Annotated in this window: 50 protein-coding genes and 2 pseudogenes; 25 read left to right on the top strand and 27 right to left on the bottom strand. The window is 67.0% G+C overall.

Features of this window, described 5'->3' with window-relative positions; genetic code table 11:
- Positions 1-22: 22 nt before the first annotated feature.
- The 9 genes from H162_RS0100255 (at position 23) to H162_RS0100215 (ending at position 11286) form a co-directional block, all read left to right on the top strand.
- Complete coding sequence (locus H162_RS0100255) at positions 23-1411, top strand: aspartate aminotransferase family protein (RefSeq protein ID WP_020651430.1); 1389 nt, start codon at positions 23-25, stop codon at positions 1409-1411.
- Positions 1412-1610: 199 nt separating this feature from the next.
- The gene (locus tag H162_RS0100250) at positions 1611-2108 is read left to right on the top strand and encodes an Lrp/AsnC family transcriptional regulator (protein ID WP_020651429.1); all 498 of its coding nucleotides are present in this window, start codon (positions 1611-1613) and stop codon (positions 2106-2108) included.
- Positions 2109-2262: 154 nt separating this feature from the next.
- A complete protein-coding gene (locus H162_RS0100245; protein ID WP_020651428.1) occupies positions 2263-3762 on the top strand; it encodes an NAD-dependent succinate-semialdehyde dehydrogenase in 1500 nt (499 codons plus the stop codon).
- The gene (locus H162_RS0100240; RefSeq protein ID WP_020651427.1) at positions 3759-4727 is read left to right on the top strand and encodes a M14 family metallopeptidase; all 969 of its coding nucleotides are present in this window, start codon (positions 3759-3761) and stop codon (positions 4725-4727) included. The genes H162_RS0100245 and H162_RS0100240 overlap by 4 nt, the downstream gene beginning before the upstream one ends.
- Before the next feature lie 22 nt (positions 4728-4749).
- On the top strand, positions 4750-5109 hold the full coding sequence (locus H162_RS0100235; RefSeq protein ID WP_020651426.1) for a cupin domain-containing protein: 360 nt from the start codon (positions 4750-4752) through the stop codon (positions 5107-5109).
- A gap of 59 nt (positions 5110-5168) precedes the next feature.
- Positions 5169-5492 (top strand): hypothetical protein, encoded by a 324-nt coding sequence (locus tag H162_RS29785; RefSeq protein ID WP_156885406.1) that lies wholly within the window; start codon positions 5169-5171, stop codon positions 5490-5492.
- 114 nt (positions 5493-5606) lie between these two features.
- Positions 5607-6872: a TolC family protein gene (locus H162_RS0100225; RefSeq protein ID WP_020651424.1), complete on the top strand. Its 1266-nt coding sequence runs from the start codon at positions 5607-5609 to the stop codon at positions 6870-6872.
- The gene (locus tag H162_RS0100220) at positions 6869-8107 is read left to right on the top strand and encodes an efflux RND transporter periplasmic adaptor subunit (RefSeq protein WP_020651423.1); all 1239 of its coding nucleotides are present in this window, start codon (positions 6869-6871) and stop codon (positions 8105-8107) included. Before H162_RS0100225 ends, H162_RS0100220 begins: the two co-directional genes overlap by 4 nt.
- A 14-nt stretch (positions 8108-8121) precedes the next feature.
- On the top strand, positions 8122-11286 hold the full coding sequence (locus H162_RS0100215; RefSeq protein ID WP_020651422.1) for a CusA/CzcA family heavy metal efflux RND transporter: 3165 nt from the start codon (positions 8122-8124) through the stop codon (positions 11284-11286).
- 342 nt (positions 11287-11628) lie between these two features.
- Here H162_RS0100215 and H162_RS29780 read toward each other — a convergent pair whose 3' ends face one another.
- Genes H162_RS29780 through H162_RS0100200 form a run of 3 tightly spaced genes read right to left on the bottom strand, consistent with a single transcriptional unit; the run spans position 11629 to position 15029 of the window.
- A complete protein-coding gene (locus tag H162_RS29780) occupies positions 11629-13056 on the bottom strand; it encodes an aspartate ammonia-lyase (RefSeq protein ID WP_020651421.1) in 1428 nt (475 codons plus the stop codon).
- A gap of 9 nt (positions 13057-13065) precedes the next feature.
- The gene (locus H162_RS0100205) at positions 13066-13797 is read right to left on the bottom strand and encodes a hypothetical protein (RefSeq protein WP_020651420.1); all 732 of its coding nucleotides are present in this window, start codon (positions 13795-13797) and stop codon (positions 13066-13068) included.
- Between the two features lie 14 nt (positions 13798-13811).
- The gene (locus H162_RS0100200) at positions 13812-15029 is read right to left on the bottom strand and encodes an acetyltransferase domain-containing protein (RefSeq protein WP_020651419.1); all 1218 of its coding nucleotides are present in this window, start codon (positions 15027-15029) and stop codon (positions 13812-13814) included.
- Between the two features lie 340 nt (positions 15030-15369).
- On the opposite strand from H162_RS0100200, the gene H162_RS0100195 reads away from it, so the two are divergent.
- The 4 genes and pseudogenes from H162_RS0100195 (at position 15370) to dmeF (ending at position 19960) form a co-directional block, all read left to right on the top strand.
- Positions 15370-16941 carry an ABC transporter substrate-binding protein gene (locus H162_RS0100195; protein ID WP_020651418.1) on the top strand — a complete coding sequence of 524 codons (1572 nt, stop codon included), beginning with the start codon at positions 15370-15372 and terminating at the stop codon, positions 16939-16941.
- 25 nt (positions 16942-16966) lie between these two features.
- Positions 16967-17944: pseudogene (locus tag H162_RS35110) on the top strand (PepSY-associated TM helix domain-containing protein); the annotation flags it as partial.
- Between the two features lie 33 nt (positions 17945-17977).
- Complete coding sequence (locus tag H162_RS35105) at positions 17978-18934, top strand: PDR/VanB family oxidoreductase (protein WP_026354059.1); 957 nt, start codon at positions 17978-17980, stop codon at positions 18932-18934.
- Positions 18935-18961: 27 nt separating this feature from the next.
- Positions 18962-19960: a CDF family Co(II)/Ni(II) efflux transporter DmeF gene (dmeF, locus tag H162_RS0100185; protein WP_020651416.1), complete on the top strand. Its 999-nt coding sequence runs from the start codon at positions 18962-18964 to the stop codon at positions 19958-19960.
- Here dmeF and H162_RS0100180 read toward each other — a convergent pair.
- A complete protein-coding gene (locus H162_RS0100180) occupies positions 19957-21312 on the bottom strand; it encodes a hypothetical protein (protein ID WP_020651415.1) in 1356 nt (451 codons plus the stop codon). The two genes, dmeF and H162_RS0100180, sit on opposite strands and share 4 nt — an antisense overlap.
- 161 nt (positions 21313-21473) lie before the next feature.
- Between H162_RS0100180 and H162_RS0100175 the strand changes: the two genes are divergently transcribed.
- From H162_RS0100175 to H162_RS0100150, 6 genes are all read left to right on the top strand, one after another.
- Positions 21474-22346, top strand: a complete 873-nt coding sequence (locus tag H162_RS0100175; RefSeq protein WP_020651414.1) for a prepilin peptidase — start codon at positions 21474-21476, stop codon at positions 22344-22346.
- Between the two features lies 1 nt (position 22347).
- Positions 22348-22983 (top strand): dephospho-CoA kinase, encoded by a 636-nt coding sequence (gene coaE / locus H162_RS0100170; protein ID WP_020651413.1) that lies wholly within the window; start codon positions 22348-22350, stop codon positions 22981-22983.
- Between the two features lie 78 nt (positions 22984-23061).
- Positions 23062-23817 (top strand): cell division protein ZapD, encoded by a 756-nt coding sequence (gene zapD / locus H162_RS0100165; RefSeq protein ID WP_020651412.1) that lies wholly within the window; start codon positions 23062-23064, stop codon positions 23815-23817.
- A gap of 19 nt (positions 23818-23836) precedes the next feature.
- The gene (gene yacG / locus H162_RS0100160) at positions 23837-24019 is read left to right on the top strand and encodes a DNA gyrase inhibitor YacG (protein WP_020651411.1); all 183 of its coding nucleotides are present in this window, start codon (positions 23837-23839) and stop codon (positions 24017-24019) included.
- Positions 24020-24026: 7 nt separating this feature from the next.
- Entirely contained in the window at positions 24027-24497 is a 471-nt protein-coding gene (yidD, locus tag H162_RS32445) for a membrane protein insertion efficiency factor YidD (RefSeq protein ID WP_020651410.1), read from the top strand.
- A 66-nt stretch (positions 24498-24563) separates the two neighbouring features.
- Complete coding sequence (locus H162_RS0100150; protein ID WP_020651409.1) at positions 24564-24944, top strand: tautomerase family protein; 381 nt, start codon at positions 24564-24566, stop codon at positions 24942-24944.
- Between the two features lie 109 nt (positions 24945-25053).
- Here the strand turns inward: H162_RS0100150 and H162_RS0100145 are convergent, their stop codons facing one another.
- The 4 genes from H162_RS0100145 to H162_RS0100130 form a co-directional block, all read right to left on the bottom strand.
- A complete protein-coding gene (locus H162_RS0100145) occupies positions 25054-25488 on the bottom strand; it encodes an NUDIX domain-containing protein (RefSeq protein ID WP_020651408.1) in 435 nt (144 codons plus the stop codon).
- Positions 25481-26371 (bottom strand): ATP-binding protein, encoded by an 891-nt coding sequence (locus tag H162_RS0100140; RefSeq protein ID WP_020651407.1) that lies wholly within the window; start codon positions 26369-26371, stop codon positions 25481-25483. The genes H162_RS0100145 and H162_RS0100140 overlap by 8 nt, the downstream gene beginning before the upstream one ends.
- 3 nt (positions 26372-26374) lie before the next feature.
- On the bottom strand, positions 26375-27613 hold the full coding sequence (gene argJ, locus H162_RS0100135) for a bifunctional glutamate N-acetyltransferase/amino-acid acetyltransferase ArgJ (protein WP_020651406.1): 1239 nt from the start codon (positions 27611-27613) through the stop codon (positions 26375-26377).
- A gap of 82 nt (positions 27614-27695) precedes the next feature.
- Positions 27696-28328: a PEP-CTERM sorting domain-containing protein gene (locus H162_RS0100130; protein WP_020651405.1), complete on the bottom strand. Its 633-nt coding sequence runs from the start codon at positions 28326-28328 to the stop codon at positions 27696-27698.
- Between the two features lie 225 nt (positions 28329-28553).
- Here H162_RS0100130 and H162_RS32440 point away from each other — a divergent pair, with 225 nt between their 5' ends.
- Complete coding sequence (locus tag H162_RS32440) at positions 28554-29738, top strand: EAL domain-containing protein (RefSeq protein WP_020651404.1); 1185 nt, start codon at positions 28554-28556, stop codon at positions 29736-29738.
- A gap of 65 nt (positions 29739-29803) precedes the next feature.
- On the opposite strand, the gene secA is transcribed toward H162_RS32440, so the two are convergent.
- Entirely contained in the window at positions 29804-32587 is a 2784-nt protein-coding gene (gene secA, locus H162_RS0100120) for a preprotein translocase subunit SecA (RefSeq protein ID WP_020651403.1), read from the bottom strand.
- Between the two features lie 226 nt (positions 32588-32813).
- On the opposite strand from secA, the gene H162_RS0100115 reads away from it, so the two are divergent.
- Positions 32814-33305, top strand: a complete 492-nt coding sequence (locus H162_RS0100115; protein ID WP_040785997.1) for a DciA family protein — start codon at positions 32814-32816, stop codon at positions 33303-33305.
- A gap of 48 nt (positions 33306-33353) precedes the next feature.
- Here the strand turns inward: H162_RS0100115 and lpxC are convergent, their stop codons facing one another.
- From lpxC to H162_RS0100095, 4 genes are all read right to left on the bottom strand, one after another.
- Positions 33354-34289 carry a UDP-3-O-acyl-N-acetylglucosamine deacetylase gene (gene lpxC / locus H162_RS0100110; protein ID WP_020651401.1) on the bottom strand — a complete coding sequence of 312 codons (936 nt, stop codon included), beginning with the start codon at positions 34287-34289 and terminating at the stop codon, positions 33354-33356.
- A 327-nt stretch (positions 34290-34616) separates the two neighbouring features.
- A complete protein-coding gene (locus H162_RS0100105) occupies positions 34617-35477 on the bottom strand; it encodes a DMT family transporter (RefSeq protein WP_026354056.1) in 861 nt (286 codons plus the stop codon).
- A 17-nt stretch (positions 35478-35494) separates the two neighbouring features.
- A complete protein-coding gene (locus H162_RS0100100) occupies positions 35495-35944 on the bottom strand; it encodes a GNAT family N-acetyltransferase (protein WP_020651399.1) in 450 nt (149 codons plus the stop codon).
- 49 nt (positions 35945-35993) lie between these two features.
- The gene (locus H162_RS0100095) at positions 35994-36497 is read right to left on the bottom strand and encodes a peroxiredoxin (protein ID WP_020651398.1); all 504 of its coding nucleotides are present in this window, start codon (positions 36495-36497) and stop codon (positions 35994-35996) included.
- 181 nt (positions 36498-36678) lie between these two features.
- Between H162_RS0100095 and H162_RS0100090 the strand changes: the two genes are divergently transcribed.
- Entirely contained in the window at positions 36679-37695 is a 1017-nt protein-coding gene (locus H162_RS0100090) for an LLM class oxidoreductase (protein WP_020651397.1), read from the top strand.
- Positions 37696-37716: 21 nt separating this feature from the next.
- Here the strand turns inward: H162_RS0100090 and H162_RS0100085 are convergent, their stop codons facing one another.
- The 4 genes from H162_RS0100085 to H162_RS0100070 all read right to left on the bottom strand — a co-directional run bounded on the left by H162_RS0100085 (position 37717) and on the right by H162_RS0100070 (position 42930).
- Positions 37717-39006: an MFS transporter gene (locus H162_RS0100085; RefSeq protein ID WP_020651396.1), complete on the bottom strand. Its 1290-nt coding sequence runs from the start codon at positions 39004-39006 to the stop codon at positions 37717-37719.
- Positions 39006-40535, bottom strand: a complete 1530-nt coding sequence (locus tag H162_RS0100080; RefSeq protein ID WP_026354055.1) for an aldehyde dehydrogenase (NADP(+)) — start codon at positions 40533-40535, stop codon at positions 39006-39008. Before H162_RS0100080 ends, H162_RS0100085 begins: the two co-directional genes overlap by 1 nt.
- Before the next feature lie 207 nt (positions 40536-40742).
- The gene (locus H162_RS0100075) at positions 40743-41903 is read right to left on the bottom strand and encodes a porin (protein ID WP_020651394.1); all 1161 of its coding nucleotides are present in this window, start codon (positions 41901-41903) and stop codon (positions 40743-40745) included.
- Between the two features lie 130 nt (positions 41904-42033).
- A complete protein-coding gene (locus tag H162_RS0100070) occupies positions 42034-42930 on the bottom strand; it encodes a substrate-binding domain-containing protein (protein WP_026354053.1) in 897 nt (298 codons plus the stop codon).
- Between the two features lie 272 nt (positions 42931-43202).
- Between H162_RS0100070 and H162_RS35100 the strand changes: the two genes are divergently transcribed.
- Both H162_RS35100 and H162_RS0100060 read left to right on the top strand, forming a co-directional pair.
- The gene (locus H162_RS35100) at positions 43203-43589 is read left to right on the top strand and encodes a hypothetical protein (protein WP_229451873.1); all 387 of its coding nucleotides are present in this window, start codon (positions 43203-43205) and stop codon (positions 43587-43589) included.
- A gap of 102 nt (positions 43590-43691) precedes the next feature.
- The gene (locus H162_RS0100060; protein ID WP_020651391.1) at positions 43692-45008 is read left to right on the top strand and encodes a LysR family transcriptional regulator; all 1317 of its coding nucleotides are present in this window, start codon (positions 43692-43694) and stop codon (positions 45006-45008) included.
- A gap of 47 nt (positions 45009-45055) precedes the next feature.
- Here the strand turns inward: H162_RS0100060 and H162_RS0100055 are convergent, their stop codons facing one another.
- From H162_RS0100055 to H162_RS0100010, 10 genes are all read right to left on the bottom strand, one after another.
- Complete coding sequence (locus tag H162_RS0100055; RefSeq protein WP_020651390.1) at positions 45056-46603, bottom strand: acetolactate synthase large subunit; 1548 nt, start codon at positions 46601-46603, stop codon at positions 45056-45058.
- Position 46604: 1 nt separating this feature from the next.
- Positions 46605-47462, bottom strand: coding sequence for an HpcH/HpaI aldolase family protein (locus tag H162_RS0100050; protein WP_020651389.1), 858 nt, complete (start codon positions 47460-47462; stop codon positions 46605-46607).
- Positions 47463-47492: 30 nt separating this feature from the next.
- On the bottom strand, positions 47493-48344 hold the full coding sequence (locus H162_RS0100045; RefSeq protein WP_020651388.1) for an amidohydrolase family protein: 852 nt from the start codon (positions 48342-48344) through the stop codon (positions 47493-47495).
- Between the two features lie 52 nt (positions 48345-48396).
- Positions 48397-49422 (bottom strand): amidohydrolase family protein, encoded by a 1026-nt coding sequence (locus H162_RS0100040; protein ID WP_020651387.1) that lies wholly within the window; start codon positions 49420-49422, stop codon positions 48397-48399.
- Between the two features lie 17 nt (positions 49423-49439).
- The gene (locus H162_RS0100035) at positions 49440-50408 is read right to left on the bottom strand and encodes an ABC transporter substrate-binding protein (RefSeq protein WP_020651386.1); all 969 of its coding nucleotides are present in this window, start codon (positions 50406-50408) and stop codon (positions 49440-49442) included.
- 190 nt (positions 50409-50598) lie between these two features.
- Complete coding sequence (locus H162_RS0100030) at positions 50599-51615, bottom strand: ABC transporter substrate-binding protein (protein ID WP_020651385.1); 1017 nt, start codon at positions 51613-51615, stop codon at positions 50599-50601.
- Positions 51616-51629: 14 nt separating this feature from the next.
- Positions 51630-52160 carry a carboxymuconolactone decarboxylase family protein gene (locus tag H162_RS0100025; RefSeq protein ID WP_020651384.1) on the bottom strand — a complete coding sequence of 177 codons (531 nt, stop codon included), beginning with the start codon at positions 52158-52160 and terminating at the stop codon, positions 51630-51632.
- Positions 52161-52241: 81 nt separating this feature from the next.
- The gene (locus H162_RS0100020) at positions 52242-54293 is read right to left on the bottom strand and encodes a tripartite tricarboxylate transporter permease (RefSeq protein WP_020651383.1); all 2052 of its coding nucleotides are present in this window, start codon (positions 54291-54293) and stop codon (positions 52242-52244) included.
- Positions 54294-54305: 12 nt separating this feature from the next.
- Entirely contained in the window at positions 54306-55160 is an 855-nt protein-coding gene (locus H162_RS0100015; RefSeq protein ID WP_020651382.1) for an amidohydrolase family protein, read from the bottom strand.
- 139 nt (positions 55161-55299) lie between these two features.
- Positions 55300-56331, bottom strand: coding sequence for a Bug family tripartite tricarboxylate transporter substrate binding protein (locus H162_RS0100010; protein WP_040785982.1), 1032 nt, complete (start codon positions 56329-56331; stop codon positions 55300-55302).
- Positions 56332-56649: 318 nt separating this feature from the next.
- Between H162_RS0100010 and H162_RS35865 the strand changes: the two are divergent.
- Positions 56650-56786: pseudogene (locus H162_RS35865) on the top strand (IS1595 family transposase); the annotation flags it as partial.

Below are 56786 nucleotides of genomic sequence, written 5' to 3'. Positions count from 1 at the left end.
TCCACCAACAGGGAAGGCCATCATGCAAAGCACGCAAGGAAACCAACTGGTCGAACTCGACCGCCAGCACCTGATCCACCCCGTCACCAATTTCCGCGCCCACGAAAAGCGCGGCGTCACCATCCTCGAGAGCGGCAAGGGCGCCTGGCTGCGCGATATCGACGGCAACGAGCTGCTCGACGCCTTCTCGGGCCTGTGGTGCGTGAACACCGGCTACGGCCAGGAGAGCATCGTGCGCGCCGCCACCGAGCAGCTGCAGCGCCTGCCCTACGCCACCGGCTATTTCAGCTACGGCTCCGAACCGGCGATCCGGCTCGCCGCCCAGCTGGTCGAGCTGGCGCCGCCCTCGCTGCAGCACGTCTACTTCACCCAGGGCGGTTCGGACGCGGTCGACGCGGCGATCCGCTACGTGGTCTATTACTACAATGCGCTCGGCAAGCCGAACAAGAAGCACTTCATCTCGCTGCAGCGCGGCTACCACGGCTCCTCGGCCGCCGGCGCGGGCCTGACCGGCCTGCCCGTGTTCCACCGCCATTTCGACCTGCCCTCGCTGCACCAGCACCATATCCCCTCGCCCTACCCTTACCGCAATCCGGTCGGCCAGGACGACGCCGCAATCATTGCCGCCTCGGTGCAGGCGCTGCGCGACAAGGTGGCCGAACTGGGCGCGGACAACGTGGCCGCGTTCTTCTGCGAGCCGATCCAGGGCTCGGGCGGCGTGATCGTGCCCCCAGCCGGATGGCTCAAGGCCATGGCCGACACCTGCCGCGAACTGGGCATCCTGCTGGCGGTCGACGAAGTCATTACCGGCTTCGGCCGCACCGGTCCCCTGTTCGCCTGCGAGGCCGAAGACGTGCGCCCCGACCTGATGACGGTGGCCAAGGGCCTGACGGCCGGCTACGCGCCGATGGGAGCGGTCCTGATGTCGGACGCCATCTACCAGGCGATCTCGGAGTGCGCGGGGCCGGATATCGCGGTCGGGCACGGCCAGACCTATTCGGCCCACCCGGTCAGCGCGGCGATCGGCCTCGAAGTGTTACGTCTCTACCACGAAGGCGGGCTGCTGGAAAACGGCATCGCCCAGGGCCCGCGCTTCAGCGCCGGCCTGCGCGCGCTGCTCGATCATCCGCTGGTGGGCGACGCCCGCAACCGCGGCCTGGTCGGGGCCCTGGAACTGGTGGCGGACAAGGAGAGCAAGCGCCAGTTCGACCCGTCGCTGCGGCTGAGCGAGTCGATCGCCGAGGCGGCCTATCGCAACCGCGTGGTGTTCCGCGCCTTCAATGACAACATCCTCGGTTTCGCGCCGGCCCTGTGCTACACGGAGGAGGAATTCGACCTGCTGTTCAAGCGCCTGAAACGCACGCTCGACGAGGTACTGGAACTGCCGGCGGTGCGCGCGGCCATGTCCTGAGTTGCCCGGCCTTGCCGCCTGTCGATGCAGCAGGCCCCTACCCCTGCTGCATAATAACCACACAGGTTTCAGGAGATTAGCAGGTTTTAAACCTCAACGATAGATGCGCCAAATTTTATGCTGCGCCCCTTGCAGTTCTGCGTGGAATGGCTGCTACAATCAGTGACAGTTTGCTTTGTAGACACACAGTGGGGGTTGTATGCTGGACGGTGCCTTTAAACTGGACAGGATCGATATCAGGATCCTTGCCCACCTTCAAAAAAGCGGACGTATCGCGAACGTGGACCTGGCCGACTCGGTCGGCCTGTCCCCGAGCCCATGCCTGATTCGCGTCAAGCGCCTGGAAAAAGGCGGTTTCGTGACCGGCTATGGCGCACATGTCGAGATGGAAAAAATCGGCAATGTCCAGATGGTGTTCACCCAGGTGACACTCTCGGATCACCGCCGCGAGGACTTCGCCAAGTTCGAGGCGGCCACGCGCAAGATCGATGAAATCACCGAATGCCACCTGGTCAGCGGCGGCTTCGACTACCTGCTCAAGTTCGTCACCACCGGCGTGGTGCACTACCAGACGATCATCGAAGGATTGCTCGACGCGCACATCGGCATCGAGAAATATTTCAGCTATATCGTCATCAAATCGCCCTTTACCAAGAGCTACTACCCGGTCGAAAAACTGTTCGCGCAATCCGCGTAACGGCCTCTTTCGCAGCCTCGGGCGGTGCGGCATAAAATGCTGCCGCCGCCAAAAAATCACAACTTCTGCTCTTTCCGGATGGCCATTACGCGCCATGCGACACGCGGGGGATCGCTAACATGATCAGCATCTCAACCCAACCGCGAGCGTCACAATGGACAGAGCATTCAGGAACGACCTCCAACTGGCACGCCCGGAACTCATCTGCGCGGGCAACTTCATCGCCGGCGCCTGGAGCGCAGGCCAGGCCGGCGCCAGCTACCCGGTCACCGATCCGGCCAGCGGCGAGGCCTTTGCCGAGGTGGCCGACAGCGATGCGCTGGACGCCCGCGCCGCCGCCGACAGCGCCGCCGCCGCCTTCGACGCCTGGCGCCACCGTCCCGCGCGCGAACGTGCGCAGCTGCTCAAGCGCTGGCATGCGCTGATCCTGGCCAATGCCGACGACCTGGCGCGTTTGATCTCGCGCGAACAGGGCAAGCCGCTGGCCGAGGCACGCGGCGAGGTGAATTACGGCGCCTCCTACGTCGAGTGGTTTGCCGAGGAAGCGGTGCGCACCTATGGCGACATGATCCCCGAAGGTGGACGCGGCCGGAAGCTGATGGTGGTCAAGGAGCCGGTCGGCGTGGTGGCCGCGATCACCCCCTGGAACTTCCCGCTGGCGATGATCGCCCGCAAGATCGCCCCGGCCCTGGCCGCCGGCTGCACCGTGCTGGCCAAGCCGGCCGAGGATACGCCGCTCACCGCGCTGGCGCTGGTGCGGCTGGCGCAGGAGGCAGGCATTCCATCGGGCGTGCTGAACATCGTGACCGCCTCGCGCGCCCGGACCCCGGTCGTGGTCGGCGAGTGGCTGAACGATGCCCGGGTGCGCAAGATCACCTTCACCGGTTCGACCGCAGTGGGAAAAAGCCTGGCGCGCGACTCGGCCGCCACCCTGAAGAAGCTGTCGCTCGAACTGGGCGGCAATGCGCCCTTCATCGTGTTCGGCGACGCCGACCTCGACGCCGCCGTCAACGGCCTGATGGTGTCGAAATTCCGCAACGGCGGCCAGACCTGCGTCAGCCCGAACCGCGTCTACGTGCAGCGCGACGTGTACGCCGATTTCGCCGAACGCCTCGCTGCGAAGGTCCGCGCATTGAAGGTCGGACCGGCGACCGACCCGGCCGCGCAGATCGGCCCGATGATCAATGCGCGCGCGCTCGACAAGATCATGCAGCACGTGAGCGACGCCCTGGCGCGCGGCGGCGTGCTGCTGGCCGGCGGCACGCAGGTCCAGCCGGCCGGCGCGCACGGCACCACCTTCCACGCGCCCACCCTGATCGGCAACGCCAGCGCCGACATGCTGCTGGCGCGCGAGGAAACCTTCGGCCCGGTGGTCGCCCTGTTCCCCTTCGACGACGAGGACGAGGTGGTGGCGCTGGCCAACGACACGCCGTTCGGACTGGCCGCCTACTTCTACGCGCGCGACATCGCCCGCGTCTGGCGCGTCGCCGACCGCCTCGAGACCGGCATCGTGGGAATCAACGAAGGCGCCCTCGCCGCCGAATCGGCGCCGTTCGGCGGCGTCAAGGAATCGGGCTACGGACGCGAAGGATCGCGCTACGGCCTGGACGATTACATGCACACCAAGTACCTGTGTCTGGGAGGAGTGGAATGAACATGGCCGAACGCGAGGTTTATCCGATCGAAGTGGAGTTCCCCGACATCTCGGCCTATGCCGAGGGCAACGCGGGCCTTCCCTACGCCTACACCTTCGACAGCAGCGTGCCCGGACCGCACGTCATGATCAACGCCCTCACCCACGGCAACGAGGTGTGCGGGGCCATCGCGGTGTGCGGCCTGCTCGACGCCGGCCTGCGCCTGCGCCGCGGCAAGCTGACGCTCGCCTTCGCCAACGTCGACGCCTACGCCCGCTTCGACCCCGCCAACCCGGACGCCTCGCGCTTCGTCGACCAGGATTTCAACCGTGTCTGGAGCGAGGCCGCGCTCGACGACGCCAGCCGCGATTCGAGCGAACTGCGGCGCGCGCGCGCCATGCGGCCGCTGGTGGACAGCGTCGACTGGCTGCTCGACCTGCATTCGATGCACGAACGCAGTGCGCCGCTGAACGTCTGCGGGCCGCACGACAAGGGCATTGCCCTCGCACGCAGGCTGGGCGTCCCGGCCTGGATCGTCAGCGACGCCGGCCATCCGGAAGGACGCCGGATGCGCGACTACGGCGGCTTCGGCGAGGCCGGCAGCCCGAAGGAAGCGTTGCTGGTCGAGTGCGGCCAGCACTGGGAGGCGCAGGCGGTGGCGGTCGCGCGGGACTGCAGCGCGCGCTTCCTGCTGCTGGCCGGCGTCATCGACGAACAGGACCTGCCGGCCGGCTGGCTGGCGGCGCCGGGCGCGCCGGTGAAGGTCGTGCGGGTCACCGAGCCGGTGGTCGCGCGCAGCATGGACTTCCGCTTCGCCGGCCCCTACACCGGGCTCGAAACCTTCCCCGAGCAGGGCAGCGTGATCGGCTGGAACGCCGGCGAACCCGTCACCACGCCCTACCCGAACTGCGTGCTGGTCATGCCCTCGCTGCGCCAGCTGCGCGCCGGCGTGACCGTGGTCCGCTTCGGCCAGCTCCTCCCTTGATTTCCCTCACCGTGAGAACACCATGACCATGATCCGCTTTGCCGACATCACCCCGGAAGTCCGCCACCAGCATCCGGACGAAGACCGCCGCATCCGCGGCAATCCGCTGCGCACCAGCCAGGAATACTTTGCGAACGAGGTGCATGGCGTGCGTTCCGGCACCTGGAGCGCCGAAGCCGGCTCCTACCGCATCGCGCTCGACGAGGACAAGCACGAGTTCTTCCACATCCTGACCGGGAAGGTGGAGATCTCGAACGAGGACGGCAGCGCCACCCTGGCCTATGGTCCGGGGGACACCGGCGTCATCCCGCCCGGCTTCAAGGGCGTGTTCGATATCGTGGAACCGGCCAGCAAGTTCTGGGTCGTCACCGAACGCCGCTGAGCAATGCTATAGTTCCTTCCATGGCCCGCCGTTTCGTCTATCTCGTGCTGACAATCCTGATGCTCCAGCTTAGCTGGAGCACGGTGGCCGAGTATTGTGAACACGAAACCGGGCGCGCCGCCCAGCATCTCGGGCACCATTCGGCGCTGGAAGGCTCCGACCAGGAAGCCTTCGCTGCCAACGATCCGCCGTCCAAGGCCAAGGCGGACTCCCTGCATTCGCATTGTTCGTCGTGCGCCCATACCTCGCTGTCCTTCGAGGGTCTTCCGGGCGCGCTCGCGGTCCTGGAATCGGCGCGCTTCGCGCCATTCCCGGCATCGTTCCGCTTCTCCTCTTCCTACCCGGCCCCGCCCGAGCGGCCTCAATGGATTGCCGCCGTCTGATTCGGCGGCGGTGCGTATTGCATTCCCATTCCTGAACACCAGGGCCGTCATCGCGACGGTCCTGATACGGCTCGCTGCTGAATACCCTTCGTCGATCATTTTCGGAGTTTATTCATGCATTCCAAACGATTCATCGTCGGGGCGCTCGTGCTGTCGGCATGGGCGTTCCCGGCTGCGGCGCAGGACGCCAATCCGGCCGCCGCCCCGGCGCTGACGCTCGACCGGGCGGTCACGCTGGCCCTGGAAGCCAATCCCGGCCTGCGCGCCAGCGCCCTCGATGTGGCGATCGCCGGCGGCGCCCGGCGCCAGGCCGGATTGATTCCCAATCCCGAAGTCTCCTTCCTCAAGGAAGGCACCGAACGCGGCGCCCGGACCCGGACCGTCGAGCTCAGCCAGGTGTTCGAGCTGGGCGGCAAGCGGCGTGCGCGCATGGCGCTTGCGGAGCGCGACAGCCAGCTCGCCGCCGGCGCCCTCGATGTCGCCCGCACCGAACTGCGCGCCGACGTGAGCGCGGCTTACTTCGACGCCTTGAGCGCGCAGGAGCGCGTGCGCCTGGCCCGGACTTCGCTCGATATCGCCGCCAAGGCCAGGGTGGCCGCCGAAAAGCGGGTAGCGGCAGGCCGCGTCTCGCCGCTCGAGCAGTCGCGCGCCACGGTGGCGGAATCCACCTCCCGCCTCGAGCTGGCGCAGGCGCATGGCGAACTGGCCATCGCGCTCGATGCGCTGGCGGCGTACTGGGGCGAGACCCGGCCCGCGGCCCGGACCTTGGCCGAACCCGCAGTCGAGCTCCCGCCCCTGCCTTCCCTGGACGCCCTGCGCGCCCAGCTGGGCGATTCGCCGCAGCTGCGCCGTGCGCGGCTGCTGGCAGCACGCGAGGACGCCCAGGTCGGGGTCGAGCGCAGCCTGCGCATGCCGGACCTGACGCTGGTCGTCGGCCGCAAGAAGGAAGACGAGATCGGGCGCTCGCAAACCGTGGTAGGCGTATCGCTTCCGCTTCCGCTGTTCAACCGCAACCAGGGCAATCTGCACACTGCCCTCAGCCGTGCCGACAAGGCGCGCGCCGGGATGGATGCCGAGCGCGTGCGGCTCGAGCAGGCCCTGTCCGCCGCCTACCGGCGCGCCCAGCTGGCCCGCGAACAGGTGCGCAGCATGCGCGAGGAAATCCTCCCCGCCGCGCAGCAGGTGTTCGACGCCGCCGTGACCGGATTCGAGGCCGGCAAATTCGGTTTCCTGGACGTCCTCGACGCCCAGCGCACCCTGCTGCAAAGCCGCGCCCAGTACATCCAGGTCCTGCATGAGCGCTATCGCTCCATGACCGACCTCGACCGCTTCGTCCAGGCAAGCGCCGACACCACTACACCCGACAGGATCACGCCATGAAGCTCGACATCGACAGGAAATCAGCCATCTCCATCCTCGGGGTCATCGGGATCGGCATCGTTCTCGCCCTCGCCATCCTGTTCTGGAAGGGAGACGGCGCGCACGCGCAGGAGCACGACGGGCATGGCGGACACGCCGAGCACGCGGAACACGAAGGGGAAGGCGCGGACAAGGCCCACGCCGGGGAAGACGACCACGCCGGCGAGGCCGGCGTCATCGCCATGAGCCAGCAGCAGATCCAGGCGGCGGGCATCGCGACCGCCGTCGCCGCGCCGGCCAGCATCCAGACCGAGATCGTCCTGCCGGGCGAGGTGCGCTTCAACCAGGACCGCACCGCCCACGTCGTGCCGCGGGTCGCGGGCGTGGTCGAATCGGTCGGCGCCGCGCTGGGCCAGGATGTGAAGAAAGGCCAGCCCCTGGCCGTGATCGCCAGTGCGGAACTCGCCGAACTGCGCAGCGCCACCCTCGGCGCCGACCGCCGGCTCGAGCTGGCGCGCGTGACCTACGAGCGCGAGAAAAAACTGTGGGAGCAAAAAATCACCGCGGAGCAGGATTACCTGCAGGCGCAGCAGGCATACCGCGAAGCACATATCGAGGCGCGCTCGGCGCGCGCCAAGCTGACGGCGCTCGGCGCGGAGGTATCGGCGGGCGCGCTCAACCGCTTTGTGCTGCGCGCGCCGTTCGACGGCGCCGTCGTGGAAAAGCACCTGTCCCAGGGCGAGGCCGTGAAGGAGGACGCCAACGTCTTCCTGATCTCGGACCTCTCGACCGTGTGGGTCGAGATCGTCGTCACCGCCAGGGACATCGAATCGATCCGGGTCGGCCAGCCGGTCACGATCAAGTCGTCGGCCGGCAGCGCTTCCGTGACCGGCAAGGTCAGCTACGTCGGCAACCTGCTCGGCGAGCAGACCCGCACCGCCACCGCGCGCGTCGTGATCGACAATCCGGGCCTGGCATGGCGCCCGGGCCTGTTCGTGAACGTGTCCCTGGTGCGCGGACAGAAAGAAGCGGCCGTCGCCGTCCCCCTCGAAGCCGTGCACACGCTCGAAGGCAAGACCGTCGTGTTCACCAGGACCGCGAAGGGCTTCCAGGCGCAGCCGGTGACGACCGGCGCCAGCGACGGCAAGCTGGTCGAGATCCTCGACGGCCTGTCCGCCAATTCGGCCTACGTCACGACCGGCAGTTTCGTCGTGAAGGCCGAACAGGGCAAGGGCAGCGTCGAGCACGCACACTGAGCGAGGAGTCAAGCATGTTTGAACGCATCATCCGCTTCGCCATCGGGCACCGCTGGCTGGTCATGCTGGCCATCCTCGCGATGTCCGCCGTGGGCATCTACAGCTACCAGAAGCTGCCCATCGACGCCGTGCCCGACATTACCAACGTCCAGGTCCAGATCAACACCTCGGCGGTCGGCTACTCGCCGCTCGAAGTCGAGCAGCGCGTCACCTTCCCCCTCGAGACCGTGATGGCGGGCCTGCCGCATCTCGAGGAAACCCGGTCGCTGTCGCGCTACGGCCTGTCGCAGCTCACCGTCATCTTCAAGGACGGCACCGACATCTACTTCGCGCGCCAGCTGGTCAACCAGCGGATCCAGGAAGCCAGGGAAAGCCTGCCGGCCGGGATCGCGCCGGTGATGGGTCCGATTTCGACCGGCCTGGGCGAAATCTACCTGTGGACGGTGGAGAGCGAGCCCGGCGCCAGGAAGCCCGACGGCACGCCCTACACGCCTGCCGACCTGCGCGAGATCCAGGACTGGATCATCAAGCCGCAGCTGCGCCAGGTGCCGGGCGTCACCGAGATCAATTCGATCGGCGGCTTCGCCAAGGAATACCTGATCGCTCCCGATCCGGCCAAGCTGAGCTCCTACAGCCTGTCGCTGTCGGATGTGGTCAGCGCGATCGAGCGCAACAACAACAACGTCGGCGCCGGCTACATCGAGCGCCGCGGCGAGCAGTTCCTGATCCGCGCCCCCGGCCAGGTGCGCACCCTGGACGACATCCGCAACACCATCCTCAGCAACGTGGGCGGCGTCCCGATCCGCGTGCGCGACGTGGCCTCGGTCGAGCTGGGCCGCGAGCTGCGCACCGGCGCCGCGACGGAAAACGGACGCGAGGTGGTGCTGGGCACGGTGTTCATGCTGATCGGCGAAAACAGCCGCAGCGTCTCCCAGGCGGTCGCGAACAGGATGGTCGAGGTGAACCGTTCGCTGCCGAAGGGCGTCAAGGCCATTCCCGTGTATGACCGGACGGTCCTGGTCGACAAGGCGATCGATACGGTCAAGAAGAACCTGCTCGAGGGCGCCGTCCTCGTGATCGTGATCCTGTTCCTTTTCCTCGGCAATCTCCGCGCGGCCCTGATCACCGCCATGGTGATCCCGCTGGCGATGCTGTTCACCTTTACCGGCATGGTGACGTACCGGGTCAGCGCCAACCTGATGAGCCTTGGCGCCCTCGACTTCGGCATCATCATCGACGGCGCCGTGGTCATCGTCGAGGCCTGTGTGCGGCGCCTGGCGCATGCGCAGCAGCAGGTCCGCCGCGAGCTCACCCTGAGTGAGCGCTTCCACGAAGTCTTCGCCGCCGCCAGGGAAGCGCGCCGCCCCCTCCTGTTCGGCCAGCTCATCATCATGGTGGTGTACCTGCCGATCTTCGCGCTCTCCGGCGTCGAGGGCAAGATGTTCCATCCGATGGCCTTTGCCGTGGTCGCGGCGCTGGCCGGGGCCATGATCCTCTCGATCACCTTCATTCCCGCCGCCGTGGCCCTGTTCATCGGCAAGCGCGTCACGGAAAAGGAAAACCGCATCATGCTCATGGCCCGCAGCGCCTACGCACCGGTCCTCGGGAAGGTCTTGCGCAACGGCGCCCTGGTGATCACCAGCGTGGTGGTGCTGGTGCTCCTGTCCGGACTGCTGGCATCGAGGCTGGGGAGTGAATTCATTCCGAACCTGAACGAGGGCGACCTGGCCATGCAGGCGCTGCGCATTCCCGGCACCAGCCTGAGCCAGTCGGTCGAGATGCAGAAGCAGCTCGAGGCGGGACTCAAGGCGAAGTTCCCCGAGATCGAGCGCATCTTCGCCCGCACCGGTACCGCCGAGATCGCATCGGATCCGATGCCGCCGAATATCTCGGACGCCTACATCATGCTCAGGCCCGAATCCGACTGGCCGGCGCCACGCAAGACCCGGGCCGAACTGATCGAGGCGATCCAGGAAGAGGCCGAAAGGCATGCCGGCAGCGCCTACGAACTCTCGCAGCCGATCCAGCTGCGCTTCAACGAGCTGATCTCGGGGGTGCGCAGCGACGTCGCCGTGAAGGTCTACGGCGACGACATGGACGTGCTGGCGGCGACCGGCAAGGAGGTCGCGGAAGTCCTCGAACGGGTGCCGGGCGCCTCGGAGGTCAAGGTGGAACAGACCGGCGGCCTGCCCATGCTGACCGTGAACATCGATCGCGAACGGACTGCGCGGTATGGCCTGAACATCGGCGACGTCCAGGAAGCCCTGGCGATTGCCACCGGCGGACGCGAGGCCGGGACCATGTTCGAGGGCGACCGGCGTTTCGCCATCGTGGTGCGGCTGCCGGAAGCCATGCGCAGCGATCTCGACGCCTTGCGCCAGCTGCCGCTGCCACTGCCGGCCAGGGCGGCCAATGCGATGACCTATATTCCCCTGGGCGAAGTCGCCAGCCTCGATTTTACCCCGGGGCCCAACCAGATCAGCCGCGAAAACGGCAAACGGCGCATCGTCGTCAGCGCCAACGTGCGTGGACGCGATATCGGCAGCTTCGTCTCCGAGGCCGAGGCCGCGATCGCGAGCCGGGTCACCGTCCCGGCGGGCTACTGGACCAGCTGGGGCGGCACCTTCCAGCAGCTGCAATCGGCCACCCAGCGCCTGCAGATCGTGGTGCCGCTGGCCCTGTTCATCGTCTTCACGCTGCTGTTCGTCATGTTCAACAACGTGAAGGATGGCTTGCTGGTGTTCACGGGGATTCCGTTCGCGCTGACGGGCGGCGTCATTGCCCTGGCCATGCGGGGGATCCCGATGTCGATCTCGGCGGCGGTGGGCTTCATCGCCCTGTCCGGGGTGGCGGTGCTGAACGGGCTGGTGATGATCTCGTATATCCGCAGCCTGCGCGAGGAAGGCATGGGGCTGGACCAGGCGATCACCCACGGCGCGCTGACCAGGCTGCGGCCGGTGCTCATGACGGCGCTGGTGGCGTCCCTCGGGTTCGTGCCGATGGCGATTGCGACCGGCACCGGCGCGGAAGTGCAGCGTCCGCTGGCGACGGTGGTCATCGGCGGCATCCTGTCGTCGACGGCGCTGACCTTGCTGGTGCTGCCCCTGCTCTACAGGCTGGCGCATCGCAAGGATGCCGGGAAGATGCCGGTGAAGCCCGAAGAGGCTGTCGTTCAATAAGACAGGAGGGCCGGGCCTGGGCATTCAGGGTCAGGTCTGTCATTCGGACATGGACGCACAAGCCTTGCGAAATCTCAGAAAGGCTTTTCGTACGCTGAGACTTTTTCCATCTTTCCGACATGGTCCGTGATGCACAGGTTTCGGTGACAAATGTGAGTCGGGCATTGACGAGTTTGGGATAAACAAACCAGCACTTTGAGATAGAGCAAAGGTACTTGATCGGTGTCCGAATGTCAGATCTGACCCTGAATGCCGCGGCGGTCCGGTCCGACGCCATCAAGGAAAACGCCGTTCCCGCATGCGCGGGAACGGCGTTTTCACTTGCAGGACCGGGCGGGGCGACTAACCGGCTGCGGCCGGCACCCCTACTCCGCCATCCACGCGCGGCTGGGTCAGCAGTTCCGGCTGCAGGATCTGGTCGAGCTGCGACTGGCTGAGCCAGCCCTTTTGCAGCACCAGTTCGGCGATTCCCCGTCCCGACACCAGCGCTTCGCGCGCAATCGCGCTGGCCCGGCTGTAGCCGATGTAGGGATTGAGCGCGGTAACGAGCCCGATCGAAGCGCGCACCGCCGTGTGGAGGAAGTCGGTGTTGGCCGTGATGCCGCTGATGCAGCGCGTCTCCAGCACATGGCAGGCCGCGCGCAGGTGCGCCAGGCTCTTGAACAGGCTGTGGGCGATGACCGGCTCGAAGGCGTTGAGCTGGAGCTGGCCGGCCTGCGCCGCCAGTGTCACCGTCAGGTCGTTGCCGATCACCTCGAACGCCACCTGGTTCACCACTTCCGGAATCACCGGATTGACCTTGCCCGGCATGATGCTCGATCCGGCCTGCATCGGCGGCAGGTTGATCTCCCCCAGGCCCGCCCTCGGGCCGGACGACAGCATCCGCAAGTCATTGCATACCTTGCCGAGCTTGACGGCGCAGGCCTTCAGGACCCCGGACAGCTCGACGAAGGCGTCGGTATCCTGCGTCGCGGCGACCAGGTCGGGCGCGGTGCGCAGCGGCAGCCCGGTCAGGTTCGCCAGGTGACGCCGCACCGCCTGCGCGTAGCCGGGCGGCGAATTGATGCCGGTGCCGATCGCGGTCGCCCCCAGGCTGATCTCGCACAAGCGGTCGAGCGCGCGCAGCAGGGCCGTGCGGTCGGCATCGAGCATCACCGAATAGGTGGCGAATTCCTGTCCCAGGGTCATCGGCACCGCATCCTGCAGCTGGGTGCGTCCCATCTTCAGGACCGCTGCGAACTCCACCGCCTTGGCGTCGACGGCGAAACGCAGCGCGTCGAGCGCGTCCAGCAGGCGCAGGCCGGCGGCGTGCAGCGCGAGCTTGAGCGCGCATGGATAGACGTCGTTCGTGCTCTGGCTGAGGTTGACGTCCTCGTTCGGATGCAGGAGCGCGTAGGCGCCGCGCGCCTGGCCCATCAGTTCGAGCGCGCGGTTGGCGATGACCTCGTTCGCATTCATGTTGGTCGAGGTGCCGGCGCCGCCCTGCAGCATGTCGACCACGAAGTGCTCGTGCAGCCTGCCCTCGCGCAGCTCCTGGCAGGCGAGGACGATCACGCGGCATTTCGCGGCGCTCAGGATGCCGAGCTCGCAGTTTGCCAGCGCCGCCGCCTGCTTGATGTCCGCCAGCGCCACCACCAGGTCCGGATAGTCGGCCAGCCGGGAAGCGCTGATGGCGAAGTTTTCCAGCGCCCGCAGCGTGTGGACGCCATAGTAGACCGCCTGCGGGACCGCGCGCTCGCCCAGCAGGTCATGCTCGAACCGGATACTCATACTCGCTCCTTAACGTACGATCTGGATTCCGAGGTTGATGCTCAACCCGCCGTTGCCGTTGTGGCGGCCGATGGCGCGCTCGACACCGGCTACCAGGATGAAGCTGTCGTTGAGAGACAGCTTGAACCCCGCTTCCGCTGTGCTCTGGCGTCCGACCGACGACACCAGGCTGTGATGCAGGTCGATCCGGCACTCGATATTCGGGGTGCACTGGTTGAGGATCTTGAAGCCGCCTACCCATTCGCTGTCGCCGCCGTTGTGGGAGAGTTTGCGCCCGACCTCCAGGAAGGCGCCGGTGTTCTCCGTGTGCAGGCCGACGATCACGGGCAGGATGACGCTGCGCTCCGACTCGACCACGCCGCGCCGCTCTGCGCTCTTCGACGGGGTCCACGCATATTGCGGGAACACCGCCAGCGAGAAGCCCGCGCGCTCGTGGTCGACCAGGCGCCACTTCAGGCCCGCCACCGCGGCCCCGGTGCCGGCGATCCTGGCGCTGCCCGGCTCGCGCAGGCTGACGCGCGAGCCGCCCAGCAGGAACTGGCCGCGCTCGCCGACGCCATAGTTGATGTCACCGGCCGGAAGGCCGTATTCCCAGCCGTCGTTGTCGGTACGGGCGGCGCTGACGCCGAGGTTGATCTCCCACCCGCCTTTGCCGGGCGTGTCGGTGTCTTCGGTCGCGGCTGCGCCGCCGGCCAGGCCGGCAAGCAGCAGGCAGCACATCAGCGAGCGCCCGATGTTCATCAGGCACGTATCCATCAGAAGTAGCGCACCCAGGCCTGCTTCGAGGTCCGCTTGAAGCGGGCGAAGGCGCGGCAAGGGACGTACAGGACCGGCATCAGGAGCAGCGACACCACCCACACCGGCCAGAGCGCATCGACGCCGAAGCGTTCGCCGTGGTTGGCGCCGAACAGGGCCACCAGGACATGCTGCATCCCCAGCAGCACGTACAGGTGCAGCAGGTAGTAGAACATGGGGGCGCCGCCGAAGGTGGCGCAGGCGCGGGTGAACCAGTTGTCATGCTTCTCGAGCAGCACCATGCACAGCAGGCCGGCGCCGATGGTCATCAGGACGAAGTCCAGCGACGGAGGATACTTGGTGAAGTTGAGGAAGGACATGACGGTCTGGATGCCCGTCGCGCCGCTCACCCACGGTGCGTTTTCGCCGTAGATGTTGAAGCCGCGCAGGACCAGCAGCAGCAGGAGCGCGCCGCCGCCGATCGTGAGCATCAGCCGCTTGCGGCGCGCCGGGTCCATCGCGGCGGCGTACAGCGGACCGCAGACGTAGCCCAGCAGGATCACGCCGATCCAGGGCAGCAGCGGATACGTGACCTTCAGCTTGACCGCGCCTTCGGCGACCAGGAAGCCGCGCTCCAGGAGGATGGTGTAGGCGCCCTGGGCGAAGCTTCCGGGGGTGAAGCTGAGCCCTGCAAGCGCATTGTGGCCGAAGATGATGGCCAGCGACACCGCGCCCAGCAGCGGCAGCGGCAGGCGATGCACCAGGCCCAGCACGATCATGGCCAGGCCGATGACCCAGATCACCTGCAGGTACATCACCGGCTGGGGGAAGGTCCCGGCCCAGGCGAAATTCACCGCCACCAGCTCCAGCACGATCAGCAGCAGGCCGCGCTTGACCAGGAAGCCGGTGGCGTTGCGCGGCCCGGCTGCGGGATGGGCGTACAGCCAGGCCGACAGGCCGGTCAGGAACACGAACATCGGCGCGCAGAAATGCGCCGCCATGCGGGTGAAGAACAGCTCCGGCGCGGTCTGCGCGACGGTCATCGGGTCGGTCACCTGCATGTGCAGGTAGAGCGTTTCGCGGACGTGATCGAACAGCATGATCAGCATGATGAAGCCGCGCATGACATCGATCACGGCGATCCGGGAGCGCACCTGCTGCGCCTGACCGGCCAGGCTGCCGGTCGGGGCGCTCGGGCCGGTCCACACGGACGGGTTATACATATTCGTTTGGTCCATCTGGTCACCTCGCATTCGGATTGATCTCGGGTGGTTCGCTGCTGCCGGCGGGTGCCGGCGACAACGAACGGGCTGCAGAAAATTGTACGGAGCAGCAAGGAATTATTCTGCTTTGTTCGAGGCCGGCGACAACGTTTTGCGGCCGAAGATCGGAGGCGAATAGCATTTTGTATCACGACGCCCGGGGTCAGCAAGCCATGCTGATTCGACATCGCAAAACCGCGCAATGTGCGTATGGCCGCGGCCGAAACGCGACATTCATCGGGTTCCCCTATGGTGTAATGCTGGTGTAACGGGCCATGTCCGAGCCGCCCGTCACACAGCCACAGGATATATTGCGATGACCGATTCCTCCTCCCTGCCTGGCGCCGTCGCGCGCCGCGACGTCCTGCGTGCCCTGCTTGCCGGGGGCATGGCAGCCAGCGCCGGCGGCATCCTCGTCCATCCCGCGTACGCGGCCGCCGCGGCCCAGCCGCGCAGGGGCGGACGGATGACCATCGCAACCCAGTCCAGCTCGAACGCCGACACGCTCGACCCGGCCAAGGCCGCCCTGTCGACCGACTACCTGCGCGTGCACATGTTCTACAACGGCCTGACCACGCTCGACGCCAGCCTGGCGCCGCAGATGGTGCTGGCCGAGGAGATCGCGACCGACGATGCGATCACCTGGACCGTCACCCTGCGCAAGGACATCGTGTTCCACGACGGGAAGCCGCTGACGGCGGCCGACGTGGCCTACTCGCTGAACCGCCACAATATACCGTCAGTGGGTTCCAAGGCCAGCTCGGTGGCCCAGCAATTCGAGTCGGTGAAGGCCACCGGGCCGCTGAGCGTCGAGATCGTCCTCAAGGGAGCGAACGCCGACCTGCCGGTGATCCTGGCAACCCCGCATTTCGTGATCGTCAAGGATGGCACCACCCGCTTCGACACCGCCATCGGCACCGGCGCCTTCCTGTGCAGGGAGTTCACGCCGGGCGTGCGCACGGTCGGCGTGCGCAATCCCGGCTACTGGAAGCCGGGACTGCCTTACCTGGACGAGATTGCGCTGTTCGGCATTCCCGACGAGCCGGCGCGGGTCAACGCCCTGCTGTCGGGCGACGTGGACTGGATCAACGAAGTCAACCCGCGCAGCGCCAGACGCCTGCGCGAGGACCCGCGCACCGCCCTGCTGGAAGCCAAGTCCAGCCTGTACACCGATCTCGTCATCCGCAAGGACCTGGGAATCGGACGCCACCCCGATTTCACCCTGGGCATGAAATACCTGATCGACCGCGAGCAGGTCAAGCGCGCAGCCTTCCGCGGCTATGCCGTTCTCGGCAACGACCAGCCGATCGCGCCGAACAACCGTTTCTACTTCGCCGGACTGCCGCAGCGACCCTACGATCCGGAACGCGCCCGCTTCCACCTCAAGCGGGCCGGCGCGCTGGACCTGGAGCTGCCGGTAGTCTGCTCGGTGGCGGCGACGGGATCGGTCGACATGGCGATGCTGCTGCAGCAATCGGCCTTCAAGGCGGGCCTGAAGCTGAAGGTCAAGCGGGTCTCGGCCGACGGCTACTGGTCGAACCACTGGATGAAGTCTCCCATGGGCTTCGGCAACGTCAACCCGCGGCCCAGCGCCGACATGGTGTTCACCCAGTTCTACAAGTCCGACGCCCCCTGGAATGGCTCGGCCTGGAAGAACGAACGCTTCGACCAGTTGCTGGTGCTGGCCAGGGCCGAGACCGACGACGCCAGGCGCAAGCAGATGTACGCGGACATGCAGGTGCTGGTGCACCAGCACTGTGGCATCGGCATCCCGGTCTTCATCACCATTCTCGAGGGGATCAACAAGCGGATCAAGGGTGCCAGCTCCCATCCGCTCGGATCGTTCATGGGCTACAACTGCCCGGAGCAGGTCTGGGTGGACGCGTAACAGGCGTCCATCGATCGACACCGGCATGATGCGCGCCCCGATGCGGCCTTTGCGGCAGCTGCACCGCTGGACAGGGCTGGCCGGCGGGCTGCTGTTCCTGCTGGTGGCGCTGAGCGGCGCCGCACTGCTGTTCCGGGCCCAGCTCGAGCCGGTCGTGAGCGCCCGGCTGCTGGTGACGCCGCCCTGCCACGCGCCGCTGCCGCTGGACCGCCTGGTCGAGGCGGCGCGCGCAGCACATCCGGATGCCGGAGCGCTGCGCTTCATCCGCCTGTCAGGCGATCCGGCGCGCAGCGCGCGCGTGCGCTTCAGCGATGGCCAGTGGATCCATGTCGACCGCTGCACCGCGCAGGTACTCGGTGCGCAAGCGCTCTACACCGGCCCCGTCGGGACCGTCTCCTGGCTGCATGTCTTCGGCTTCACCGGCAACAGCGAAGGCATGATGCAGGCGGCCGGCCTGGCCTTCCTCTTGCTGGTCCTGGCCGGCGTGGCGCTGTGGCGGCCCGGCCAGCGCTACAGGGGCGGCATGCACTGGCATCGCACCCTCGGTTTCTGCGTCGCGCCGGTCCTCCTGGCCAGCATCCTGAGCGGCTTGCTGCAGGCCTTCTCATGGGGCGCCGCGGGACCGCCTGCGCCGCCCCTTCCGGTCACGCCGGCGGCGGCAAGCGGCCGGCCGACACTGGCCCAGCTCCTGTCCCGGGCCGAGCGCCTGGCGCCGCAGGCCGGCAGGATCCAGATCCGCCTGCCCGCCGGGCCGTCGGAGGCGCTGGGCTTCGAGATGGTCGGCCGCACGGCTGCGCATGCCAACGCCATCGATTACGCCATGTTCGACCCGGCCACCGGGGCGCTGGTCCGGCATGTGCCCTACGCGTCGAACACGGCCGCCCACCGCTTGTACCTGCTGGCGGCGGGCGTCCATTACGGCTGGATCGGCGGGCTGCCCGCGCAGCTGCTGCTGTTCGCGGCGGCGCTGTCGGTGGGGGTGCTGGCCTGGACCGGCACGGCCAGCTGGCTGCGCGCGCGCGGCCGCGAGCGCCAGCTGCGCCGGCAGTCGGCGCGCCTGCGCCTGCGCGTGGCGCGCAAGACGGCCGAGGCCAGCGACATCTGTTCCTTCGAACTGGTCGCGCCCACGGGCGGGCGCCTGCCCCGCTTCGAGGCCGGCGCCCATATCGACGTGCACGTCGCACCCGGCCTGGTGCGCCAGTATTCGCTGTGCAACCACCCGCGCGAGCGGCATCGCTACGTGATCTGCGTACTGCACACCCAGGACTCGCGCGGCGGCTCGCGCGCGATGCACGAACAGGTGCAGGCAGGCGACCTGCTCGAAGTGGGTGTCCCGCGCAACCATTTTCCCCTGTGCCCATCGGCGCGGCGCTCGCTGCTGTTCGCCGGCGGCATCGGCATCACGCCCATCCTCGGCATGGCCGAGCAGCTGGCGAGCAGCGGCGCCGACTTCGAGCTGCACTATGTCGCCCGTTCGCGCGAGCGCGCCGCCTTCGTGGCGCGCCTGCTGGCCTCGCCCTTTGCCGGCCGGGTGCGCCTGCACTTCGGCGGCGCGCGGCGCGAACTCTCCGCGCTGCTGGCCGCCCCGGAGCCCGGCGTCCATGTCTATGCCTGCGGCCCGGCCGGCTTCATGGATGCGGTGCTTGGCGCCGCGCGCGCCGCCGGCTGGGACGACGCCCAGCTGCACCGCGAAGTGTTCGCGGGCGCCACGCCGCAGGCCGGCGGCGAACCGTTCGCGCTGCGCCTCGCGCGCAGTGGCCGTATCATCCAGGTTGGATCCGGAGAAAGCGCGCTCGATGCGCTGCTGGCCGGCGGCGTGCGCATCCGGCATGCCTGCCGCCAGGGCGTGTGCGGAACCTGCCTGACCGGCGTCCTCGCCGGCCGGCCGGAACACCGCGACCACTGCCTGAGCCCTGCAGAACGCGCGCGCAACGACGTGTTCGCGCCATGCTGTTCACGTGCCCGGGACGGCTGCCTGACGCTGGATCTCTGATACCCAACCTGACGACATAGGAAACGCATGAGCAATACCGAACGACTCGACGACACGATCTCGGGCTGGACCCACGAGCACGTGTTCGACACCAGCAACCAGGCGGCCGAACGGGGTACGCGCCTGGTCATGTGGATCACCGCGGTCATGATGACCGTCGAAATCGCCACCGGCTGGCTGTTCAATTCGATGGCCCTGCTGGCCGACGGCTGGCACATGAGCTCCCACGCCCTGGCCATCGGCCTGAGCGCCTTCGCCTATTCCGCGGCCCGCAAATATGCCCGCGACACGCGCTTCGCCTTCGGCACCTGGAAAATCGAGATCCTGGCCGGCTACACCAGCGCCGTCTTCCTGCTGGGTATCGCGGGGCTGATGGCGTTCAGCTCCGTGGAGCGCATCTTCTCGCCGCAGCCCATCCATTATCGGGAAGCCATCGTCATCGCGGTGCTCGGCCTGGCCGTGAACGTCGTCTGCGCGCTCATCCTCGGCAAGGCCCACCACCACGACCACCATGGCCACCATGGGCACCATGGGCACGATCACCATCACCATCACCACCCTCACGCCGGCGAGGCGCATGGCGAGCATCACCACGACCTGAACCTCAAGGCGGCCTATGTGCACGTGGTCGCCGATGCGGCGACCTCGCTGCTCGCCGTCGCCGCCCTGGCGGGCGGCTGGCTGCTTGGCTGGACCTGGCTCGACCCGTTCATGGGCATCGTCGGCGCGGTCCTGGTCGCCGTATGGGCAAGGAAGCTGATCGTCGAGACCGGCAAGGTATTGCTGGACCGCGAAATGGACGCCCCGGTGGTCGAGGAAATCCGCGAAGTGGTGGAAGGCGACGCTTGCACCCGGATCGCGGACCTGCACGTCTGGCGCGTCGGCCGGCAGTCGTATTCCTGCGCCCTGAGCGTCGTGACGCGCGACCCCGACCTCACGGCCACGCAGCTGCGCCAGCGGCTGTCGGTGCACGAGGAAATCGTGCACTCGACGATCGAGATCCATCACCGGCAGATCGGGCGCTAGCGCAGGCCGCGCGCCAGCTTTCCCAGCAGCGCGCGCAACAGGACGCCGCCCATCGCCAGCGGCCGGCGCCGGTCCTGGCCGCGGCGCGCCATGCGTTGCGGCAGGAAGAAGCGCCCGAACACCGTGAGCCCGTTGGCACGCACCACCCAGAAACATCCTCCCGCATGGGTCGACTCGAAACCCTGGTCGCTGCGCAACAGGCAGAGCGCGGTGCCCGAACACATCGCCAGGTGCGCAGGCGCGTCGCGTGCAAGGGTGCGCAGGCCATGCCGGTATGACAACTCCACGATCTGGCGCAGGTCAGGCAGGTGCAGCACCAGGGGACGCAGCAGGCGCAGCATTTCCAGGAGGCGCGGCAGGCCATGCAGGGCGCCGCCCACGCGCAGGCGGTACTTCAGGAAGGCATTCTTCAGCTCCGCCAGCGGCGCCTGCGGCGGACGCGGCAGCGGCGCCGGACTGGCGCTCCAGCAGTGCATCCAGTGCGCCAGCGCCTGCTCGCCCTGGCTGGCCAGGCTGGCGGCGCTGTCGCGTTCGAGGTCGATCTGCGCGCCCGGCTGCAAAAAGCGCAGGACGCCGCGCCAGGCGTCCAGGCGCGGTGCCTCCGCCACCGCGGCCGGACTGCGGCGTCCTTCATTCAGCCAGCCGTTGTCGGCGCGGCCGAAGCGGGCGAACGAGGCGATCGGCACGATCAGGCGCGGATCGAATACCTCGGCCTGGACTGCCAGCCTGTCGATGCCGCGCGCGGCTGCGCTTTCGCGCGGCAGCGGCTGGTCGGGGTTGCCGCACCAGTCCATCGGGGCAAAGCCGGTCAGGAGCAGGTCGATGCGCGGCGCCGCGCGCACCAGGCGCTCATGGGCGGCGCTGCATGCGGCGCGCCCGGCCAGCGCCCGCTCTCCCGTACACAGGATGCTGCGCCGCCCGCACCGGAGCAGGAAATACGCCTCCCCGGCGCCGGAGAACGCCGTGATGCGCAGGTCGCCCGCCAGCGCCACCGGCTGCCCGTCCGCGCATTCGGCCACGGCCAGCCGGTGGCGGCGCAGCTCCTCGACCAGCGCCCAGTCGCGCCCCTGCCGGTAGAGAAAGGTGGCGATGCCGCGGAACTCGGAGCGGAAACGGCGCAGGAAGGCCGTGGGCAGGCGGTCCGGCCGGGCGCTGGAGCACCAGACGAATACCGGCAGGCCGCACCCGTTCAGCTCCGCGATCAGCGCGGCGCTGCTGGTCGATTCGTCGAGCAGGCGCCAGGCGTCGTCGTGCGCGCTGCCCTCGATCCAGGGATCGGCCAGCAGCAGCGCATGCCCGGTGCGCACCATGAAACATGCATGGTTGAGGAAGGTGAAGATCGGCGCCGCCATGGTGGACCTCGTCAGTCAGCCATCCTCCAGCGTAGCCGCGCGCCGCCGGGCGCCCATGATCCGCCACAATCGGGGCGCGCAGGTCCCGCCAGGCTTCGCCAAATGACGGAAAACCCCTACAATAAGGTTGATGTAAGGAATCACTTATTAACGGACTCAACATGCCTGTGGAATCATTCCTGTTTGCGCCCCCGGCCACCCTCGGCGCCGCCCTGGTCGCCGCCCTGTTCGGACTGCTCGTCGGCAGCTTCCTGAACGTGGTCATCTACCGGATCCCGAAGATGATGCAGCTCGAGTCCGACAACTACGTGGCGCAGGAAAGCGGCAGGGAGCCGCCCCACACCGGACGCTTCAACCTGATGGTGCCGAGGTCGGCCTGCCCGCACTGCGGCCACCAGATCACGGCCATGGAGAATATCCCGGTCATCAGCTGGCTGGTCCTGCGCGGCAAGTGCCGCTCCTGCAAGGCGCCGATCCCGGTGCGCTATCCGGCCGTCGAGCTGTTCACCGCCATCGTCGCGGGCCTGCTGGTCTGGACCTTCGGCAGCGGCGTCATGGGCCTGGCGACCCTGCTGTTCGCCTTCCTGCTGATCGCGATGACCTTCATCGACTTCGACACCCAGCTGCTGCCGGACGACCTGACCTATCCGCTGCTGTGGGCCGGCCTGCTGGTCAACCTGAACGGCACCTTCGTGCCGCTGCAGGACGCCGTGATCGGCGCCGCCGCCGGCTACCTGGTGCTGTGGGCGGTCTACTGGCTGTTCAAGCTCGTCACCGGCAAGGAAGGCATGGGCTACGGCGACTTCAAGCTGCTGGCGGCCCTCGGCGCCTGGCTGGGCTGGGCGATGCTGCCGACCGTGATCCTGCTGTCCTCGGTGGTCGGCGCGATCGTCGGCATCAGCCTGATCGTGTTCGCCAAACGCGGCCGCGACAAGCCGATTCCCTTCGGTCCCTACCTGGCCGCGGCCGGACTGATCGCCCTGGTCTGGGGCGAGCAGCTGGGCCGCTTCACCCAGAACCTGCTGGCCGCCTGACATGGCGACCCGGCCGCAACTGGCATTCTCCATCGGCCTCACCGGCGGCATCGGCTGCGGCAAGAGCACCGTGGCCGACATGTTCGCCGCACTGGGCGCCTCGATCGTCGACACCGACCTGATCGCGCACTCCCTCACCGCGCCGCACGGCGCCGCGATGCCGGCCCTGCTGGCCGAATTCGGCGCCGATTTCGCCACCCCCGACGGGGCGCTCGACCGCGCGAAGATGCGCGCCCTGGTGTTCTCCGACGCCGGCGCGCGCGCCCGGCTGGAAGCCATCCTGCACCCGCGCATCCGCGACGCCACCGCCGCCGCCGCGGCGATCGCCACCGGACCCTACGTGATCTTCGTGGTGCCCCTCCTGATTGAATCGGGAACGTGGCGCGAGCGGGTCAGCCGCGTGCTGGCCATCGACTGCTCCGAGGAGACCCAGGTGGCGCGCGTCATGACCCGCAGCGCCCTGGCGGCCGACCAGGTGCGCGCCATCATGGCGACCCAGGTGACGCGCGCGCAAAGGCTGGCGGCGGCCGACGACGTGATCGTCAACGACGATGGGCTGGAGGCGCTGCGGCCCCAGGTCGAGCGCCTTCACGCCCTATATATTGCCAAAGCGACAGATCGTGACAAACAAGAGTGATGCAGCGTTTGTAATTTTGCGCAGCATGGTTCAGAATCACGGAGTTGCTCCCCAGCCTACATTCAGAGGAATGTCATTTTGATCGTCTACGAATATCCTTTCAACGAGCGGATTCGCACGTTGTTGCGGCTGGAGGACCTGTACGAGAAATTCAAGTTCTTTGTTCATCAGGAACACCCGATGCAGCACCACGTGGCCCTGGCCACGATCTTCGACATGCTCGAAGTGGCTGGCCGCGCCGACCTGAAATCGGACCTGCTGCAGGAACTCGAGCGCCAGAAGCAGAGCCTGCTGGCCTATCGCAGCAACCCGGCGGTCGCCGCCGAGATGCTCGACGCCGTGCTGGGCGAACTGGACCAGGTCAGCAGCGCCCTGGTGGCGAGCCAGGGCAAGACCGGCCAGAACGTGCGCGACAACGAATGGCTGATGAGCATCCGCGGCCGCACCATCATCCCGGGCGGCGCCTGCGAATTCGATCTTCCCTCATACTATGCCTGGCAGCGGCGTCCGGCCGAACAGCGCCATGCCGACATCATGACCTGGTTCGCGCCGCTGGCGCCGCTGTTCGATGCGCTGTCGCTGGTGCTGCGCCTGCTGCGCGACTCCGGCGGTCCGGTCAAGATGATCGCCGTCTCGGGCAGCTACCAGCAGATGTTGCAGGGCAAGGTATACCAGATGCTGCGCCTCACCCTCGACGACTCGCAGGGCGTGATCCCAGAGATTTCGGCCAACAAGTACATGCTGTGGGTACGCTTCACCACCCAGGGCGGCGACCTGAAGCCGAAGCCCCTGGAAGTCGACGTGCCCTTCGACCTGACCCTGTGTAATTTTTAATTTTTTATATTAATTGTCGATGACTGTCGTTTCCTGTCCCACCTGCGGCAAGAAGGTCGAATGGACCGCGGAAAACAAATTCCGCCCGTTCTGCTCCGAGCGCTGCAAGCAGATCGACCTGGGCGCCTGGGCCGAAGAGAAGTACACGATCCCCGGCGGCCCACCGACCGATCCGCAAGACGTCCCGCCTTCCGGGCAATGACGCCCTGATGCGCGCGGGTCCTTCCTTTACCGCGCGCCTGGCGCTGCGGGCGATCCGCCTGTACCAGCGCCACCTATCCCCCCGCAAGGGTTTTTCCTGCGCCTACCGGGCCGCCACCGGCGCTGACGGCTGCTCGGCCTTCGGCCATCGCGCCATCGCGCGCAACGGGATCGCGCTTGGCCTGCCGCTGCTGCGCCGGCGCCTGCGGCGCTGCGGCGAGACCCACCGCGCGCTGGCGGCGGCGCGCAATCCGGTCCTGTATCGCCAGCGCGGCGAATGCGACCTCCTGCCCTGCGACGGCGGATGCGGCGGCTCCCCGCGCGCCCGCAACTGCCTGTGCGACCTCGGATGCAATGCCGCCGGCGAATACGCCTGCAACAAGCTGGACCGCTGGCTGACGCGCTGGCTGCGCGGCTGGGGCGAAGCGCGCGAACGCGAGCGCGAACGGCGGGGCGGCGCGGGGCCGGGGCGCTCCTAGGCCGGCGGCGGCTGGACGCCCGACGCGCTACACTGTTCCCGAGTCCTCATCTGCGAAAGGAAGGCCATGCCCCTCGTCACCCTCACCGTCCGCAAACCCAAGACCGAGGCCTTCAAGACGGCCGTGCTCGACGCTGTCCACCATGCGCTGGTGGCGGTCGGCGTGCCGCCCACCGACAAATTCCAGCGCGTGCTGGAACTCGACGCCGCCGATTTCCGCTTCGACGCGGACTATCCCGACCTGCATGCGCCGCGCAACGGGGACTTCGTGCTGGTCGAGGTGCTGTGGTCGGTCGGACGCAGCGTCAAGGTGAAGAAGAAATTCCTCGACGAGATGATGGCGAAGCTGCGCGGCGCGGGGCTGGATCCCGAGAACGTGATGCTGGTCTTCAAGGAGACCAGCTGGGAGAACTGGTCGTTCGGCGGCGGGCGGCTGCTGCATACCTAGGCTTGTAGGGTGGGCGGGTTTCCCGCCCACGCGTTCAAATCACAGGCGCGTCGTGGCAACGCATTCTGTAGTTGGACGCGTGGGCGGCATAGCCGCCCACGCTACTGCTTTAACTGGGCTGCGCGTAGCGCACCCGGTCGAGCCATTCGAGCAGCGGGATGGTGGCCGGCAGCAGCGGGCTCACGCCGAACGCGCCCTGCCACGCGAAGGCCTGGCCTTCCAGGCTTTGCGGTTCGCCGCGCCATGCGCGGCAGATATAGAAGTACAGGCGCACGTGGGCGTGCTCGTACACGTGCTCGACGCAGCACCAGGGCTCGCCGCTGAGGACCTCGATGCCGAGCTCCTCCACGAACTCGCGCTGCAGCGCCACGAAGATGTCCTCGCCCGGCTCGACCTTCCCGCCCGGGAATTCCCAGTAGCCGGCATAGGGCTTGCCCGCGGGGCGCTGGCCGAGCAGCACGTCGCCGTCGGGACGCATCAGGATGCCGACCGCGACGTCGATGGGCCGGGCCGCGTCCGGCCGGATGTGGATCGCTTCAGGCATGCGTTTCACCGTCCGGCAGCCTGCCGGCATAGTCCTTCGCGAACTGCCAGGCCACCCGGCCCGAGCGCGAGCCGCGCTGCAGCGCCCATTGCAGGGCCTCGGTGCGCGCGGCCAGGGCCTGCTCGGGGGTGCAGCCGAAGCTGGCCAGCCAGTGGCCGACGATCTCGAGGTAGTCGTCCTGGCGGAACGGGTAGAACGACAGCCACAGGCCGAAGCGCTCCGACAGCGAGATCTTTTCCTCGACCGTCTCGCCCGGGTGCAGGTCGCCGTCCTCGCCATGGCGGTAGCTGGCGTTGTCCGACATTTTCTCGGGCATCAGGTGGCGCCGGTTCGAGGTGGCGTAGATCAGCACGTTGTCCGACTGCGCCGTGATGCTGCCGTCGAGCGCCACCTTGAGCGCCTTGTAGCCCGCCTCCCCTTCCTCGAACGACAGGTCGTCGCAGAAGATCACGAAGCGCTCGGGCCGGCCGGCCACCAGGTCGACGATGTCGGGCAGGTCGGACAGGTCCTCCTTGTCGACTTCGATCAGGCGCAGGCCCTGGTCGGCAAAGCCGTTCAGGCAAGCCTTGATCAGGGACGACTTGCCGGTGCCGCGCGCGCCGGTCAGCAGCACGTTGTTGGCCGGGCGGCGCGCCACGAACTGGCGCGTGTTCTGCTCGATCTGGCGCTTTTGCAGCTCGACGTGGTGCAGGTCGTCGAAGCGGATGGTCGAGGCGTGCAGCACCGGCTGCAGGTACTTGCCCCCGCCGCTCGGGCGCTTGCGCCAGCGGAAGGCGAAGCTGCGCTTCCAGTCGGGCTCGCGCGGCGTCGGCGGCGGCAGCATCCCCTCCACCCGCGCCAGCAGGGCTTCGGCGCGGTGCAGGAACTGTTCCAGTTGCGTCATCGGTCAGGAACGGTAGTCGGCGTTGATCGACACGTAGTCGTGCGACAGGTCGCAGGTCCAGACCGTGGCGGCGGCCTCGCCGCGCGCCAGGGTGACGCGCACCGTGATCTCGGACTGCTTCATCACGCGCTGGCCGTCTTCTTCCTTGTAGTCCGGATTGCGGCCGCCGCTCTTGGCGACCCAGACGTCGTCCAGGTACAGGTCGAGCTTGGTGACATCGAGGTCGTCCACGCCGGCGTAGCCGACCGCCGCCAGGATGCGGCCCAGGTTCGGGTCGGAAGCGAAGAAGGCGGTCTTGACCAGCGGCGAGTGCGCGATCGCGTAGGCGATCTTGCGGCATTCGGCCAGGTCGCGGCCCTGCTCCACGGTGATGGTCATGAACTTGGTCGCGCCTTCGCCGTCGCGGATGATCTGCTGCGCCAGGTTGCGCGAGATCTCGGTCACGGCTTCCTTCAGGGCTTCGTAGTCGGCGCCGCTGGCGGCGTCGATCTGCAGGCTGCCGGCGCCGGTGGCGATCAGCATGAAGGAATCGTTGGTCGAGGTGTCGCCGTCGATGGTGATGCTGTTGAACGAGTGGTCGGCGGCGTGCTTCACGAGTTCGTCCAGCACCGGCTGGGCCACCCTGGCGTCGAATGCCACGTAGCCGAGCATGGTCGCCATGTTCGGCTTGATCATGCCGGCGCCCTTGCTGATGCCGGTCAGGGTGACCGTGTGGCCGCCGATGGTGACGCTGCGCGAGGCCGCCTTCGGCTGGGTGTCGGTGGTCATGATCGCCTCGGCGGCGTTGAACCAGTTGTCCGCCTTCAGGTTGGCGACCGCGGCCGGCAGGCCGGCGACGATCTTCTGGAGCGGCAGCGGCTCGAGGATCACGCCGGTGGAAAACGGCAGCACCTGCTGCGCGTCGAGGCCGAGCAGGCGCGCCACTTCGGCGCAGGTGGCCTGGGCGTTGGCCAGGCCCGGCTCGCCGGTGCCCGCGTTGGCGTTGCCGGTATTGATCACCAGCGCGCGGATCGGCGCGCCGCCGCCCTTGGCCGCCTCGAGGTTGGCCTTGCTGACCTGGACCGGCGCGGCGCAGAAGCGGTTCAGCGTGAACACGCCCGACACCGTGGCGCCTTCGGCCAGCTTCATGACCAGCAGGTCCTTGCGGTTGGGCTTCTTGATGCCGGCTTCTGCGAAGCCGATGTCAATGCCGTTCACGGGTTTCAGGTCGGCTGCGACGGGCAGGGGGGAATTGACGGCCATGGCGATCTCGTTGGAAAAATGTTCGAATCCGCTATTGTACCGCCAGCCGCCGCCGATGCGAGCCGCATTGGCGGCGCGCCGGTCAGCGCGCCGCGCCGGCGTGGCGCCGCCTGCGCATCATGGCCATCGCCAGCGCTCCCAGGGAGAGCGTGGCCAGCGTGCCGGGCTCCGGCGCCTGGCCGACCAGGTCCAGTTCGTTGTCGTCGAAGAAGGCATCCAGGTCGCGGCCGAAATGGCGCACGAAGTGCATGGTGTAGTCGACCGAGAACGCGCTCAGGGGCACATCGAAGAAGCCCTCGTACTGCTTCCACACGCCGCGATGGGCGTCGATGACGCTGGTGAGCGCAGTGCCGATCACGCTGCCGTCACTGGCGCGGTAGGTCAGCGAGACATAGCCGTTGTCGCTCGGCTTGCCCTGGTTTAGGCCCTGCTCCCAGAACGACACGCGCAGCTGGCGGGCGCTGCCGGCCCCCGCCAGGGCCACGTTCTGGGTCAGCGTCCCGAACGCGCCGCGATGTCCGAGGAACATGAAGTCGCCGCTGTGCGGATCGATGCCGGGATCGAAGCTGCCATCGTCGATCCTCGGGTTCGACTCGCCGCCGATCGTCCAGCCCGCCAGCGTCCCTGTTTCGGCTCCTCCATTGATCAGCAGGGAGGCCTGGCAGGTGGTGGCAACACACAGCGACGCGGCAAGGAGCGCGAGTTTCGAACGCATGGGAACTCCGGAAAGAAAAGATGACAGTGGCAAAGGGCGCGACAGTAGCAGTTTTTCAATGCCGGGGCAATTCCGGCTGTGTTAAAAATGAAACACCCACACCCGCTGCCGCCCCTCTGCACCCGGCATCCGGACCTTGTCGATACCAATTGTTACCCATGGTTTCTTGACATTTTTTTATCCTCACCTAACGTGAAGGTATCGCCTTCCGCGAGGTGCATCATCATGGTCACTCCACAGGAAATTGAAACAGCCCTGGGCGAACACCAGTTCTGCCTGTTCTACCAGCCGAAGTTCTCGCTGCGGCACCCCGGCGTCGAAGGCTGCGAAGCCCTGTTGCGCTGGCGGCATCCCGATGGCTCGATGGTGCCGCCTGGCGCCTTCATCGGCGTCGCCGAACGCGCCGGGCTGCTCCCGAAGATCACCTCGCACATCGTGCCGCTGCTGTTCAACGACATGGAGACCCTGGGCAAGACGCCCTACTGCCCGGTCTCCTTCAATGCGACGGCCAGCGACTTCCGCGACGACCACCTGGTCGGCATGATCCTCGACGAGATCGGCGCCACCGGCGTCAAGCCGGAGCAGCTGGAAGTCGAGATCACCGAGAACGAGGCGCTGCAAAGCGGCAAGCAGGTCCAGGAAAACGTCCAGCACCTGCGCGACGCCGGCCTGGGGCTGGCGATGGACGATTTCGGCACCGGCTACTCCTCGGTCGACACCCTCTCCCGCTGGCCGTTCTCGACCATCAAGATCGACCAGGGCCTGATCGGGCGCATGCTGGAATCCGAGAAGAGCGCCCATATCGTGCGCTCGGCGATCCGGCTGGCGCACGAACTCGACATCGACCTGGTGGCCGAGGGCGTCGAGAAGGAGGCGCAATACCACTTCCTGCTCGAGGCGGGCGCTTCCAAGGTGCAGGGCTACCTGATCAGCCGCCCGCTGGGGCTGCAGGACCTGATGGGACAGAGCCAGTTCACCGGCTGCCCGGTGTCGATGGCGGTCGGCACCATCCACATGGCGATCATGGACCATATCCAGTGGCGCAAGCGGATGGTGAGCTTCGCGGTGCGTTCCGCGATGCTGCCGCCGGATGCGCCGTCGCGCATGCTGGCCGACCACCCGATCCTGTCCAGCAGCAAGTGCGCGATCGGCCGCTGGTACCGCGGCGACGGCCAGGCGCTGGCCTACCTGCCCGATTTCCAGCGCTCGGACGGCGCCCACGAACGCCTGCATGCGATCGGCGCCATCATCGTCGACCGGGTGCGCAATGGCGCCGACCTGTCCGCCGTCATGGTGCTGCTGGACGAACTCCAGCTGGCCTCGATCGACATGCTGGGCAGCCTGATGAAGCTCGAGAACCATGCGCTGATCGCGATCTACGGTCCCAAGTGCATGACGCCGGTGCAGTGATGCGCGTCCAGGCGTAAAAAAAACGGCCGGATCGCTCCGGCCGTTTTCCTGGCTGTGCAGAAGGCTTACGCCAGCTTGCCGTGGCACTGCTTGAACTTCTTGCCGCTGCCGCAAGGGCAAGGATCGTTGCGGCCGACCTTCATGCCCATGTAGGTGTTGTGGTCCTCGGCGGCCACCGGCGCGGCGCCGCCCGACACCGGATTCGGATTGAGCAGCTCTTCCGGCGCGGCCGACGGGTTGAAGTCGGCGTGCTGGTAGTTGATGTTTTCCAGGTGGGTCGCCTGGGCCGCCATGGCGGCTTCGGCCGCCTCGACTTCCTCGCGGGTCTGGATGCGCACGGTCATCACGGTGCGGATCACTTCGTTCTTGATCATGTCCAGCATGTTGCCGAACAGTTCGAACGCTTCGCGCTTGTACTCCTGCTTCGGGTTCTTCTGCGCATAGCCGCGCAGGTGGATGCCCTGGCGCAGGTGGTCGAGCGCCGCGAGGTGCTCGCGCCAGTGGGTGTCCACGCTCTGCAGCATGACGTTGCGCTCGAAGCCGCCGAACGATTCCTTGCCGACGATGCCAACCTTCGCCTCGTAGGAGGCCTCGGCCGCGGCCAGCACGCGCTCCAGGAGGTCGTCGTCGTTCAGGTTCGGCTCGTCCTGCAGCATCTGCTGCAGCGGCACCTCCAGGCTCCATTCGGACGCCAGGGTCGATTCCAGCGCCTTGATGTCCCACTGTTCCTCCACCGACTCGGCCGGCACATGGGTGCGCACCACGTCGGTGAACACGCCGCTGCGCAGCGAGGCGATCATCTCGGAGATGTCGACCGACTCCAGCAGTTCGTTACGCTGGGTGTAGATCACCTTGCGCTGGTCGTTGGCGACGTCGTCGTACTCGAGCAGCTGCTTGCGGATGTCGAAGTTGCGGGCCTCGACCTTGCGCTGCGCCGATTCGATCGAGCGGGACACGATGCCGGCCTCGATCGGTTCGCCTTCCGGCATCTTCAGGCGGTCCATGATCGCGCGCACGCGGTCGCCGGCGAAGATGCGCAGCAGCGGATCGTCCAGGCACAGGTAGAAGCGCGAGGAACCCGGGTCGCCCTGGCGGCCCGAACGGCCGCGCAGCTGGTTGTCGACCCGGCGCGATTCGTGGCGCTCGGTGCCGATGATGTGCAGGCCGCCGGCCCCGACCACGTGGTCGTGCAGCGACTGCCATTCGTCGTGCAGCTTCCGGGACTGGGCCGCCTTGTCGGCGTCGGCCAGGTTGGCATCGGCTTCGATGATCTGGATCTGCTTCTCGACGTTACCGCCCAGCACGATGTCGGTACCACGGCCCGCCATGTTGGTGGCGATGGTGATCATCTTCGGACGGCCGGCCTGGGCGATGATCTCCGCTTCGCGGGCGTGCTGCTTGGCGTTCAGCACGTTGTGCGGCAGGTCGGCCTTGGTCAGGATACCCGACAGCAGTTCCGAGTTCTCGATCGAGGTGGTGCCGACCAGTACCGGCTGGCCGCGTTCGTAGCAGTCGCGGATGTCGGTGAGCATCGCGTTGTACTTCTCTTCCGAGGTCTTGTAGACCTGGTCCTGGCGGTCCTTGCGCTGCGACGGACGGTTCGGCGGCACCACGACGGTTTCCAGGCCGTAGATCTCCTGGAATTCGTAGGCTTCGGTGTCGGCCGTACCGGTCATGCCGGCCAGCTTTGCGTACATGCGGAAGTAGTTCTGGAAGGTGATCGAGGCCAGGGTCTGGTTCTCGTTCTGGATGCGCACGCCTTCCTTGGACTCGACCGCCTGGTGCAGGCCGTCGGACCAGCGGCGGCCCGTCATCAGGCGGCCGGTGAATTCGTCGACGATCACCACCTCGTTGTTCTGCACCACGTAGTGCTGGTCCTTGTGGTACAGGACGTGGGCGCGCAGCGCCGCATACAGGTGGTGGATCAGGGTGATGTTGGCGGCGTCGTACAGCGAGGCGCCTTCCGGCAGCAGGCCCATCTGGGTCAGGATGCCTTCGGCCTTCTCGTGGCCGGCCTCGGTCAGCAGCACGGTGTGCGCCTTCTCGTCCTTGATGTAGTCGCCCGGGACTTCGATCTTGCCCTTGCCGTCCGGGGTCTCCTCGCCGATCTGCAGGGTCAGCTGCGGCGGGACCGCGTTCAGGCGCTGGTACAGGTCGGTGTGGTTCTCGGCCTGGCCGGAAATGATCAGCGGGGTACGCGCTTCGTCGATCAGGATCGAGTCGACCTCGTCGACCACGGCGAAGTTCAGGCTGCGCTGCACGCGTTCGCGCGCCTCGTACACCATGTTGTCGCGCAGGTAGTCGAAACCGAATTCGTTGTTGGTGCCGTAGGTGATGTCGGAGGCGTAGGCCTTCTGCTTGCTGTCGTGATCGAGCTGGGACAGGTTCACGCCCGTGCTCAGGCCGAGCCAGCCGTACAGGCGGCCCATGGACTCGGCGTCGCGCTGGGCCAGGTAATCGTTGACGGTAATGACGTGCACGCCCTTGCCGGACAGGCCGTTCAGGTAGACCGGCAGGGTTGCCATCAGGGTCTTGCCCTCGCCCGTGCCCATCTCGGCGATCTTGCCCTGGTGCAGGACCATGCCGCCGATCAGCTGCACATCGAAGTGGCGCATCTTCAGCACGCGCTTGGCGGCTTCGCGGCAGACGGCGAACGCTTCCGGCAGGATGTCATCCAGGGTTTCGCCCTTGGCCAGGCGGTCCTTGAACTCAGGCGTCTTGCCCTGGAGTTCAGCGTCGGACAGCGTCTCCATCTGCGGCTCGAGCGCGTTGATCTGACGCACGGTTTTTTGATATTGCTTGAGCAGTCGCTGATTACGGCTGCCGAAAATCTGGGTCAGGAATGACATGCTGTGTTCTAGAAAAATACGCCGCAAAAAAGAGCCCGGATGATATCAGATAGATAAGCACCGAAGACCGCCTATGGCAAAAAGCTACTGATTTTATCATGCGTTCTGGCCACACTTGGGGTCAAGGGAACGGAACACAAGAGTCTTGCACTACGGAATGTTATCAAATCGCACCCGTTGCCAGGCAAGCATTGCAAACCATGTGTGCTGTGGTATGTTGCGGGTCATGCAGTCCTCTACCCCCAAACGTCCCTTCCACATCTTCGGGACCAAGTCGCGGCAGACCTCCTTCGTCGCCACGGACTTCCTGCGCACCAACGACCGGATGGCCGGCCTGCTGCCGGCCGCGACCCGCATGGCGCGCCTGCAATCGGACTGCGCGGCGGCGCTGCCGTCGATGTTCAGCAATTGCGATGTCTTGTCGTTCCAGGAGGGCGCCCTGGTGCTGGCCGTGCCGAGTTCGGCGCTGGCGGCCAGGCTGAAGCAGATGCTGCCGAAGCTGCAGATCACCTTGCAGGGGCGCGGCTGGCAGGTGGAATCGATCCGCCTGAAGGTCCAGGTGACGCGCGCGCTGCCGGACAAGCCGGAAATACGCACCCTGGAACTGCCGCCGGTGGCGGTGCAGGCGTTCGAGGAACTGGCCGGGTCGCTGGAGGAAACGGCGCAGAACAGGGATCTGGTGGCGGCGCTCAGGGCCCTGGCGGCCAAGAGAAGGTAAGCGGCCTGCTGGCTGAACCCGGATCCGCGCAGCCTGCGGAACCGGCCATCAGCTCAGCGCCCACTCCCGCGCCACCTGCCCCGAATACGACAGCGGCGCGTTATCCGCCGAATCGAAGGTGACGATCTCGTACGCATCCGGCTGCGCCAGCAGCGCGCGCAGCAGGTCGTTGTTCAGTGCATGCCCCGACTTGTGCGCCGTGTAGCCGGCCAGCAGCGGGTGCCCCACCAGGTACAGGTCGCCGATCGCATCGAGGATCTTGTGGCGCACGAATTCGTCCTCGTAGCGCAGGCCGTCCGCATTCAGGATGCGGTACTCGTCCATCACGATCGCGTTCTCGAGCGAGCCGCCGCGCGCCAGGCCCATGCCGCGCAGGCTTTCGACGTCCTGCATGAAGCCGAAGGTGCGCGCACGCGCCACGTCGCGCACGTAGTTGATGGCGCCGAAGTCGACGGTGGCGCGCTGCATGGTGCCGTCCACCGCCGGGTGGTTGAATTCGATGAAGAAGTCGAGCTTGAAGCCGTCGTAGGGCGACAGGCGCGCCCACTTCTCGGCCGCGCCGGTGCCCTGGCGTACTTCGACGTCCTTCAGCACGCGGATGAACTTGCGCGGCGCCGGCTGCTCTTCCACGCCGGCCTGCTGCAGCAGGAACACGAACGAGGAGGCCGAGCCGTCCATGATCGGGATTTCCTCGGCCGTCACGTCGACCACCAGGTTGTCGATGCCCAGGCCCGCGCAGGCGGACATGATGTGCTCGACGGTGGAGACGCGCGCCTGCTCCTTGATCAGGACCGAGGCCATGCGGGTATCGCCCACGACCTCGGCGCTGCTCGGGATGGCGACGATCGGATCCATGTCGACGCGGCGGAACACGATGCCCGTGTCGGGCGCGGCCGGCCGCAGGGTCAGCTCGACCTTGCGCCCCGAGTGCAGCCCGACACCGGTGGTGCGGACCAGTTCTTTGATGGTTCGTTGTTTCAGCATCAGCCGATTATAGCCCAGCGCCTGTATTGGCGCTGAGGCCCTCCCCGCCCGGTGGCGAGCACGCCACGAGTTGGCGGACTACTAACCATGTGACGTTCGGGGTCAGGTCTGTCATTCGGACATGGACGCACAACCCTTGCGAAATCCCAGAACGGCTTTAAGCATGCCAAGAATTTTTTCCTCTTTCCGACGTTCGCCGTAATGCGCGGATTTCGGTGGCAGATACGAACCGAGCATTGACGAGTTTGGAATAAACGAACCAGCATTTTGAGATAGAGCAAAGGTGCTCGCTCGGTGTCCGAATGTCAGACCTGACCCTGAATGCCGCTAAGGGTGCTCGGATTCGACGTGCTCTTTCTCGTGACGGATCAGGTACAGGCCGCTGCCGATGATGATCGCCGCGCCCAGCAGGGTGAAGCCGTCGGGCAGCGCGCGCCACAGCAGCCAGTCCAGGCCCACGCCCCAGGCCAGCGCCGAATACTCGAACGGCGCCACGCTCGAGGCCTCGCCCTTGGTGAAGGCTTCGGTGATCGCCAGCTGGCCGATGAAGCCGCTCAGCGCCAGCCCGCACAGCAGCGGCAGGTCGGCCATGCCCATGGCCACCCAGTTCGGGGCCGCCATGGCGCTGGCGCCGATCGCCATCATCAGCATCAGCCAGAACACCAGGTGCTCGCTGCGGTCGGTGCGCGCCAGGATGCGCGCCGTGATCGCCGACACCGCATAGCAGGCGGCCGAAGCGAGGATCGCCAGCCCGCCGATGGTGAGGAAGCCGGCGCCGCTTGGCCGCAGCACCACCAGCACGCCGCACAGGCCGACGCCGATCGCGGTCCAGCGCGCCGGGTTGACGCGCTCCTTCAGGAACAGCACCGACATGGCCGTGATCAGGGCCGGCGCGATGAAGAAGATCGAATAGGCTTCGGCCAGGGTCAGCTTCTTCAGGCCGAAGGCGAAGGTGGCCAGCATCAGGATGCCGAGCACGGCGCGCAGCACCTGCATCGACCAGCGCACCTGGAAGATGCCCTTGAAGGCGCCGCGCCAGGCGACATAGGCCGCCACCAGCGGCAGGGAGCTGAGCGAGCGCAGCGCCGCCACCTGGATCGCCGGGTAGCGGGCGGACAGCAGCTTCATCGCCGTGTCCATCAGGGCGAACATGAAGACCGCGACCAGCATCGCGTAGATGCTGTGCATGTTCCTGCCCGAGGTCTTCACAGGCGTTTTTCCATGAACAGGCTGAGGGGGTCAGGCTGGTAATCGCCGAAGGGGTCGCAGCGGGTGAAGCCGAAGCGCCCGTACAGGGCGATCGCTTCCGGCTGGTGGATCCCGGTTTCCAGCTTCAGTGCGTGCAGGCCGGACATCCGCGCAAACATCGCCAGGTGCTCCAGCAGCTTGCGCCCGGCGCCCTGGCCGCGCCGCGCCTCGTCCACCATCATGCGCTTGATCTCGCCGTAGCCGCCGCGGTTGACCAGGGCCGCGCAGCCGACCGCGCTGCCGTCGACGTCGCGCGCCACCAGGAACAGCACGTCGCCGCCGAGGAGCGACGCGATGTCCATCAGGTGGTTGCTCTCGGCCGGATAGAGCGCGGCGCAGTAGGCGTCGAGCTTGTCCAGCATGGCCCGGATCTCGGGCTGGTCCGGGGTTTCGGTATTGATGATCATGTCAGTAAAAAACGGCGCCGCAGCGCCGTTGGCAGGGACGCGGGGTGGATCAGCCCAGCTGGGCCAGCATCTTCTCGGCGCTCGAGACGTCGAAGCCGGCGGCTTCCACGTTCAGCTGCTTGACGACGCCGTCTTCGACCAGCATCGAGTAGCGCTTCGAGCGGGTGCCCATGCCGTGCTTGGAAAAGTCGGCGTCCAGGCCCAGCGCCTTGCTGTAGGCGGCGTTACCGTCGGCCATCATGCGCACGGTGCCGGTGGCTTTCTGGTCGCGGCCCCAGGCGCCCATCACGAAGGCGTCGTTGACGGAAATGCACCAGATCTCGTCGACACCCTTGGCCTTGAGCTCCTCGGCGTTCTTGACGTAACCCGGCACGTGCTGGGCCGAGCAGGTCGGGGTGTAGGCGCCCGGCAGGCCGAAGATCACGATCTTCTTGCCCTTGACCAGGTCGGTCACCTGGAAGGTGTTCGGGCCCAGCGTGCAGCCGGCGGTTTCGGTCTCGATGAATTCTGCCAGGGTGCCTTCCGGCAGGCGGTCGCCGATCTGAATGGTCATGTGTGCTCCAGTGGATGTTTTGTGAATCCTGCCAGTATGCCTGATGCCGGGGAATCTTGCAGTAAGGGCAAAGAAATGGAGGATTGGGTCCCGACGAGACCGGATCATGGGCGCCGGCGGGGATTTATCCGCGCATGGGCTTCAATGATACTGGACTCACCAACCCCAACGGAGTCCCACCATGAGCACCCTCGTCGCAGAAGCCCCGCTCCAGACCAGCGCCACCCCGGTCCCGCCTTCCCCGCTGGCGGCCCATCCCGGCTTCCAGCGCCTGTTCCAGCCGGACGCGCTGAGCGTCGGCCTGATCCTGCCGCTCGAGACCCATCCGGGCCGCCCAGCGCCGACCATGCGCGACCATGTGCGGATGGCCCGGCGCGCCGAGGAACTGGGATTCGGCGCGCTCTGGATGCGCGACATCCCCTTCTACGATCCGCACTACGGCGACGTGGCCCAGATCTTCGAGCCGCTGGTCTACATCTCCTACCTGGCGGCGGCCACCAGCAGCATCGTGCTCGGCACCACCGGCATCGTGCTGCCGACCCGCGAGCCGCTCGTCCTGGCCAAGCAGGCCACCTCGATCGACCACCTCAGCGGCGGACGCCTGGTGCTGGGACTGTCCTCGGGCGACCGGGTCAGCGACTACCCGATGTTCGGCGTCGACTACGAGACCCGGGGCGAGCGCTATCGCGACGCCTACGCGGTGCTGCGCCAGGTGACCGAGGTCCGCTATCCGGTGTACCGCTCTCCCCGCTTCGGCGAGGCGCATGGCGTGGTCGACCTGGTGCCGCAGCCGCCGTTCGGGCGGGTGCCGGCGATCGCGGTCGGCCAGGCGCAGCAGAGCATGGAATGGCTGGCCGGGAACCTGGACGGCTATCTCGCCTTCGTTCCCGATCCGCAGCGGGTGGTGGCGCAGGGCGCGCAATGGCGCGCGCTGGTGGCCGCCGCCGCCGGCGAAGGCGTGTACAAGCCGCTCGGCGCGGGCGGCTATTTCGACCTGAGCGCCGATCCCGACACGCCCTTCGAACGCATCCCGGGCGGTTTCCGGGCCGGCCGCAACGGCCTGCTCGACTACCTGGAGCGGCTGCGCCGGGCGGGCGTGTCGCACATGGCCCTGAATCCCAAGGTCAGCCGCCAGCCCTACGACGAGATCATGGATGAACTGGCGGAGTTCGTGCTGCCGCACTTCGCGGCCGCCTGACCGCGCGGGAGGCGGCGCCCGTCAGGCCGCCTCCTCCACGCCGCGGGCGGCGCTGCGCACCCGCGGCGCCAGCAGCAGGAGCAGGACCAGCAGCGCTCCCGCGGACACCTCGACGGCGTGCGGCAGGCCGACCCGGTCGGCGGCAAAGCCGATGACCAGGGCCCCGAGGGCCGGACTGCCGCGCGCGATGAGCCCGTGCATGCTGAGCACCCGCCCGCGCAGCGCGTCCGGGGTGGTCAGCTGCACGAAGGTCTGGGTCGACACCAGGCTGCGGGTGATCCCGAAACCCATCACCACGGCGGCGGCCACGGCGAGCATGGGACTGCGCGACCAGGCCAGCACGATCGCCGCCAGCGCGCCCAGGCCCCACCACCACAGTACTCCCTGGAGCAGTTGCGCGGCCCGGCCGCGGCCCATCGTCAGGCCCGAGGTCACCGCGCCGCAGGCTGCGGCGCCGGTGAGGACGGCCAGGCCGGTGGCGTCGTCGGCGAAGCTGCCGGCGGCGATCGCCGGGATCAGTTCCATCATCGCCCTCACCATCACGCCGCCGCACAGCATCACCAGCAGGATCAGGCGCAGCGGCCGGACCCGCAGGATGTGGACGAAACCGTCCCTCATCTCGCCGAAGAAGCTGCCGCTGTGCGCGCGCTTCACGTGGGGAGCGAGCCGCAGGCGCGCCAGGATCAGCACGAAGATGGCCGTGACCACGGCATTCACGACGAAGATCCAGACCACGTCCACATACAGGATCATCGCCCCCGCCACCGCGGGTCCGAGCAGGCGGGTCAGGTTGACGTGCACCGAATTCAGGGCGACGGCCGTGCCCATGTCCTCGCGCGCCACCATCTGCTGGATCATGGCGAGCCGCGCGGGCTGGATCGCGGCGCTGAGCGCCCCCTGCGCGGTGATCAGGAGCACCAGGCCGATGAGGCCGAGGCGATCGGTGGCCAGCAGCAGCGCCGTGAGGACGGCCAGCACGGCCGACACGACCTGGGCCAGCATGTTCTGCTTGAGCCGGTCCCAGCGGTCCGCGGCGACGCCGGCAAAGGGTCCGATGGCAACCGTGGGCAGCAGGTCGCCGGCCGCCAGGATGCCGAGCCAGAAGGCCGAATGGGTCCAGTCCCAGATCAGCCAGCTGCAGGCGATGCGCTGCATCCAGGTGCCGATCAGGGACAGGCCATTCCCCGCGAGGAAGGGGCCGAACTGGGTATCGAGCAGGACCCGCAGCGGCGCCGGACGGCGCACGGCGGCGCCCGCGGCGGGCGCGCACGGCCCGCCCTCGGCCGCCTGCCGGGAGTCCTGGTCCCGCATCAGCCCAGGTCCTTCGGCAACACGTCGGCGGGAAGGTTCTGGTAGCAGACCGGACGCAGCCAGCGGCGGATGGACAGCGTACCGACCGAGGTCGCGCCGGCATTGGTGGAGGCGGGATAAGGACCGCCATGGACCATCGCTTCGCAGACCTCGACGCCGGTGGGGAAGCCGTTGGCCAGCACGCGGCCGGCCTTGCGCTCCAGGACAGGCAGCAGGCTGCGCGCGGCCTGGGTGTCGGCCTCGTCCATGTGGATGGTCGCGGTCAGCTGGCCGGACAGGGAACGGGCCAGGTCGAACATCTCCGTCAGGTTGTCCACCATGACGATCAGGCCGAGCGGACCGAAGACCTCTTCGGCCAGCGCGTGGTTGGCCAGCCAGTCCTTGGCCGTGGTGCGGAACAGATAGGGCGAGGCATTGCGCAGGCCGCAGGTCGAGGCCAGCAGCGCCTGCACTCCGCTGCCGGCGGCGATGCGCTCGCAGCCGTCGCGGTAGGCGGCCGCGATGCCGTCGGTGAGCATGAGCTGGGGCTGGACCTGCTCCAGCGCGGCGCGGGCGGCGTCGGCGAAGGCCTCGCCCTCGGAGCCGCGCAGCACCACGGCGATGCCGGGATTGGTGCAGAACTGTCCCGCGCCCATGGTGAGCGAGGCCGCCCAGCCGGCGCCGATGGCTTCTCCGCGCGCGGCCAGCGCGGCGGGCAGGATGAACATCGGGTTGACCGAGCCCAGTTCGCCGAAGAAGGGAATCGGCTCGGGACGCGCGGCGCACAGGTCGAACAGCGCGCGGCCGCCGGCCAGCGAGCCGGTGAAGCCGACGGCGCGGATCAGGGGATGCCGCACCAGCGCCTCGCCCACGTCGCGCCGCCCGCCCTGGATCAGCGAGAACACGCCGGGATGCAGCTTGCAGCGGGCGACCGCGGCGAGGATGGCTTCGGCGACGATCTCGGAGGTGCCGGGATGGGCGGAATGGCCCTTGACCACGACCGGGCAGCCTGCCGCCAGCGCCGATGCGGTATCGCCCCCGGCCACCGAGAACGCGAGCGGGAAGTTCGACGCGCCGAAGACGGCGACCGGACCGATCGGGCGCTGCATCATGCGCAGCTCGGGGCGCGGCAGCGGCTCGCGCTGCGGCAGTGCGGGATCGTGGCGGCGGTCGAGATACTCGCCGCGCCGGATATGGCTCGCGAACAGGCGCAGCTGCATCGTGGTGCGCCCCCGCTCGCCGGCCAGGCGGGCCGCGGGAAGGCCGGTTTCGCTGCTGCCGATCTCCGTGATCGCCTCGGCGCGCACCTCGATCTCCTCCGCGATGGCCTCGAGGAACACGGCGCGCTCCTCGCGCGTGCTGTAGCCGAAGGACAGGAAGGCCTCTTCGGCCGCCCGGCAAGCCTGGTCGACCAGGGCGGGCGTGCCCACCGAGAAGGAATGCGCGGGCCCATCGGCCGGCGCCGACTGGAACTGCGCTTCGGTCGCGGTGCGGATGCCGGCGATGAAGTGCAGGCCGTGGGGAAGAAAACGGGGCGGTACTGGGTTCATGGGGATGTCCTTGTTGTCGCGCACACCAGCGCGCCGCCATTCCTGCGGACGCGCGGTGGTCGAGGTGGTTCTGGCGATGCGCCAGGATGCCTGTTGGCGGGCGCATCGCATTCTGCCCGGAGAACCGTCCTCCGGTCGATTGAGTAAAACGGCCCTGGGTGTAACCGGATGGTCAAGGCGGGAGCCAATCAGGCCCCGGCCGCGGGTTCAGAACCGGTGCTGGATGCCTGCAATGACGCTGGCCTGTTTGCCGCCGGGCAGCGGACGCAGGATGGGCGAGCTGCCGCTGGCAGCCAGGTTCAGGGCGCCGCTGTTGTTCATGAAGGCAGCGGTCACGTACAGGGTCGTGCGCTTCGACACGTGGTATCTGCCACGCAGGTTCACCAGTACCGCCTTGTTGGCGGAATCGCGATACTCCAGTCCGGCCAGCAGGCCGTCGAGCGAATACTGGCCGATCGGTACGATGGCCTGTATCCATGCCATGTCGCTCTTCGGCGTCGCGATGCCCATGTTGTCGCGCCTGATCCAGCCGACGCCCAGTTTCCCGCTCTCGCGGAATTTCAGGTAAGCGCTGACGACAGCGCGGGTATCCGTCCTGTCCGGCGAGGTGAGCCCCCCGAAGGTGGCCGCCGTGCCGCCATACAGCCTTTCATAGGACGCGGCCACGCCCCAGGAGCCGCCGGTATACTTCAGGCCTGCCGACCACTCGCGGCACTGGCGCTTGTCCGACACTTCTCCCGGGCAGTTGGCGGCAGCGGTGGTGGCCGGGTTGCCGTTCACGGCGTCCCATCCCGCGCTGTAGTTCACCCCGCCGCTGAGCCGCCCCCATTTGCCGATATAGGTGATGGAATTGTCGGCTCGCGGGTTGGAGATGCGCGGATCCAGCAGTTTCAGGCCCTGGTTGCCGGTGCCGAACGGGTTGGCGTCCTCCCAGCCATAGCGCACCATGGTGTACTGCCGGCCCAGGCTCACCGTGCCGAAGGACCCGGACAGGTCGACGTGGGCCTGGCGCCCCGCGATCCGCCCGCCGATGCCGAGCATGCCGTCGTCCGGCGTGAAGCTGCCCTCGATGTTGAACGAGGCGCGCATGCCGCCGCCCAGGTCTTCGCTGCCGCGGAAGCCGAAGTGCGGCGTGATGATGCCGTTGCTGATCCGGTAGTTGGTGTCGCGCTCGTTGGTGGCGGCAAACCGGCCATGCACCGCCTCGAGGCCCTGGTCGATCATCCCGTAGAACTGGACAGCGTTGCCGCGTGCGGCCTGGGGGCCGGCCTTCTCGCCCTCCTCCTGCGACCACGCCGGCGCCGTGGCCGCGAACGATGCCGCCAGGAGAAGAATGGGCTTGATGTAGGTTGTTTTAATGTGTTTCACAGATGTCTCCATTATCATTCTATTGTCAATGCAGTGAATCGGAACAAAAAAACGGCAAAAGTCTCCCCTGCCCGCTCGCGCGAGCATTGGCACTACGATTGGTTGAGCGTCGCTGCTTCCCGGGAGCTGCTCAGCCCAGGCTGCCGGTGACGTCGTCGAACAGCTCGTCGACCGACAGGCGGCGCGGAATGATCTTCTGGTCGAGCGCCCAGTCGATCGCCAGCTGGATGCCCTTGCGGTTCGCCTCCAGGCCGATCGGCGGGAACACGGCGGGCACGCCGCCTTCGGTCGCCGCGCGGCTCTCGACGATCATGCGGTACAGTTCGCGCACGATGTCGGGGCGGTTCCTGGTCAGGTCCTGGTGCACCACGAACATGTGATTGATCGGCACCACGCCCTCGCGCGCGAACCAGTCCTTGGCGGCCGCGTGCGCGTCCGGCACCAGGGTGCGCACGCGCGGGTCCTTCGGCATGTCTTCGCCCAGCAGGGCCGCCGCCAGTTCGCCGTTCAGCATCATCTCGGGGATCGAGGAACCCTTGGGCAGGCGCTGGCAGTTGGCCGGATCGCCGTATTCGGCCAGGTGGCCGTCGCCCAGCGTCATCCAGGTCACCTTGTCGAGATCGACGCCGTATTCGTGGCGCAGGATGCCGCGGATCCAGAGCGCGGTGGTCTGGGTATAGGTGCGCACGCCGACCCGCCTGCCCTCGATGTCCTTCGGATCCAGGTGGCCGAAATCGATGTTGAAGCCGGCGCAGTGGTGCTGGAAGCGCCCCGAGATCGGGGTCGGCAGCAGCACGTAGGGCTTGCCGTAGGCTTTCGCCTGCAGGAAGGTGACGATCGCCAGCTCGCCGGCGTCGAAGGCGTTCTCGCGCACCATCGCCTTGAAGCCGTTGTGGGCCGGGGTCGGGCCGCAGAAGTCGAGATGGACCAGGTCGGACCTGACGCTGCCCTCCTTCATCGCCCTGGTGACCGGATAGGTGGCGAGGTTGGTGCGCAGCGTCGGCACTCCGGTTGTCATTGCTGTCATGTTGTTCAACTCCTGATTGGTTGAGTTCGAAGCTCGATCGCTTATCGAGAAGGTCGAATTCATGATATGTCGCCAGGGGGTCCGTAGATACTGCGAAACACCCCACATCCCCTGCAACCTTCTTATGACCGGGCGCCTTCGTTGTCTGCCGCGATAGCTGCGATCGCGGCTCGCCGCCCCCTTTCCATGCGCTGATATAAACCGTATATACCGTTTCATGCGGACCGGGGCTGCGCCTGCCGGATGGCGCAAGTATCCGCTTGAGAGGAGCGGTGAGCAGCTATACAATGCATGCAGGCATGACGCCCGAAGATCTGGTCAATCACGCAAGCTTTCATCGGATACAAGGGCCGGCAACAGCGGAAAGGTGGAACGACATGTCGGAGCTGGACTGGTACTTGCAGGTCAACCTGAAGGCGCGGCAATTGCGCCTGCTGGTCGCGATCGACACCCAGCCGCTGCACACGCTTCCCTTGAGCCTGCCCCGACTGCTGCGCCCGGCCGGCGTGCTCTGGAACCGCAGCCGCGGCCTGACGCCCAGCGCGCAACTCATGCTGTCGTGCCTGGAAGAGACCACCCGCCGCCTGGCCGGCGGGTCACAAGACAATGTACTGGAACAGCTGGATCTGGCTCCCGCCCTGCCCATATGCGAGACTTAACCAGGCGCACAAGCGGAGGCGGTTTTTCTCAATGGACTGGCGACAACCCACCCAGCAGAATCTTGTCGCACATCGCCTGATGTGGCGCATTGGAGGAGCAACTTGAACGAGATTGAAGACACGAACGCAACTGTCGATACCGAGGACGGTGCGGCGGGCGATGCCGAGCAAGGCTTGCTCTTTTCACTGAAGGCGCTGCGCTCCGCGATCGCCGTGGTGAGCCATGGCAGTACGGCGCGCGCCGCCGTCGCCATCAACAAGTCGGCGACGGCGATCACGCGGAATATCCAGATGCTGGAGGCGACGCTGGGCCTGCCCTTGTTCGAGCGCCATACCCGGGGGATGGTCCCCACCGCCGCCGGCCGGATCGTCGTGGCGCGGGCGACCCGCGCGCTCGACCAGCTCGAACTCGGCGCCCAGGAAGTGCGCGAACTGGCCGCCTCCGGCGAGGAAGCGCGGGAGGCGCGGGATACGCGGCCCTCACGGCTGGCGCGGATGGTCAACGAGCGCCTGCTGTTCGTCCTGATCGCGGTCACGGAGACCGGGAGTGCGACCCAGGCTGCCGAACGCCTGCAGCTCTCGCAGCCGGCGGTGAGCCAGTCGCTCCGGGACCTGGAACACCTGGTCGGCGCCTCGCTGGTGGAACGCACTTCGCGCGGCGTGCGCCTCACCGAGGCCGGCGAGATCCTGCTGCGCCGGATCAAGCTCACGCTGATGGAACTCAGGGTGGCCGAAGAAGAGATCGCGAGTATCCAGGGCGTCCTGCACGGACGCGTCACGGTCGCCTCCCTGCCCTATGCGAGCGTCGACCTGGTGCCGCAGGCCGTCACCCAGTTCCTGGGCCTGCACCCCCACATCAATGTCGCCGTGATCGACGGCACCTACGATTTCCTGATCGACCAGCTGCGCAATGCCGACATCGACATGATCGTCAGCACGCTGCGCCCCTCGGTCGCCGACGACCTCGAACAGGAAGCCCTGTTCGACGATACGCTGTGCGTCGTCTGCCGCGCCGGCCATCCCTACTCGACAATGGAACGGCTGGCGCTGCGCGATGTCGTGGACGCGCGCTGGGTCGTCCCCTTGCCCAACACCGGCACCCGCACCTCGTTCGAGGCGGCGTTCCGCTCCGAAGACCTCGACCTGCCGCCCGTACGCCTGGAGGTGCACAACCCGATGGCCGTGCGCTCCATCCTGCTCAAGAGCGATTACCTGGCACTGCTCTGTACCCACCAGGTCCGCTCCGAACTCGCTGCCGGACAGCTCACCGTGCTGCCCATCGCCTTGAGGGGCACGGAGCGCAGGATCGGCTTGACCTTGCGGCGCGATGGCTCGCCTTCGCCGGGCGTCAAGGCCTTGCGCGAGGAATTGCGCCTGACGGCGCGGGCACTGGAAAGGGAATCCGCCGTTCCCCTGTAGCCTGTCGCCGCGGGTGCCGGCGTCACGATGCCGGCACCCCGGTTACATCAAAGCCGGACCTCGATCAGGGACGGTCCCTGTTCGCGCGTCGACGCGACCATCGCCTTGTAGAAGCCTTCGGCGCTGTCGACGGCCACCGACGGCACACCCATGCTCTTCGCCATCGCCTGCCAGTCGATGCGCGGGCGGTCGATGTCGATCATGGCCAGCGCCTGCGGGCCCGGCGCGCCGGCCCCCATGTTGGCGTACTCCGCCTTGAGGATGGCGTAGCTGTTGTTGGCGAAGATGATGGTGGTGATGTCCAGGCCCTCGCGCGCCTGGGTCCACAGCGACTGGATCGTGTACATCGCACTGCCGTCGCCGACCATGCAGAACACGCGCCGGTCCGGGCAAGCCAGCGCCGCGCCGGTGGCGACCGGGGTGGCGTAGCCGATCGAGCCGCCCATGTTGTTGATCAGGTCGTGGCGCGCGGCGCCGACCGTCAGGCCCATGGTCTCGCGGCCGGTGGTCAGCGATTCGTCGACCAGGATGCAGTGCTCGGGCAGCGCCGCGGCCAGGGCCTGGGCGATGCTGGCCGGATTCAGGGCGCCGCTCGGCGCACTCGTGTCGCCGCGCTGCTGGAGCACGGCCGGCGCGTTCGCCGCGCCCAGCGCGTCGAGCAGCATCTCCAGTCCCGCCACGCTGTCTTCGCCGAGTTCGACCAGTTCGTGCACGCCGCTGTCCGGGGCCTTGAGCAGGCTGGGCTTGTCGGGATAGCTGAAGAAGGCGATCGGTTCGGTGGTCTCGAGCGTGATGATGTGCCGGAAGCCCTTCAGGTACTCGACCGCCTGCCCCACCGCGTAGGGGATGCGTTCCAGCGGCACCCGCCCGGCACCGCGCTCGATGCGCGCGGTGAAGAACTGGGTCGCCAGGCGGCAGCCGGTGGCGGCCTTGAGCTTGCCCGCCAGTTCCAGCGCGCGGCCGCGCGTGGCCTGGCCGGCCAGGATGACCAGCGCCGGCTCGCCCGACTTCAGCACCCGCGCGATGTGCTCGACGCGCGCGGCGTCCGGCGCCTTGGCCTGGGCGGCCACGGGTGCGGGCAGCGGCGGCTGCGCGCCCGCCTCCTGCCAGGAGGCGTCGCCCGGCAGGATCAGGGTCGCGATCTTGCCCGGACGTTCGCTGGCTTTCGCGATCGCGGTGCTGACGTCCCAGGCCACCGAGCCGGGCGATTCGACGCGCCGCACCCAGTGACTGAGCGGCCGCGCCAGCCCTTCGATGTCGGACATCAAGGGCGGATCGTATTTCAGGTGCGACGCCGAATGCTCGCCGACGATGTTCACCATGCCCGACGCGGCGCGCCTGGCGTTGTGGATGTTGGCCAGCCCGTTGGCCAGGCCCGGCCCCAGGTGCAGCAGGGTCGAGGCCGGTGTGCCCTTCATCCGGTAGTAACCGTCGGCGGCGCCGGTGCAGACGCCCTCGAACAGGCACAGCACGCTGCGCATGCGCGGGTTCTCGAGCGCCTTCAGGAAGTGCATCTCCGAGGTGCCGGGATTGGCGAAGCAGATGTCGACGCCCTGTCCCGTCAGCGTATCAACCAGGGTTTCGGCTCCATTCATCTCAGTACCCCGCCATCTCGCGCGCCTTGCCGATCACGCCGTAGCTGCGCTGCGGCGCCGACATCAGGAACTGGTAGCCTTCGTTCAGCAGGCGCTCGTAGTTCTTGGCGGTGACGTGCGGATTGCCGACCCTGACCCCGTGCTTGTGGCAGGTCGCGACGATCTGCGCCATTGCGGCCAGCACTTCCGGATGCTCGTACTGGCGCGCCAGGCCCAGTTCCTGGCTCAGGTCACCCTCGCCGATCAGGCAGAAGCCGATGCCCGGGACGTTGGCCAGCATGTCGTCCAGGTTCTCGATCGCTTGCGTGCTTTCGATCATCAGGCCGACCAGGATCTCGCCCTGCGGCGCCAGCGGCCAGACGTCGGCCCTGGCATAGTACTCCGCCTGGCTCAGGCCCCAGTAGCGCGCCGCATTGGCCGGGCCGTCGCCGCGCACGCCCTTCGGCTCGTACAGCGGCGCATTCTTCGGACGGGCGTAGCGGCACGAGGCCACGGCGTTGCAGGCCTGCTCGACGGTGGCGACGTGCGGCCAGATCACGCCATAGGTGCCGCGGTCGAGCACCTGCTTGGCGAAGGCCTGGTTCATCTCGGCGCCGTTGGCCGGGATGCGCGCCAGCGGCGTCACGGCGGGGGCGACGGAGCCCGATTCCGCGATCTGCTTGCGGTTCAGCAGGTACTGCAGCGCGTCGCCCAGGGCCGACACGTCGTACGGGTTGTGCTCCATCTCGAACACGATGCCGTCGTACGGGGCCTCGCTCATGTCGATCGCGCTCTGCCTGTCGATCTTGGAAAAGGCGGTGAAGGCCGGCTTGCCCTGTTCCCAGGCGCGGATGATGCCGTTCAGGCGGTTGTCGCTCACGTTAAATTCTCCTGTTGTGTCTGGTCTTGCTCAAGCCAGCGCGGGATAAAGATGCTTCGCCGTCTTTCCGAAAATCCACTCGCGGTCTTCCTCGCTCAGGCAGGCCAGGCCTTCCTGCGCGGTCGCCAGGATTTCCTCGAGCGTACCCGGCGAGGTCGGGAAATTCGAGCCCCAGGCCAGGCGCTTTGCGCCGAAGGCTGCGACCACGCGCGGGAAGAAGGTCTCGGCGCTGGCCTTTTCCTTCTTCACATCGCCAAAGATACGCGGCGTCAGCTTGAGATAGATGTTCGGCAGGTCCGCCAGCGCGAACAGGCTGGCCGCGTTGCCGTACGGCGGCCCGTCGAGCACGTCGGGACGGCCGAGGTGATCGAGGATGATGTTCACGGTCGGAAACTTCCTGGCGAGCATCGTGACTTGCGGCAGCCCGATGGGACCGGTCTGGATGCACATCGGCAGGCCCAGCTCGGCCAGGGCTTCCCAGGCCTTGAAGGACTTGGGATTGTCGAGTTCACTCGGGTCGAAGTCCTTGGTCGAGCCGCCGGTAAAGATGCGCAGCCCTGCCAGGCTCTGGTGTACGTGGTTGCGGATCGTGGAGGCGACGTTGTCGTCGAGCATGTCGACCGAACCGACGGCCACCAGGCGCTCCGGATACTTGCTGCACCCGTCGAGCACGTAGGAATTGTCGAAGCCGTAGGTGGTCGACGAATGCACCACGGCGGCCTTGGCCACGCCCGCTTCGTCCATCGCGGCGATCAGGTCCTCGACCGTGTTCGGGTGTTCCTTCGACCAGTCGGAGCGCTTGCCGAACAACGGCGCCGGCGGATAGCGCGTCTCGTCGTCGGACACGATGTGCGGGTGGATATCGATGATGTCTTGTTTCATGGATGTCTCTCTCGATTCTCTTCGATGCGTGCGGCGGGCGCACGCATGCACTTTATTTGCCGCGCGCCTTCAGGCGTGCATCGAGGCGCGGATAGACCCGGCGGGCATTGCCCTCGTAGATCTTGTAGCGGTCCTCGTCGCTCAGCGCGGCGATGCCGTCGACGTAGCGCTTGGTGTCGTCGAAGTACTCGCCGGTGTCCGGATCGCGGCCGCGCACGGCGCCGATCATTTCCGAGCCAAACAGCACGTTGTCGGCCGGGATCACCTTGGTCAGCAGCTCGACGCCGGGCTGGTGGTACACGCAGGTATCGAAGAAGACGTTCTCCAGCAGGCCCTCCAGCGGACGCTCCATCATCTCCAGCGACATGCCGCGGTAGCGGCCCCAGTGGTAAGGCACCGCGCCGCCGCCGTGCGGGATCACGAAGCGCAGGGTCGGGAAGTCCTTGAACAGGTTCGATTGCAGCACCTGCATGAAGACCGAGGTGTCGGCGTTCAGGTAGTGGGCGCCGGTGCCGTGGAAGCAGGCATTGCACGATGCCGCCACGTGGATCATGGCCGGCACGTCCAGCTCGACCAGGGCTTCGTACAGCGGATACCACTCGCGGTCGGTCACCGGCGTGCCGGTCCAGAAGCCGCCGCTCGGATCCGGGTTCAGGTTGACGCCGACGAAGCCCAGCTCCTCGACGATGCGGCGCAGCTCGTGCACGCTGTTCTTCGGCGGCGCCGAGGGCGACTGCGGCAGCATGCCGACCGGTGCGAAGTTATCCGGGTACATCTCGGTCACGCGGTGGACCAGGTCGTTCGAGATCGTGGCCCATTCCAGGCTGGTGCGCTCGTTGCCCAGGTGGTGGCTCATCAGGCCGGCGATCGGCGAGAACAGGGTCAGGTCGCTGCCGCGTTCCTGCTGCAGCTTGAGCTGGCCGTTCTCGATCGCGTCGCGGATCTGGTCGTCGGACACATGGGCGCCGGACAGCGCCGGCGCGTTGGCCGGGTCGTTCGCGGACTCGACCTGCTTGGCGCGCCAGTTGCGGAAGGACGTCGGGACGGTCGTGAAGTGACCGTGGCAATCAATGATCATGGTGCTTTCCTTTGGAATCAGCGCTGGGGATCGACGAACAGTTCGTAGATCGACATGCGGCGCGGCGTCAGGCCCTGCTTGAACGCGGTGGCTTCCAGCGCCTCGATGGTCTTCAGGTTTTCCTGCAGGCCGTAGGGCAGCGGATCGGGGCCGACGATCTCGCGCAGCTTGCGGTACTTCTTGTCGGCGGCGCTATTGGCTTCGCCGGCATCCAGCTTTGCCAGCCATTCCTTCTTGGCGCGATCGAAGGCGTCGTAGATCGACTTGGCCACCCACGGGTGCTCGGCCAGCACCGAATCCTTGACCACGATGGTGCCGTGCATCGGATAGACACCGGTGCGGGCGTAGTAGTCGGCTTCCAGCTGGGTCGCGTTCGGGAGCAGGTCCGGATAGTCGGCCTCGACTTCCTGCCAGCCGCTGGTCGGATTGCCGGTACGGCCGATGCCGGCCGCCGCCTCGAGACCGGCCGCCAGCTCGCCCTTGGCCATCATGTCGGCCAGCGAGCTGCCTTCCGGCGCGTGGACGACGTTGGCCGGGAGCTTGAGCTGGGTGACGTGTTCCTCGTCGTCGACCACCCAGGTGACCTTGGACGCATCGACGCCGAATTCATCGATCAGCACCTGGCGGTTCCACACGCCGGTGGTGACCGAGTAGGCGCGCACGCCGACCTTCTTGCCTTCCAGGTCCTTCGGGGTCTTGACGCCGGACGCCGGGTTCACCAGCAGCCCGCCGTGGTGGAAGCGGCGCACCACGAAGATCGGCAGGGCCACGAAGGGGGCGCCATGGGCGCGGGCGATGATGTAGGTGGTCGGGGCCAGTTCGCAGACGTCGAACTCGACGTCGCGCACCATGCGGCGGAAGGCGCCGATCTGCGGCTTGACCGTGACGAATTCGGCATCCACGCCTTCGATCGGGATGGAACCATTGCGGATGGCTGCGGTGTGCGCATGCTCGGCGATGGCGATTTTGAGTTTGACTTTCTGCACGTTGGATCTCCTTGTCTTTATCGGAAACTACGAAGCTATGATAGGTCGCCCCCTCCGCTGGAAGGTACTGCAAAACATGGCACCTCCCCTGCTGCCTGCTTATGACCGGAATGCTTGAATACCGGAAAAGAAAAAAAGCGCCGGCTTACCAGCGCCGGCGCTTTCGCGAACAGGGGTTCCCGCTCCTGGCTCAGCCTAGCAGCCTGGCCGCGGCCCGCGCCGCCGACATGTCGGCCACCGCAGGGAAGGGCTGCTTCTGCTTCAGGTTGCCCAGGCCGATGTGCATCTGCTGCAGGTAGGCGATGTCGCCTTCGGTCAGCGACAGGTTCCTGGAATACGGCCTTTGCTGGCGGGTGAAATCCCGGATCGCACGCGCCGAGGCGGCGTCGAATTCCTTCTGGACCCGCTTGCGCGCCTCGAACACGGCCTCGTGCGAGGCCGGCGACATCAGGAAATCGTAGAGCGCCCCGTAAGCGGCCATCACCGCCACCATTCCTTCATGCCTGTCCCTGATCGCGAGATCGGAGGCATAGGCGGTCTGGAAGGTACAGCGCGGCAGCGCCTCCCACATATTGCCCTCCTTGACCACGACCAGCCCGTCCTGGTCGTTGAGGTGCGAGATGCTCGAGACGCAGGCATCGGTCTCGCCCTTGGCGACCGCGCGGTAGCACTGGTCGTTGTCGCCCTTGTCGACGAAGTTCACCTGCGAGGCGTCGATGCCCTTTTCCTGCAGCAGCTGCAGCATCAGCCCGTGCAGCAGGCCCCGCTCCGGGCCGACCGCCACCGTCCTGCCCTTCAGGTCGGCGAGCGTCCGGATCCCCTCCGGCCTGGCGAACACCGTCAGCGCGCACTTCTTCATGCCGGCGCCGACGATCCTGACTTTGGCGCCCTGCTCGATCCGCGACAGCACCATGTTGTAGCCCGACACCATGCAGATATCCGCCTCGCCGGCGGCGATGGCGTCGAAGGGGCCGGCGGCGCCGCGCGCCTGGATGATCACGGCATCGGCGCCGAAGCGCCTGAAATAGCCCTGCTGTTCCATCAGCGCGTTCAGGGTCGCGTTTTCCAGTCCCGGGTTGCTGACGATCCTGATCTGGGTTGCGCCGGCCCGTGCGACATGCGGCGCAAACAGTCCGCCCGTGGCCAGGCCCAGGCCGAGCAGCCCGGCGCCGCGCAGGAAGCTGCGGCGGTTCAAGGTCTGTGTCATCGGATTCTCCTCGCTCAGCGCTTGGGTTCGAGCGCGTGCAGGCTCATGGCGAGCGACACCGAGGTGAAATAGCCGATGGTGACCAGCAGCTCGGCGATCACTGCGCGGCCCAGTTCGGCCTCGTAGCGGGCGAAGCGTCGGTCGTCGACCATGCCGCCTGCGAGGATGTCGCCGACCGCGTCGCACACCGCGCCGAGGCGCTCGCCGACTGCTTCCGGGCGCCGCCTGTCGAGGATGGCGCCGACCACCTCTTCGGACAGCCCCGACTTGAGCGCGTGGCGGCGATGGTTGGCAATCACATAGGGCGCGTTCCAGAACACCGCCGTCGAGAGGATCGCCACCTCGGTTTCCGCCTCGCTCAGCACCGGCGACTTGTCGATATGGGTGCCGATGATTTCCATCCCCGCGGCCAGCTGCGGATTGTGCAGCCAGATGTTGAAGGGTGTCGGGATGCGCCCCCGTCCTTCGCCCAGCCGCGCGATGACCTTCTTCTGTTCCTCGCTGGCCAGCTCCGGGTCGATGCGCCCGAGTCGATCTTGCGTCATGTGAACTCCTTCCAGTAAAAACGATGCCGAAGCACGAAACGCGCTGCGCCCTGCGGCGCAGCGCGGGAAGCTACACCTGCGTCACACGCCCCCTGCCGTCTGCGCGGCGATCCAGTCGCCCAGCAGGTTGGTCGGCCAGGTGACATGGATCAGCTGGTCGAAGACCGCGTAGACGAACAGGGTCACGCATACCGCCAGGATCACGCTGAGCTTCCAGGACTCGCGTCCCTCGATGCGCATGAAGGCCACCATGAACACCGGAATCGTCGGGATCAGGCCGATCACGGCGGTGCAGGCGAGGAAGGCCAGGAACCAGCCGAAGAAGCCTGCCGCCCGGCGCAGGACCTCCCTGTTCGGCAGGGCTTCCCCGTCATCGTTCGGCGTATCCATGTGGATCCCGCCGCCGCCCTGGGCCATCCCGACCTGTGCCGGAGTGACGAACACCTTGTAGACGAAACTCAGGGTGCCGGCGATGACGAGGACGCTGGCGACCACGGTCGGTCCGATCTTGGCCATGAACAGCCAGTCCTGGGCACTGGCGAAGGCGTACACCGCGATGCCGATGAAGAAGACGTAGCTGAGATCCTCGAGCTTGAAGGCGATCGCACGGCCAGGGCGCAGGCGCGGCAGGCGCACCGGGCGGTCCTTGCGGATCAGCTTGAGCATCGGGCTGAAGAAGACCAGGGCCGAGAGGACCAGCAGGACCACCACGCCCGGACGCGCCAGCCACTCGGTGTCGTAGCGCATGAAGGAGATCGACATGTAGCGTTCGATCAGCGGGCCCAGCACCAGGCCGAGGACCAGCGGCGGACGTGCCCATTGCAGGCGCTTCATGGTCCAGCCGACCAGGCCGGCGATCAGCAGCAGGAACAGGTCGCCCCAGCTATGCGAGCCTTCGTAGGCGCCGATGAAGACGATCGGCACGATGACCGGCAGGATCAGCGTGTAGCGCAAGGTCGCGATCTTGGCGAACTGGCCGCTGAGCGCAAAGCACAGGCCCGCCCCGAAGATGTTCGCAATCGCGATCGACCAGACCATGGAATAGGCCAGGTCCAGGTGCTTGGTCAGGATCTCGGGACCGGGAACGAAGCCATGCACCATCATCGCGCCGAGCAGGATCGCCTGCACCGCGCCGCCGGGCACGCCGAAGGCCAGCATCGGGACCAGCATGCCGCCCTCGCGCGCATTGTTCGCCGATTCCGGGGCGATCACGCCGCGGACGTCGCCCTTGGTGAAGGTCTCCTTGGCGCCTTTCTCGGTCTGCATCGCATGGCCATACACGATCCAGTCCGTCACCGCGCCGCTGATACCCGGAATCATGCCGAGGAAGGAACCCATGCTGCTGCAACGCGCCACCAGGAACCAGTTGCGTACGCAGTCCTTGACGCCCTGCATCATCCCGGTGTGGATCTTGACCGGTGCGTTGAGCGAGACCGAGGTGCGCTGGATCGCGAGTTCGCACAATTCGGGCAGCGCGAAGATGCCGAGGATGATCACGGTGAGCGGAATGCCTTCTTCCAGGTAGAGCAGGTCGCCGGTCCAGCGCATTTGCCCGGTCTGGGTGTTGGTGCCGATCATGCCGATCAGGATGCCGAAGCAGGCGGCGACGATGCCCTTCAGCGGCGCCTTGCCCGACAGCGAAGCCACCATCGCGATCCCGAAGATCGTCAGGCCCAGCATTTCGGGCGTGGCGATGGCCAGGACCACCGGGCGGATCAGTGGCAGGGAGATCGCCAGGATGGCCGCCCCGATCAGGCCCCCGAGCAGCGAGGACATGTAGGCCGCACTCAGGGCGCGCGAACCTTCGCCGCGCTTGGTCATCGGCAGGCCGTCGAGCACCGTCGCCTGCGAGCTATGTCCGGGTACGCCGAACAGCACCGAGGTGATGGTGTCCGAGGTGGCGATCACCGAGTGCATGCCGAGCAGCATCCCGAATGCCGCGTAGGGGTCCATCGTGTAGGTGAACGGCACCAGCAGTGCGAAGCCGGTCAGCCCGCCGATCCCGGGCACCAGCCCGAGCGCCAGCCCGACCAGCACGCCCAGGACGAGAAAGACCAGGCGGTCGGGTGACAGGATGATCGTCAGCGCTTGGCCGGCTGCCGATATCGTTGTTGGGTCGAAGAGAAAATCCATGATGGTTTCCGGTTAATCGGCCAGCGCCGGATAGAGGACTTTCGCCGTACGGCCCCAGATCCAGGCGCGCTCGTCCTCGCCCAGCGCTGCGAAGCATTCGTTCCCCTGCTCGATCAGCTTCTTCAGCGGCCCGGCGGAGGCGGGGAAGTTCGAGCCGAAGGCCAGGTGATCGGCGCCGAACACCTTGACCAGCTGGGCGAAGAAGGGCTCGGCGCCGCCCGGCGCCGCCTGCGCCAGCTCGAAGGTCTTGGGCGTGATCTTGAGGTAGACGTTCCTGAATTTCGCCAGGCTGAACAGCTGCGAGCAGGCGGCGTACGGAGGGCCGTCCTCGAGCACCGGACGTCCGCAGTGGTCCAGCGCGATCCTGACTTTGGGGAAGCGCTCGGCGAGTTCCGCCACCATGCCCAGGCCGGCCGGGGTGGTCTGGATCACGATGGTCATCCCGAGCTCGGAGCAGCGCTCCCAGATCGGGAAGGTGGCCGGGTTGACCAGCCAGCGGCCATCGGTCTGGTGCGTCGCACCGCCGGTGAACAGCCGGATCCCGCCCATGCCGCGCGCCAGCCAGTAATCGAAGGTCTGCAGCGCGTCGGGCGCCAGCAGGTCGAAGGAATATACCCCGGTGAAGCGCTTCGGCTGCTGCGCCACGCTGTCGGCGACGTAGCCGTTGTTGTGGCCGTAGGTGGTGGACGAATGCACGATGGCGGCCTTGGCAACGCCGGCCGCGTCCATCTCGGCGACGAGCTGCTCGAAGTCGACCGGGCGCGTGGCGGACCAGTTGGAGCGGTGCCCGCTCTGCGGCGCAATCGGGTAACGGTCGGTGTCCGTCGAAATGATGTGCGGGTGGATGTCGATGATTTCTGGATTCATGGTGGTCGAGCCTCTAGGATGTGCGGTCATGCGCCTGCGTCGGCCGCATGACAGTTATCGTGGAATCGGAAACGGCTGGAGATGCGCGGGGACGGGCCCATCGGGCCGCCCCTCGCGCCGTCCCGCCTGTCGTTGAAGACTAGCGTTGCAGCTTGCGCGCGCTCTCGATGACCGACTTGGGCGCGGCATAGAGCTGGGTCACGATCTGTTCGATCGCGCCCCCGTCGATCGGATCGACCGGATAGCCCTGCGACTTCATCGAGGCGATGAAGGCGGGATCGGCGATGGTCTTGGCGAAGGCGGCGCGCAGCGCCTCGAGACGGTCTTGCGGCACGTTCTGCGGCACCGCGATCGGCCGTCCCGCCTCGAACGGCAGGAGGATGAAGTCGAACAAGGCCTTGTCTTCCGGCTTGGTGACATAGTTGCTCAGGTTCGGAACCTGCGGGAAGTCCGGATGACTCTTCCAGCCCACGTGCAGCAGGACTTTCATCTTGCCGTCGGTGATCATCTTGGCCGGCTCGCCCACCTTCAGCCCGTCGATGGTCGAGGCCCAGCCGTCGACTTCGCCGCGCTGCATCGCCAGGTAGACTTCGCCGCGTCCCGTATAGCCTGGAACGATGTTCATCTTGGTGCCGATGCGCTCGTTGAGCAGCGCCGGCAGCATCCGGTTTTCGTTGGAGAAACCGGTCGCGCCGATGGTAAATTTTTTCTTGAACAGGTCATCCGCCGTCGTCACGCCGGAGCGGGTCATCGCGACCATGCTGTAGCTGACCTTGTCGATACTGCCGATCCACTTGACCTTGCGCGGGTCGAAGTTGGACTGGCGCGGATCGAGCAGGGGGATGTAGAGGTTGTTGCGCTGGAGCAGCCCGATCGCCGTGCCGTCGGCCGGCTGGCGGGTCTGGAGCGAGTTTGCCGCCACCATGCCGCCGGCCCCGACCACGTTCAGCACCACCACCTTCGGCTGGCCCGGAATGTTCTTGGCGAAGAAGCCCGCGAACTGGCGCGCCACGGTGTCGCTCGGCGTGCCGGCGTCGGCGCTGACCAGAAGGTTGACGGTCTTGCCGCGATAGAAATTCTCGACCGACGCCTGGCCAAAGGCCGGGCCGGCAAACGACATCGCCGCCGCGAGCGTGAAACCAGACAATACTGCTTTACGTAGAGTAGCCATCTGTTTGTCTCCTGATTTTGTATTTAGGAAAAGTTCTTTGATCGACTTTTCCCCGTCTCCGCGTGCCGGTACCTGGACTCTGTTGAAACCGGTCGTCTACCTGCAGCCTATGAAATTCATGATATCTGTTTAGCGTGCTGGGAAGCACTGCTAAACGCCTCACCATCGCTGCATCTCGCTTATGCCGGGAGCGGTCGCGTCAATATGCAAAAGCGACAAGGCAAAAAGAAAGGCGCTGTCACCGTATCCTGTGGGTCCGCTATGAACTGTTGAGCTTTTGCCTGGTCCAACGCCTATCGCATCGAGGGCGGAGGCAGGATGAAAGCGCCGAGTTTCAAGAGGTGGCTGAAACGGTTGCCGGGGCTGACCCGGCCCCAGCGGGCACAGGTGCTGCAGGCCCTGCGTCCGGCCGTCGGCCTGGACCGGGTCGTCGAAGCGATCGCGCAGGCCAGGGC

Origin of the sequence: Massilia niastensis DSM 21313, assembly GCF_000382345.1 — a bacterium.
GTDB classification, from domain to species: domain Bacteria; phylum Pseudomonadota; class Gammaproteobacteria; order Burkholderiales; family Burkholderiaceae_D; genus Telluria; species Telluria niastensis.
Note: the sequence above shows the minus strand (reverse complement) of the source record. Positions and strands in the feature narration are given on the sequence as shown.

Excerpts from the sequence above, each read along its gene's own strand:
- H162_RS0100255 (WP_020651430.1), top strand. The coding sequence starts at position 23 with ATGCAAAGCACGCAAGGAAACCAACTGGTCGAACTCGACCGCCAGCAC.
- H162_RS0100250 (WP_020651429.1), top strand. The coding sequence starts at position 1,611 with ATGCTGGACGGTGCCTTTAAACTGGACAGGATCGATATCAGGATCCTT.
- H162_RS0100245 (WP_020651428.1), top strand. The coding sequence starts at position 2,263 with ATGGACAGAGCATTCAGGAACGACCTCCAACTGGCACGCCCGGAACTC.
- H162_RS0100240 (WP_020651427.1), top strand. The coding sequence starts at position 3,759 with ATGAACATGGCCGAACGCGAGGTTTATCCGATCGAAGTGGAGTTCCCC.
- H162_RS0100235 (WP_020651426.1), top strand. The coding sequence starts at position 4,750 with ATGACCATGATCCGCTTTGCCGACATCACCCCGGAAGTCCGCCACCAG.
- H162_RS29785 (WP_156885406.1), top strand. The coding sequence starts at position 5,169 with ATGCTCCAGCTTAGCTGGAGCACGGTGGCCGAGTATTGTGAACACGAA.
- H162_RS0100225 (WP_020651424.1), top strand. The coding sequence starts at position 5,607 with ATGCATTCCAAACGATTCATCGTCGGGGCGCTCGTGCTGTCGGCATGG.
- H162_RS0100220 (WP_020651423.1), top strand. The coding sequence starts at position 6,869 with ATGAAGCTCGACATCGACAGGAAATCAGCCATCTCCATCCTCGGGGTC.
- H162_RS0100215 (WP_020651422.1), top strand. The coding sequence starts at position 8,122 with ATGTTTGAACGCATCATCCGCTTCGCCATCGGGCACCGCTGGCTGGTC.
- H162_RS29780 (WP_020651421.1), bottom strand. The coding sequence starts at position 13,056 with ATGAGTATCCGGTTCGAGCATGACCTGCTGGGCGAGCGCGCGGTCCCG.
- H162_RS0100205 (WP_020651420.1), bottom strand. The coding sequence starts at position 13,797 with ATGAACATCGGGCGCTCGCTGATGTGCTGCCTGCTGCTTGCCGGCCTG.
- H162_RS0100200 (WP_020651419.1), bottom strand. The coding sequence starts at position 15,029 with ATGGACCAAACGAATATGTATAACCCGTCCGTGTGGACCGGCCCGAGC.
- H162_RS0100195 (WP_020651418.1), top strand. The coding sequence starts at position 15,370 with ATGACCGATTCCTCCTCCCTGCCTGGCGCCGTCGCGCGCCGCGACGTC.
- dmeF (WP_020651416.1), top strand. The coding sequence starts at position 18,962 with ATGAGCAATACCGAACGACTCGACGACACGATCTCGGGCTGGACCCAC.
- H162_RS0100180 (WP_020651415.1), bottom strand. The coding sequence starts at position 21,312 with ATGGCGGCGCCGATCTTCACCTTCCTCAACCATGCATGTTTCATGGTG.
- H162_RS0100175 (WP_020651414.1), top strand. The coding sequence starts at position 21,474 with ATGCCTGTGGAATCATTCCTGTTTGCGCCCCCGGCCACCCTCGGCGCC.
- coaE (WP_020651413.1), top strand. The coding sequence starts at position 22,348 with ATGGCGACCCGGCCGCAACTGGCATTCTCCATCGGCCTCACCGGCGGC.
- yacG (WP_020651411.1), top strand. The coding sequence starts at position 23,837 with ATGACTGTCGTTTCCTGTCCCACCTGCGGCAAGAAGGTCGAATGGACC.
- yidD (WP_020651410.1), top strand. The coding sequence starts at position 24,027 with ATGCGCGCGGGTCCTTCCTTTACCGCGCGCCTGGCGCTGCGGGCGATC.
- H162_RS0100150 (WP_020651409.1), top strand. The coding sequence starts at position 24,564 with ATGCCCCTCGTCACCCTCACCGTCCGCAAACCCAAGACCGAGGCCTTC.
- H162_RS0100145 (WP_020651408.1), bottom strand. The coding sequence starts at position 25,488 with ATGCCTGAAGCGATCCACATCCGGCCGGACGCGGCCCGGCCCATCGAC.
- H162_RS0100140 (WP_020651407.1), bottom strand. The coding sequence starts at position 26,371 with ATGACGCAACTGGAACAGTTCCTGCACCGCGCCGAAGCCCTGCTGGCG.
- argJ (WP_020651406.1), bottom strand. The coding sequence starts at position 27,613 with ATGGCCGTCAATTCCCCCCTGCCCGTCGCAGCCGACCTGAAACCCGTG.
- H162_RS0100130 (WP_020651405.1), bottom strand. The coding sequence starts at position 28,328 with ATGCGTTCGAAACTCGCGCTCCTTGCCGCGTCGCTGTGTGTTGCCACC.
- H162_RS32440 (WP_020651404.1), top strand. The coding sequence starts at position 28,554 with ATGGTCACTCCACAGGAAATTGAAACAGCCCTGGGCGAACACCAGTTC.
- secA (WP_020651403.1), bottom strand. The coding sequence starts at position 32,587 with ATGTCATTCCTGACCCAGATTTTCGGCAGCCGTAATCAGCGACTGCTC.
- H162_RS0100115 (WP_040785997.1), top strand. The coding sequence starts at position 32,814 with ATGCAGTCCTCTACCCCCAAACGTCCCTTCCACATCTTCGGGACCAAG.
- lpxC (WP_020651401.1), bottom strand. The coding sequence starts at position 34,289 with ATGCTGAAACAACGAACCATCAAAGAACTGGTCCGCACCACCGGTGTC.
- H162_RS0100105 (WP_026354056.1), bottom strand. The coding sequence starts at position 35,477 with ATGCACAGCATCTACGCGATGCTGGTCGCGGTCTTCATGTTCGCCCTG.
- H162_RS0100100 (WP_020651399.1), bottom strand. The coding sequence starts at position 35,944 with ATGATCATCAATACCGAAACCCCGGACCAGCCCGAGATCCGGGCCATG.
- H162_RS0100095 (WP_020651398.1), bottom strand. The coding sequence starts at position 36,497 with ATGACCATTCAGATCGGCGACCGCCTGCCGGAAGGCACCCTGGCAGAA.
- H162_RS0100090 (WP_020651397.1), top strand. The coding sequence starts at position 36,679 with ATGAGCACCCTCGTCGCAGAAGCCCCGCTCCAGACCAGCGCCACCCCG.
- H162_RS0100085 (WP_020651396.1), bottom strand. The coding sequence starts at position 39,006 with ATGCGGGACCAGGACTCCCGGCAGGCGGCCGAGGGCGGGCCGTGCGCG.
- H162_RS0100080 (WP_026354055.1), bottom strand. The coding sequence starts at position 40,535 with ATGAACCCAGTACCGCCCCGTTTTCTTCCCCACGGCCTGCACTTCATC.
- H162_RS0100070 (WP_026354053.1), bottom strand. The coding sequence starts at position 42,930 with ATGACAGCAATGACAACCGGAGTGCCGACGCTGCGCACCAACCTCGCC.
- H162_RS0100055 (WP_020651390.1), bottom strand. The coding sequence starts at position 46,603 with ATGAATGGAGCCGAAACCCTGGTTGATACGCTGACGGGACAGGGCGTC.
- H162_RS0100045 (WP_020651388.1), bottom strand. The coding sequence starts at position 48,344 with ATGAAACAAGACATCATCGATATCCACCCGCACATCGTGTCCGACGAC.
- H162_RS0100040 (WP_020651387.1), bottom strand. The coding sequence starts at position 49,422 with ATGATCATTGATTGCCACGGTCACTTCACGACCGTCCCGACGTCCTTC.
- H162_RS0100030 (WP_020651385.1), bottom strand. The coding sequence starts at position 51,615 with ATGACACAGACCTTGAACCGCCGCAGCTTCCTGCGCGGCGCCGGGCTG.
- H162_RS0100025 (WP_020651384.1), bottom strand. The coding sequence starts at position 52,160 with ATGACGCAAGATCGACTCGGGCGCATCGACCCGGAGCTGGCCAGCGAG.
- H162_RS0100020 (WP_020651383.1), bottom strand. The coding sequence starts at position 54,293 with ATGGATTTTCTCTTCGACCCAACAACGATATCGGCAGCCGGCCAAGCG.
- H162_RS0100015 (WP_020651382.1), bottom strand. The coding sequence starts at position 55,160 with ATGAATCCAGAAATCATCGACATCCACCCGCACATCATTTCGACGGAC.
- H162_RS0100010 (WP_040785982.1), bottom strand. The coding sequence starts at position 56,331 with ATGGCTACTCTACGTAAAGCAGTATTGTCTGGTTTCACGCTCGCGGCG.